Annotated in this window: 47 protein-coding genes and 1 pseudogene (1 of these 48 only partly in view); 25 read left to right on the forward strand and 23 right to left on the reverse strand. The window is 64.4% G+C overall.

Annotated elements, in window-relative coordinates; all coding sequences use genetic code 11:
* Nucleotides 1–198 precede the first annotated feature (198 nt).
* The 3 genes from ACB030_RS14115 to ACB030_RS14125 form a co-directional block, all read right to left on the reverse strand.
* The gene (locus tag ACB030_RS14115; protein WP_371160599.1) at nt 199–1926 is read right to left on the reverse strand and encodes an ABC-F family ATP-binding cassette domain-containing protein; all 1728 of its coding nucleotides are present in this window, start codon (nt 1924–1926) and stop codon (nt 199–201) included.
* Between the two features lie 404 nt (nt 1927–2330).
* Nucleotides 2331–2768, reverse strand: coding sequence for a PliI family lysozyme inhibitor of I-type lysozyme (locus ACB030_RS14120; protein WP_371160601.1), 438 nt, complete (start codon nt 2766–2768; stop codon nt 2331–2333).
* Between the two features lie 104 nt (nt 2769–2872).
* Nucleotides 2873–4903 (reverse strand): M13 family metallopeptidase, encoded by a 2031-nt coding sequence (locus ACB030_RS14125; RefSeq protein ID WP_371160603.1) that lies wholly within the window; start codon nt 4901–4903, stop codon nt 2873–2875.
* Between the two features lie 127 nt (nt 4904–5030).
* Between ACB030_RS14125 and tilS the strand changes: the two genes are divergently transcribed.
* Nucleotides 5031–6368 (forward strand): tRNA lysidine(34) synthetase TilS, encoded by a 1338-nt coding sequence (gene tilS / locus ACB030_RS14130; protein ID WP_371160605.1) that lies wholly within the window; start codon nt 5031–5033, stop codon nt 6366–6368.
* 90 nt (nt 6369–6458) lie between these two features.
* Here the strand turns inward: tilS and ACB030_RS14135 are convergent, their stop codons facing one another.
* Nucleotides 6459–7361: a GGDEF domain-containing protein gene (locus ACB030_RS14135; protein WP_371160607.1), complete on the reverse strand. Its 903-nt coding sequence runs from the start codon at nt 7359–7361 to the stop codon at nt 6459–6461.
* Nucleotides 7362–7621: 260 nt separating this feature from the next.
* Here ACB030_RS14135 and ACB030_RS14140 point away from each other — a divergent pair, with 260 nt between their 5' ends.
* Nucleotides 7622–9574: a monovalent cation:proton antiporter family protein gene (locus tag ACB030_RS14140; protein ID WP_163147705.1), complete on the forward strand. Its 1953-nt coding sequence runs from the start codon at nt 7622–7624 to the stop codon at nt 9572–9574.
* A 64-nt stretch (nt 9575–9638) separates the two neighbouring features.
* On the opposite strand, the gene ACB030_RS14145 is transcribed toward ACB030_RS14140, so the two are convergent.
* The 5 genes and pseudogenes from ACB030_RS14145 to ACB030_RS14165 all read right to left on the reverse strand — a co-directional run bounded on the left by ACB030_RS14145 (nt 9639) and on the right by ACB030_RS14165 (nt 13315).
* The gene (locus ACB030_RS14145; RefSeq protein WP_371160610.1) at nt 9639–10784 is read right to left on the reverse strand and encodes a patatin-like phospholipase family protein; all 1146 of its coding nucleotides are present in this window, start codon (nt 10782–10784) and stop codon (nt 9639–9641) included.
* Between the two features lie 175 nt (nt 10785–10959).
* Nucleotides 10960–11817, reverse strand: a complete 858-nt coding sequence (locus tag ACB030_RS14150) for an alpha/beta hydrolase (protein WP_371160612.1) — start codon at nt 11815–11817, stop codon at nt 10960–10962.
* 71 nt (nt 11818–11888) lie between these two features.
* Nucleotides 11889–12470 carry a TetR/AcrR family transcriptional regulator gene (locus tag ACB030_RS14155; RefSeq protein ID WP_139436515.1) on the reverse strand — a complete coding sequence of 194 codons (582 nt, stop codon included), beginning with the start codon at nt 12468–12470 and terminating at the stop codon, nt 11889–11891.
* A gap of 88 nt (nt 12471–12558) precedes the next feature.
* Nucleotides 12559–12630 (reverse strand): annotated as a pseudogene (locus ACB030_RS14160) (DNA-binding response regulator); the annotation flags it as partial.
* Nucleotides 12631–12670: 40 nt separating this feature from the next.
* Nucleotides 12671–13315, reverse strand: coding sequence for a response regulator transcription factor (locus ACB030_RS14165; RefSeq protein ID WP_139436512.1), 645 nt, complete (start codon nt 13313–13315; stop codon nt 12671–12673).
* Between the two features lie 159 nt (nt 13316–13474).
* Here ACB030_RS14165 and ACB030_RS14170 point away from each other — a divergent pair, with 159 nt between their 5' ends.
* Entirely contained in the window at nt 13475–14101 is a 627-nt protein-coding gene (locus ACB030_RS14170) for a glutathione S-transferase N-terminal domain-containing protein (RefSeq protein WP_371160615.1), read from the forward strand.
* 70 nt (nt 14102–14171) lie between these two features.
* Here ACB030_RS14170 and ACB030_RS14175 read toward each other — a convergent pair whose 3' ends face one another.
* From ACB030_RS14175 to ACB030_RS14195, 5 genes are all read right to left on the reverse strand, one after another.
* Nucleotides 14172–16298, reverse strand: coding sequence for an alpha-amylase (locus tag ACB030_RS14175; protein WP_371160617.1), 2127 nt, complete (start codon nt 16296–16298; stop codon nt 14172–14174).
* Nucleotides 16299–16537: 239 nt separating this feature from the next.
* The gene (locus ACB030_RS14180) at nt 16538–17704 is read right to left on the reverse strand and encodes a hypothetical protein (protein WP_371160619.1); all 1167 of its coding nucleotides are present in this window, start codon (nt 17702–17704) and stop codon (nt 16538–16540) included.
* The gene (locus ACB030_RS14185) at nt 17704–18075 is read right to left on the reverse strand and encodes a GtrA family protein (RefSeq protein ID WP_005324511.1); all 372 of its coding nucleotides are present in this window, start codon (nt 18073–18075) and stop codon (nt 17704–17706) included. The genes ACB030_RS14180 and ACB030_RS14185 overlap by 1 nt, the downstream gene beginning before the upstream one ends.
* Nucleotides 18072–19109, reverse strand: coding sequence for a glycosyltransferase family 2 protein (locus ACB030_RS14190; protein WP_371160621.1), 1038 nt, complete (start codon nt 19107–19109; stop codon nt 18072–18074). Before ACB030_RS14190 ends, ACB030_RS14185 begins: the two co-directional genes overlap by 4 nt.
* Nucleotides 19110–19162: 53 nt before the next feature.
* Nucleotides 19163–19708 carry a hypothetical protein gene (locus ACB030_RS14195; RefSeq protein WP_202046920.1) on the reverse strand — a complete coding sequence of 182 codons (546 nt, stop codon included), beginning with the start codon at nt 19706–19708 and terminating at the stop codon, nt 19163–19165.
* Between the two features lie 310 nt (nt 19709–20018).
* Between ACB030_RS14195 and ACB030_RS14200 the strand changes: the two genes are divergently transcribed.
* From ACB030_RS14200 to ACB030_RS14215, 4 genes are all read left to right on the forward strand, one after another.
* Nucleotides 20019–20786 (forward strand): substrate-binding periplasmic protein, encoded by a 768-nt coding sequence (locus tag ACB030_RS14200; protein WP_371160624.1) that lies wholly within the window; start codon nt 20019–20021, stop codon nt 20784–20786.
* A gap of 91 nt (nt 20787–20877) precedes the next feature.
* Nucleotides 20878–22359, forward strand: a complete 1482-nt coding sequence (locus ACB030_RS14205; protein WP_371160626.1) for a murein L,D-transpeptidase — start codon at nt 20878–20880, stop codon at nt 22357–22359.
* Nucleotides 22360–22507: 148 nt separating this feature from the next.
* Nucleotides 22508–23053 (forward strand): DUF882 domain-containing protein, encoded by a 546-nt coding sequence (locus tag ACB030_RS14210; protein ID WP_371160628.1) that lies wholly within the window; start codon nt 22508–22510, stop codon nt 23051–23053.
* Nucleotides 23054–23114: 61 nt separating this feature from the next.
* On the forward strand, nt 23115–23366 hold the full coding sequence (locus ACB030_RS14215; protein ID WP_371160630.1) for a DUF3862 domain-containing protein: 252 nt from the start codon (nt 23115–23117) through the stop codon (nt 23364–23366).
* Nucleotides 23367–23459: 93 nt separating this feature from the next.
* On the opposite strand, the gene ACB030_RS14220 is transcribed toward ACB030_RS14215, so the two are convergent.
* A complete protein-coding gene (locus ACB030_RS14220; protein WP_371160632.1) occupies nt 23460–24074 on the reverse strand; it encodes a trimeric intracellular cation channel family protein in 615 nt (204 codons plus the stop codon).
* A gap of 134 nt (nt 24075–24208) precedes the next feature.
* The gene (gene cysZ, locus ACB030_RS14225; protein WP_371160634.1) at nt 24209–24973 is read right to left on the reverse strand and encodes a sulfate transporter CysZ; all 765 of its coding nucleotides are present in this window, start codon (nt 24971–24973) and stop codon (nt 24209–24211) included.
* A gap of 318 nt (nt 24974–25291) precedes the next feature.
* Here cysZ and ACB030_RS14230 point away from each other — a divergent pair, with 318 nt between their 5' ends.
* The 3 genes from ACB030_RS14230 to ligA all read left to right on the forward strand — a co-directional run bounded on the left by ACB030_RS14230 (nt 25292) and on the right by ligA (nt 31915).
* Nucleotides 25292–28666 carry an AAA family ATPase gene (locus ACB030_RS14230; protein ID WP_371160636.1) on the forward strand — a complete coding sequence of 1125 codons (3375 nt, stop codon included), beginning with the start codon at nt 25292–25294 and terminating at the stop codon, nt 28664–28666.
* Nucleotides 28667–28681: 15 nt separating this feature from the next.
* Entirely contained in the window at nt 28682–29809 is a 1128-nt protein-coding gene (gene zipA / locus ACB030_RS14235) for a cell division protein ZipA (protein ID WP_371160638.1), read from the forward strand.
* Between the two features lie 99 nt (nt 29810–29908).
* Nucleotides 29909–31915 carry an NAD-dependent DNA ligase LigA gene (ligA, locus tag ACB030_RS14240; RefSeq protein WP_371160640.1) on the forward strand — a complete coding sequence of 669 codons (2007 nt, stop codon included), beginning with the start codon at nt 29909–29911 and terminating at the stop codon, nt 31913–31915.
* A 59-nt stretch (nt 31916–31974) separates the two neighbouring features.
* Here the strand turns inward: ligA and ACB030_RS14245 are convergent, their stop codons facing one another.
* Complete coding sequence (locus ACB030_RS14245) at nt 31975–32949, reverse strand: ABC transporter substrate-binding protein (RefSeq protein ID WP_371160642.1); 975 nt, start codon at nt 32947–32949, stop codon at nt 31975–31977.
* A 432-nt stretch (nt 32950–33381) separates the two neighbouring features.
* Here ACB030_RS14245 and nrdD point away from each other — a divergent pair, with 432 nt between their 5' ends.
* The 4 genes from nrdD (at nt 33382) to ACB030_RS14265 (ending at nt 37219) form a co-directional block, all read left to right on the forward strand.
* On the forward strand, nt 33382–35499 hold the full coding sequence (nrdD, locus tag ACB030_RS14250; protein WP_371160644.1) for an anaerobic ribonucleoside-triphosphate reductase: 2118 nt from the start codon (nt 33382–33384) through the stop codon (nt 35497–35499).
* Between the two features lie 237 nt (nt 35500–35736).
* Nucleotides 35737–36252, forward strand: a complete 516-nt coding sequence (gene nrdG, locus ACB030_RS14255) for an anaerobic ribonucleoside-triphosphate reductase-activating protein (protein ID WP_371160646.1) — start codon at nt 35737–35739, stop codon at nt 36250–36252.
* Between the two features lie 259 nt (nt 36253–36511).
* On the forward strand, nt 36512–36682 hold the full coding sequence (locus ACB030_RS14260) for a YqaE/Pmp3 family membrane protein (RefSeq protein WP_371160648.1): 171 nt from the start codon (nt 36512–36514) through the stop codon (nt 36680–36682).
* Between the two features lie 153 nt (nt 36683–36835).
* Nucleotides 36836–37219 carry an energy transducer TonB gene (locus ACB030_RS14265; RefSeq protein ID WP_371160650.1) on the forward strand — a complete coding sequence of 128 codons (384 nt, stop codon included), beginning with the start codon at nt 36836–36838 and terminating at the stop codon, nt 37217–37219.
* 60 nt (nt 37220–37279) lie between these two features.
* Here the strand turns inward: ACB030_RS14265 and ACB030_RS14270 are convergent, their stop codons facing one another.
* The 4 genes from ACB030_RS14270 to slyA all read right to left on the reverse strand — a co-directional run bounded on the left by ACB030_RS14270 (nt 37280) and on the right by slyA (nt 40390).
* On the reverse strand, nt 37280–37639 hold the full coding sequence (locus tag ACB030_RS14270) for an MliC family protein (RefSeq protein ID WP_371160652.1): 360 nt from the start codon (nt 37637–37639) through the stop codon (nt 37280–37282).
* A gap of 181 nt (nt 37640–37820) precedes the next feature.
* Nucleotides 37821–38849, reverse strand: coding sequence for a DUF2955 domain-containing protein (locus tag ACB030_RS14275; RefSeq protein WP_205641261.1), 1029 nt, complete (start codon nt 38847–38849; stop codon nt 37821–37823).
* Between the two features lie 10 nt (nt 38850–38859).
* Complete coding sequence (locus tag ACB030_RS14280; RefSeq protein WP_371160756.1) at nt 38860–39915, reverse strand: HlyD family secretion protein; 1056 nt, start codon at nt 39913–39915, stop codon at nt 38860–38862.
* A 1-nt stretch (nt 39916) separates the two neighbouring features.
* Nucleotides 39917–40390, reverse strand: a complete 474-nt coding sequence (gene slyA, locus ACB030_RS14285; protein WP_371160655.1) for a transcriptional regulator SlyA — start codon at nt 40388–40390, stop codon at nt 39917–39919.
* Between the two features lie 217 nt (nt 40391–40607).
* Here slyA and ACB030_RS14290 point away from each other — a divergent pair, with 217 nt between their 5' ends.
* From ACB030_RS14290 to ACB030_RS14305, 4 genes are read left to right on the forward strand one after another with little or no spacing between them, the layout of a single operon-like run.
* Nucleotides 40608–41918: a 2-hydroxycarboxylate transporter family protein gene (locus ACB030_RS14290; protein ID WP_371160657.1), complete on the forward strand. Its 1311-nt coding sequence runs from the start codon at nt 40608–40610 to the stop codon at nt 41916–41918.
* Nucleotides 41919–41940: 22 nt separating this feature from the next.
* A complete protein-coding gene (gene maeA, locus ACB030_RS14295; RefSeq protein ID WP_371160659.1) occupies nt 41941–43491 on the forward strand; it encodes an oxaloacetate-decarboxylating malate dehydrogenase in 1551 nt (516 codons plus the stop codon).
* A 17-nt stretch (nt 43492–43508) separates the two neighbouring features.
* Nucleotides 43509–45074, forward strand: coding sequence for an ATP-binding protein (locus ACB030_RS14300; protein WP_371160661.1), 1566 nt, complete (start codon nt 43509–43511; stop codon nt 45072–45074).
* A gap of 3 nt (nt 45075–45077) precedes the next feature.
* On the forward strand, nt 45078–45770 hold the full coding sequence (locus tag ACB030_RS14305) for a response regulator (protein WP_205641265.1): 693 nt from the start codon (nt 45078–45080) through the stop codon (nt 45768–45770).
* 68 nt (nt 45771–45838) lie between these two features.
* Here the strand turns inward: ACB030_RS14305 and ACB030_RS14310 are convergent, their stop codons facing one another.
* On the reverse strand, nt 45839–46726 hold the full coding sequence (locus ACB030_RS14310) for a DMT family transporter (RefSeq protein ID WP_371160663.1): 888 nt from the start codon (nt 46724–46726) through the stop codon (nt 45839–45841).
* Between the two features lie 96 nt (nt 46727–46822).
* Between ACB030_RS14310 and ACB030_RS14315 the strand changes: the two genes are divergently transcribed.
* Nucleotides 46823–47617, forward strand: coding sequence for a helix-turn-helix transcriptional regulator (locus ACB030_RS14315; RefSeq protein ID WP_371160665.1), 795 nt, complete (start codon nt 46823–46825; stop codon nt 47615–47617).
* Between the two features lie 55 nt (nt 47618–47672).
* Here ACB030_RS14315 and ACB030_RS14320 read toward each other — a convergent pair whose 3' ends face one another.
* Nucleotides 47673–49190: an aldehyde dehydrogenase family protein gene (locus ACB030_RS14320; protein WP_371160667.1), complete on the reverse strand. Its 1518-nt coding sequence runs from the start codon at nt 49188–49190 to the stop codon at nt 47673–47675.
* Between the two features lie 228 nt (nt 49191–49418).
* On the opposite strand from ACB030_RS14320, the gene ACB030_RS14325 reads away from it, so the two are divergent.
* The 6 genes from ACB030_RS14325 to ACB030_RS14350 form a co-directional block, all read left to right on the forward strand.
* Nucleotides 49419–51074, forward strand: a complete 1656-nt coding sequence (locus ACB030_RS14325; protein WP_371160669.1) for a sigma-54-dependent Fis family transcriptional regulator — start codon at nt 49419–49421, stop codon at nt 51072–51074.
* 317 nt (nt 51075–51391) lie between these two features.
* The gene (locus ACB030_RS14330; protein ID WP_371160671.1) at nt 51392–52672 is read left to right on the forward strand and encodes a GGDEF domain-containing protein; all 1281 of its coding nucleotides are present in this window, start codon (nt 51392–51394) and stop codon (nt 52670–52672) included.
* Between the two features lie 136 nt (nt 52673–52808).
* Nucleotides 52809–53219, forward strand: a complete 411-nt coding sequence (locus ACB030_RS14335) for a VOC family protein (RefSeq protein ID WP_371160673.1) — start codon at nt 52809–52811, stop codon at nt 53217–53219.
* A gap of 102 nt (nt 53220–53321) precedes the next feature.
* Nucleotides 53322–54011, forward strand: coding sequence for a phosphate regulon transcriptional regulator PhoB (gene phoB / locus ACB030_RS14340; protein ID WP_042654001.1), 690 nt, complete (start codon nt 53322–53324; stop codon nt 54009–54011).
* A gap of 8 nt (nt 54012–54019) precedes the next feature.
* Nucleotides 54020–55315 (forward strand): phosphate regulon sensor histidine kinase PhoR, encoded by a 1296-nt coding sequence (gene phoR / locus ACB030_RS14345; RefSeq protein WP_371160675.1) that lies wholly within the window; start codon nt 54020–54022, stop codon nt 55313–55315.
* A 337-nt stretch (nt 55316–55652) separates the two neighbouring features.
* A protein-coding gene (locus ACB030_RS14350; RefSeq protein WP_371160677.1) for a PstS family phosphate ABC transporter substrate-binding protein crosses the window boundary here: on the forward strand, nt 55653–56322 show its 5' portion. The gene runs 305 nt beyond the window's last position; only the first 670 of its 975 coding nucleotides appear in the window; it begins with the start codon at nt 55653–55655; its stop codon lies off the right edge, out of view.

Raw genomic sequence — 56322 nt, forward strand, 5'->3', positions numbered from 1 at the left:
TGTGGGAAGAGAGAGAGTAGATGTTGAAAGGCTTGGGTATCCATGATGGAGGCCCTCAGGGTGATGACCTACTTCAAGAGTAGTCTTCCAACACGTAATTTGGACAGCGCCAAAAGAAAGCCCCGCAGTGCGGGGCTTGTCGTTGATGCAGGGGGCTGAGCTGCGCCGGGAGAGGCTTGCCTCCCCCGATGACCCAGCTCAGCCGAGGCCGAGGCGGGTGCCCAGGGCCTGCAGCTCATGGCGCCACTCCTGCTGCAGCCTCGGGGTCTGGTGCCTGGGCTTGCGGGCGAGATCGGCGGTCAGCAGGGCATCGAGCTCATACCAGCGGGCCAGCAACGCCTCTTCGTCATCCTCAGTGCTGGCAGTGGCCTGGCGGGCATCGTGCCCGGATGACCCGCCAGCTACCGGCCTCTGCTGGTGGTCGATCAGCTCGGCATAGGCCCGCTCGGCACTGTGGGCCTCCTGGATGCGTCCGTCTCTGATCAGCCAGAAGCGGTTGCAGCTGCGCTCGATCAGATCCCGGTCGTGGGAGACCAGCAAGACGCCCCCGGGGAAGGCGTTCAAGGCCTCGGCCAGCTCCTCCTTGCCCGCCAGATCCAGGTGGTTGGTGGGTTCATCGAGCCAGAGCAGATGGTGGCTCGCCAGGGAGAGGGCGAGAAACAGCAGCCTGGCCCGTTCCCCCCCGCTCAAGGCGTGCACCCGCTGGCCATGGCGGGAGTAGGGGAAGCCCGCGCGGATCAGGGCCTGGCGCAGTGTCACCTCCGGCAAGGGTGCCAGGGGATAGAGGGCGTCGCTCAGGGTGGCGTCGCCGTCCAGCTGCTGCAGGGACTGATCGTAGTAGGCGATGCTGGCGCCGGGGTGGCGATACCAGCCCTCACCCGGCCCTTGATCGCAGACCTCGCGCCAGCACTGGCGCAGCAGGGAGGACTTGCCGGTGCCGTTGGCGCCGAGCAGGGCGACCCTGTCGCCGGCCCGCAACCAGAGATCCTCGGCCCGCAGCAGGGGCGGCAAGCCGGGGGCGGGGCGCACCTCCAGGGCTTCCAGTCGCAGCAGGGCATCGGCGGGCAGCGCCTGCCCGCGCAGCTCGAGGCGCCAGGGGGCTGGCGCCGCGACTGTGCTCTGCTCCTCCTGCAGACGGGTGATGCGTTTTTCCATGGACTTGGCCTGGCGCACCAGCTTCTCGTTGTCATATTCGCGCCCCCAGATGGCGAGGCGCTTGCTGCTGGCGCTCAGGCGGTCAATCTCCTTCTGCTCGTCGGCCCGGCGCAGGCGTGCCTGCTCGTCCTCTTCGGCCAGCGCCAGCCGCGCCTGGCTGCAGGGCAGGGCGAAGCGGTGCAGCTGGCCATCTCGCAGGATCAGGGTCTGCTCGGTGACCCGGTCCAGCAGACGACCATCGTGGGAGACCAGCACGAAGGCGCCCCGCCAGCCCAGGAGGAACTGCTCCAGCCAGAGCAGGGCGGGCAGGTCCAGGTGGTTGCTGGGTTCATCCAGCAGCAGCAGGTTGGGCTGGCGCAGCAGGGCGCGGCCTATCTGCAACCGGGTGTGCTGGCCGCCGCTCAGGGCGCTGACGGGGAGCTCGGCCTGCTCTTCGAGCTGCAGCTCGGTCAGCATCTTGTCCACCTGCCAGTCGGCGGCGGGGTCACCCCCCAGGGCATCCTGCAGCACGGCGCTGGTGCTGAGCCCTTGCAGCCTTGGGGGCAGGTGCTGGGCCACGAACTCGCAGCGGCAGGGGGCGGCCTGCTGCACCCGTCCGTCATGGGGTTGCAGTTCACCGGCCAGCAGGGCGAGCAGTGTGCTCTTGCCGCAGCCATTGGCGCCAATCAGGCCCAGGCGATCACCGCTCTGGATGCCGAGATTGATGTGGTCAAACAAGGGGAGATGTCCCGCAGTCATCTGCAGGGAGTGGGTACTCATCAGTGTCGTCATGCTCTTGCTCTCTAAAATGGCGGGATAGGAAATCCCTGTCATCAGGAGCGCTGGCGACAACGGTCGAGAAAGGTCTCGGTGTGGAAGGAGTCGGCTTTGCTCGAACCCGCTATCGCAGCGCGATGGTGTGCAGGCAAGAGCACTCGAATGTGCCGAACAGGCGGGCCGAGAACATCGGACACGCTTGGATAACCATTTTTTACCTCCTTGTGTTTCGTTATGGTCAGGTGCGGCGATTATAGGCGTAGAAAAAATAGCCGTCTATCGGGGAATAGGGGGGATATCGGGCTGTTATGGGGGCATCTGGCAGTGAAAAGGGACCTTCATCGCAGCCTCTGGCAAAACAAGAGCCCCGCAGGGCGGGGCTCTTGAATCAGGTATGCGGGTGCATCAGATGAGAGGGATCAGTCGCGGGGGGTCTTGAGCGCCTGGATCACATCGTCATTGGGGGCCAGCCCCTCCACGTGGTTGAAGCTCTCCAGCCCCTCCTGCGCGTTGATGGTGAAGGCGTCGGCGCTCTGGTAGCTGCCGCTGCCGGCGCTCTCCACCAGGACGATGAGCTCGGGCTGCTTGTCACCGTTGAGATCCAGCAGTTTGAGCGCCTTGATGCTGCCATCGCGAGGCATCACCTTGCCGTCGATGAACTGATCCAGGGGAAACTCGGGGTTGGCTCCTGAGTAGAGGCGCACATCGTAGCTGCCGGTGGAGGCGGGCTCACCGTGCCCCTCGCCGACGGTGAGCACCTGGCCCGTTGGCAGCGTCAGCTGCTGGAAGAATCCCTCCGCCGCCTGGGTGGTCAGGGGCAGGCTGAGCAGGCCGAGAGTAAGGAATAAGGCTTTCATGGATGTGACCCTTGTTGCTGCTTGTGTTGCGGTGTCAGTGGGCAGGGGCCTGGCCCCCGCCCTGTCTGTGGCCGACTCGGGGCCAGCCCCTGTCGACCTCGTGTTTACCATATCTTGACCCGTTTGGCCGGGTCCAGATAGAGCTTGTCACCCGGCTGGATGTTGAACGCCTCGTAGAAGGCGGGGATGTTCGGCACCACGCCGTTGACCCTGTACTCGGGCGGCGAGTGGGGATCCGAGGCGAGCAGCATCTGCATCAGCTCGGGGCGATACATGCCCTTCCATACCTGGGCCCAGCCGAGGAAGAAGCGCTGCTCGCCGGTGAAGCCGTCCAGCACAGGGGCCTCCTTGCCATCCAGCGACAGCAGGTAGGCCTTGTGGGCTATGGTGAGGCCGCCGAGATCGCCTATGTTCTCCCCCAGGGTGAACTGGCCGTTGACGTACTGCCCCTCGATGGGCTCGAAGCGGTTGTACTGGGCCACCAGCCGGCTGGTACGGAAGCGGAACTCCTTGAGATCCTGGGGCGTCCACCAGTCGCGCATCACGCCATCACCGTCGGATCTGGCCCCCTGATCGTCGAAACCGTGGCCCATCTCGTGGCCTATCACCCCGCCGATGGCGCCGTAGTTCACAGCGTCGTCCGCGCTCATGTCGAAGAAGGGGGGTTGCAGTATGGCGGCCGGGAAGACGATCTCGTTGTTGCTCGCGTTGTAGTAGGCGTTTATCGTCTGGGGCGACATGTGCCACTCGTCCCTGTCCACCGGCTTGCCGAGGCGGGCCAGGCTGTCGGCATATTCGAAGGCGCGGGCGCGCTGCAGGTTGCCCACCAGATCATCGGCGCGGATCTCGATGGCGCTGTAGTCCTTCCACTTGTCCGGATAGCCTATCTTGGGCCTGAACTTGGCGAGCTTGGCCAGCGCCTGGGTCTTGGTGGCCGGCGACATCCAGTCCAGCTCCTGGATGCTCTGGCCGTAGGCGGTGCGCAGGTTCTCCACCAGCTGCTCCATGCGGGCCTTGGCCTCTGGCGGGAAGTAGCGCTCCACATAGAGCTTGCCCACCGCTTCCCCCAGGTTGTTGTCCAGTACGCCGAGGGCACGCTCCCATGGGGCGCGCTGCTTGGGCGTACCGCTGAGAGTGGTGCCGAAGAAGGCGAAGTTCTGGGCATCGGTCTGGCTGTCGAGGTAGGGGGCGAAGTCGGTGATGAGCTGCCACTTGAGGTAGGCCTGCCAGTCGCCCATGGGGGTCTGCTTCATCACCTCGTCCAGGGCCGCGAGGTAGCTCGGCTGGCCTATGATGAGGCTCTGCTGGCCGCTCAGGCCGGCCTGAGCCAGGTAGCTGTTCCAGTCGATGCTGGGGGCGAGGCGCCTGAGCTCGCCGATGGGGGCCTTGTTGTAGTTCTTCTGCCGATCCCGCAGGGCGACGTTGTCCCACTGGATCTGGGCGAGCCGGGTCTCGAGGGCCAGGATGCGTCTGGCCTTAGGCTTAGCATCCGCCTCGCCGAAGCGGCTCAGCATGCCGGCGATGTGCTGCTCGTATTTCTGGCGCAGCGCCTGGCTGGCGGCATCCTGCTTGAGGTAGTAGTCCCGATCCGGCAGGCCGAGCCCGGATTGATAGAGGTAGACCGCATAGCTGTCCGGCGCCTTGGCGTCGGCACCGATCCAGAAGCCGAACGGAGCGCTGCCCCCCAGCTTGCCGGCGCGGGCGAAGGCCTGGGCCAGTCCCTGCTGGTCATGGATCTGATCGATGTCGCCGAGCAGGGGCAGCAGGGGCGTGGTGCCCCTGGCGTTGCGGGTCTGCTGATCCAGATAGCTGTGGTAGAGGTCGTGGATCTGCTGGGCCGGGGTGCCGGTGGCGGCCTTACCGTCCAGCCCCTCCACCAGCACCCGCACGTCCGCCAGGGACTTGTCCCGCAGCAGGTAGAAGGCGCCGTCGGCGGGCCTGTCGTCCGGGATCTTGGCGGTGGCCAGCCAGTGGCCGTTCACGTAGCGGAAGAAGTCGTCACCGGGTTTGACCCTGGTGTCCATGTTGGCCAGCGCGAGGCCGGAGTGCTTGTCTGCCTGGTCCGGTCCCTGACTGCAACCGGCCAGCAAGGCCAGCCCGATGAGGCCGGCCAGTATGCTTTTCTTATTGTTCATTGTCTTATTCCAATTCGGGTTACTCAGCGTCCCGGCCCAGGTCGGGAGGAGACTCACTCTAGCAGTCGGGTTAGCGCTTGATAAGCCCGAGTCTGCTAAGATCGGCCTGGTCGTATTGGGGAAGCCTATGATTTCTCGTGTTTATTCTCGTTTTTGTCAGACTCTGCCCGCGCCGGAAGGTTCCCGGGGCCTGCTGGTGGCCTTCAGTGGCGGGCTCGACTCCACTGTGCTGCTGGTGCTGGCGGCGCGTTTTGCCCGGGAGCAGGGCCTTGCCCTGCGTGCCCTGCACGTCCACCACGGCCTGAGCCCTCACGCCGATGCCTGGGTGGCCCATTGTGAAGGGGTGTGCCAGCAACTGGCGGTGCCGCTCATGGTCGAGCGGGTGCAACTGCAACGGGGCAACGGCGACAGCCTGGAGGCACAGGCGCGGGAGGCCCGCTACCAGCGTCTCGCCGCCTCCCTGGGGGAGGGGGAGTGGCTGCTCACCGCCCATCATCAGGACGATCAGCTGGAGACCCTGCTGCTGGCGCTCAAGCGCGGCGCCGGGCTGCGGGGGCTGGCGGGCATGGTGCCGGACCAGCCCTTCGCCGGCGGCCGCTTGCTGCGCCCGCTGCTCGAGGTCAGCCGGGCCGAGCTGGCGGCGCTGGCCGAGACCCTGCCCTATGGCTGGGTGGAGGATGAGAGCAACCAGGATGTGAGCTACGATCGCAACTTCCTGCGCCAGCAGCTCATTCCCCAGCTCAAGGCGCGCTGGCCCGCCATGGCCCAGACGGCGGCGCGCAGCATGGCCCTGTGCGCCGAGCAGGAGGCCCTGATCAACGAGCTGGCGGAGGCGGACTGGCAACGGGCCGGGGAGGGGGAGGCGCTGCGCATCGAGGCGCTGCAGCCGCTCTCCCCGGTGCGGCGCAACAACCTGCTGCGCCACTGGATCCGCCGCCTGGGGGGGGAGATGCCGTCCCGGGAGTTGCTGGGGCTGCTTTGGCAGGAGGTGGCGCTGGCGCGCGAAGACGCCAACCCCAGGCTGAGCCTGCAGGGGCTGGAGTGCCGCCGCTTTCAGGGACGACTCCACCTGGTGCCGCCCGGCCTTGTCCCCCGTGAGGAGGTGTTGCCCATCCGGGTGGGGGAGACGCTCTGCCTGCCGGACGGGCTGGGGACCTTCAGGCTGCTGTCATCGGATGGGGCAGAAGGGCTGCGCCCGCCACGGGCGGACGAGCCCCTGTCGGTGCGCTTCCAGGTGGCGTCCGGCGCCATGCTCAAGCCGGTGGGGCGGGTTGGCAGCCGGCGCCTGAAGAAGTTGCTGCAAGAGTACGGGGTGCCCTCCTGGCAACGGGGGCGTATTCCCATCCTCTATTACGGGGAGCAGGTGGCACTGGTGGCCGGACTCTTTGTCTGCGACGGATTTCTGGCGCCCGAGGGGGGCATCAAGGGGGAGTGGCGGCGAGCCGTCGCCCTGGAGCTTGATTGATGGCTGCTGCGATGGCGTGAGGCCGCCCTATTCGGACGGCCCGGTCCCCCGGGCCTTGACTGAACGCCGCTGAGGTGGCGGGAAGCCGCCCTATTCGGACGGGCCGTTTACCCCGGCCTTCTTGCGGGCGTAGAGGTGGGCATCCGCCGTGGCATAGAGGCGCTGCACGTCCATGCCCGAGTGCCAGCTGGCGGCTCCCAGGCTGCAGCCCACCGAGAAGGCGCTGAGCTCCTTGTGGCTGTGCAGCACATGTTGCAGCCGCAGCCAGACCGGGCGCCAGGCCTCGGGATCGGCGGGTTGCAGCAGCAGGGCGAACTCGTCGCCGCCGAGGCGAAACGCCTGATCCGTGCCACGGATGCAGCCCTGCAGCAGCTGGGCGAAGCGGCTCAGCACCAGATCCCCCACCGGATGACCCCAGGTGTCGTTGACCTGTTTGAAGCGATCGAGATCCAGCAGCACCAGCACCAGACCGTGGGGCTCCCGGCAGTGTTGCTCTACCGCCCGGCCTATGGCCTCATCGAAATAGGAGCGGTTGCCAAGCCCGGTCAGGTGATCGAGCCGCACCTGCTGCTCCAGCTGGCTCAGCCGCAGATAGAGCGGCAAGGGCAGGCAAAACAGCTGGTGATATTGCCCCAGCTGCCGCCGCTGGCCGTCGCTCAGGGGCTGCTCCAGCTCGTATTGCAACTGTCCGAGCAACTGCTCGTGCTGGCCGCGCAGCTCGAAGCGATAGCTATGCAGCACCTGCCGGGCCTGAGGGGCGTGGGCGATGAGGCTGTGGGGCTGACCGCAGTCGAGGTGAAGCGTGTGGATCCGGACAATCTTTGCCACCCGCTCGGCAAAGATTGCCAGCAGGGCGTCAAGATCCCGTTGCCTCAGCAGCTCCTGAAGCTGCTGATAAGTATCCTGCCCGGTCAGCGGCGTGAGCCGCTCCATCTGCTGTACCCACTGCTCTATGCCATGTCCGAAGCCGTTCAATGACGATGTGTTTTCCACGTTGCAGCCCTTACACCTCTCCACTTATTGGGCGGGTTCCTGCAATCCCCGTGCCCAAAATATGTTCGATGGAAAACAAAGGGGCTGGCTAGGCTTAGCAACATGAAACGGGAGGGCAAATACCCCTGTGCGCCGCTGGTCGCGCGTCTGTGGCAAGGGCGGGATCCTGCCCGGCAGCAATGATGGTCGCAGGGGCCAGGGGCCAGGGGCCAGAGGCGCCGCTTCTTTGGGCCATGGGGACAGATAAGAGGGAGGGATATGTGTACGCCGATGTGTTGATCCTGTTGCTCTCCGCCGTCCTGCTGGTGGCCATCTTCCGACGCCTGGGCCAGCCGGTGATCCTCGCCTACCTGTTCGTTGGCATGCTGCTCGGCCCCCATGGCGCGGCCATCGTCACCGGACAGGCCATGATGCAGACCATAGGGGAGCTTGGCATCGTCTTCCTGATGTTCTCCCTCGGCCTCGAGTTCTCGCTGCCGCGCCTGCTCGCCATGCGCAAGCTGGTGCTGGGGGTCGGCGGCCTGCAGGTGCTGCTCACCTCATTGCTGTTCTTCTGGCTCGGCTGGTGGTGGGGCCTGAGCCTCTCCCAGGCGCTGGTGGTATCCGGCACCCTGGCCCTCTCCTCCACCGCCGTGGTGATCAAGCAGCTCGGGGAGTTGCAGCAACTCCATACCCGGCGTGCCCAGCTCGGGGTGAGCGTCTTGCTGTTTCAGGATCTGGCGGTGGTGCCGCTGCTGGTGATGATCCCCATACTGGCCAGCCCCGAGGTGCAGGGCAGCGCCCTGCTGGCGGAGGTGGCCTGGGCCTCTCTCAAGGGGCTGTTCGCCCTGATCGTCCTGCTCGCGGTGGGAAAGTGGCTGCTGCCCATGGTGTTTCACGAGGTGGCCCGGGCGCGCTCCGACGAGCTGTTCGTGCTCAGCACCCTGCTGGTGGCCCTGCTGGCGGCGTCGCTGACCCAGTGGATGGGGCTCTCCATGGCACTCGGGGCCTTCCTGGCCGGCATGATGCTGGGGGAGTCCCACTACCGCCATCAGCTGGAGGTGGACATCAAGCCGTTTCGGGACGTGCTGCTGGGGCTTTTCTTCATCACCATAGGCATGACCATGGAGTGGGCGCTGGTGGCGAACGCCTGGTGGCAGGTGCTGCTCTGCGTGCTCGGGCTCATCCTGTGCAAGTCGCTGCTGGTGCTGCTGGCGGGCCGGCTGATGGGGGAACGCAAGCGTGATGCCATGGCCGCCGGCATCATGCTGAGCCAGGTCGGCGAGTTCGGCTTCGTGCTGCTGGCGCTGGCGAGCCACCATGGCCTGCTCGGCCACGAGATGGTCTCCCTGCTCATCGGTGTCGGCGTCATCACCATTTCTCTCACCCCCTGGCTGGTGCAGCGGGCCCTGGGGCTGGCCCACTCCCTCACCGACGCTACCCTGCTTTCACGCGCCGGAGTCGCCCAGTCGGGGCTCAGCAAGCACCAGCATGTCATCATCGCCGGCTTCGGGCGCACCGGGCAGACCTGCGCCCGCTTTCTCAAGCTAGAGGAGATCCCCTTTCTCGCGCTGGATCTCGATCCCGAGCGGGTGAGCGAGGCCAAGCTGGCGGGGGAGCAGGTGGCGTTCGGCGATGCCAGCCGGCGCGACATCCTGCTGGCGGCCGGTCTGATGCGGGCCCGCCTGGTGATCATCACCTTCGACGATCGCAAGCGGGTCGATGCCATGCTGATGCAGATCCGGGCGCTGGCGGGGGATCTCAAGGTGCTGGTGCGAACCCGGGACGACAGCTTCCTCGAGCACTACAAGCAGGCCGGGGCCTTCGAGGTGATCCCCGAATCCCAGGAGGGGGCCCTGATGCTGGTCTCCCACCTGCTGGTCAACTGCGACATCCCCATAGGCCGGGTGATCCGGCGCATGGAGCACGAGCGCAGCAGTCAGTACCGCTTCCTGCACGGCTTCTACTGGGGAGATCAGAGTGCGGGCAACCTGGAGACGGATCAGTTACTGGAGCGGCTGCACCCCGTGCTGCTGCACGATCAGGCCTGGGCTGTGGGGCGCCGGGTGCGGGAACTGCCCCTGGGGGAGGTGCGCATCAAGGCGGTGCATCGCGGGGAGCGCAGCCTGGAGCCTAAGGCCGATCTGAGGCTGGTGGCGGGTGATCGGCTGGTACTCTTTGGTACGGCCGTGGCCATGGAGCAGGCGGAGCAGCGCCTGCTGGAGGGGCACTAGGCTGTGCCCTCAACATGCTCAGGGGCCCTTGCCCGGGCGGCGCCCCTGGTGACAGCAAGCCTGTTCAGGCCTCCTCGCGGATCCGCTCTTCGATGTCGAGGAAGGACTCGATGCGCTGGCGCTGATCCAGCGCATCCTGATACCCCAGCCTTATCAGCTGCTGACAGTAACCCGGGTGAAACATCAGGAAGCTGGCCAGGCTGCTGCTCTCCTGGCCGTTCACCCCCAGCACCCGCAGCAGGCGGCGTAACTGGGTCGGCAGCTTGGGCAGGTAGTCGAGGGCGATAAGATCCAGATCCTGGCTCGGCCTGATGACGCAGGTCTCCACCTGGCGCAGCTTCAGGCGGCTGCGCTCCCGCGCCGGGATCAGCGACAGGGTCTGGTTTATGCGCCCCAGCCGCTCCAGATCCGAATTGAGGGTGTCGGAGAAGACGGTGTTGAGCAGGTGGCTGGCGATGTTGGAGCTGGTCAGGTGGCTCTGACGGGGGGCCGCGCTCCCCTGATGGGGGGAGTCCAGGGTCACCAGCAGGATCCGCTCCGCCCCCAGGTGAATGGCGGGGCTCAGCGGGCTCAGCTGGTGGATGGAGCCGTCACCGTAGAAGCGCTCGCCGATGGGGGTGGCCGGAAAAACGAAGGGCAGGGCCGATGAGGCCAGCAGATGATCCGAGGTGAGCAGGGTGCGCAGGCCGCGCCGCCTGGCCCGCTCCCAGGGCTGATGCTCGGCCCGCCCCTGGAAGAAGGTGGTGGAGAGGCCGTCGTCATAGTCGGAGGCGGTGATGGCGATGGCCTCCAGACTGCCGTAGAGGATGTTGTCATCGATGCGGTGATAGTCGATGAGCTGATCCAGCAGGCGGCGCAGGGGGGCGTTGTCGAACAGGTGGAAGGCGCGGTTGCTCTGGGGGCTGATGAGACCGGCCGAGCCCTGATAGAGGGTGCGCCACAGCAGCTGGCAGGGATGAAAGTCGAAGATGTGATGGGTCTCGAAGCGGCGCCAGACCCACTCCAGCTTGCGCACCCCCAGGTGAAAACAGGAGGCGTAGCAGGCCAGTGCCGTGATGTTGAGGGCCCCCGCCGAGGTGCCGCACAAAATGGGGAAGGGGATGCCGAGGTTGCGGGGGTAGAGCTCGGCCACCGCCTTGAGGACGCCGACCTGATAGGCGGCGCGAGCACCACCACCGGTCAACAGGAGAGCTGTATTGGGTCTGGCCATGATGCTTTACCTTATTGTGATAGCGCCACGGCTGATAAAAGGAGGTCGGCCATGATGCTGCGCCTTATTGTGATTGCAAGGGCGGGTTGCCACCGCGCAATTTAACTATAAGACGTTGTATCCCGGATAAAAATGGGCCGCCTCATCATTTTTTGAGGCGACCGGTGCGCCAGGATCAGGCCGTGCCTCCGGGCTGGGTCAGCTGATCGAAGGCGGCGAAGACGGGCGGGCTCGCCAGGATGCGACCATGGCCTAGCCCACGGGTGCTGACCAGCCGGGTACGGCCATCCTCTACCGCCCGCAACGAGTCCTTATGGGGGGCGAACCTGTCCTCCTCGTCGTGAACGATAAGGGCCGGCCCCTGGCGCCGGGCGAGGCGACCCAGGGGATCGACAGTGCTCAGGGGATGCTGGTATTCGTGCTCTATCTCCTTGACCACAGCATCGAACAGCCGGATGGAGTAGCCGGAGCGGGCCACCATGCCATAGAGCTGGGGCACGTAGTCGAGCACGGGCGAGATGAGCAGCAGCGGCAGCCCGTCGAGGGCGGGGTGGTGGCTGCTGAGGGTGACGGCGCCCCCCATGCTGTGGGTGATGACTCCCTGGACTGGGCCGACGCGCGCGAGGATCTCGTCGAAGGCGCGCACGAAGCGGGGCAGGTGCCCCGTGCTGCCCTCGCTCTGGCCGTGGGCGGGGTGATCATAGGCCAGCGCCGTGAAGCCCTGGGCCGCGATATGGCTCATCAGCGGGTAGAACTGGCTGGCACTGCCGGACCAGCCGTGCATCAGCAGCCAGACCGGCCCCTGGCCGAGCCGGTAGCTCATCAGGGTGCCCTCGCCGGTGTGGATGGCCTGCTGCACCAGCCCGGCAGGGGCGACGACCTCCCGGGTGGGGCGCTGGGGGGTGAGCAGCAACTTACTGGCGGTGCGTTTGGCGTGGGCCGGAGCCAGCGCGTGGTGCAGACGGGTGCCAAGCCCCAGCAGCAACTTGCTCGGGCTGACGCGGCGGGTGTTGAAATAGATCTTGCTGCTCATGGTCATCCTGTGGTTTTTATGTGCGAACGGTCGTGCTTTTTTGTCTGTTTTTAAAAAGACGGGCCAGAACCTCAGCGCCAGCTGGTCAGCAGATCTTCCACCTCGGGCCAGAAGTGGCGGGCCGGATCCTGACACAAGTCCAGGGCATTGAACACCTGATCTCCCAGATAGAGGCCATAGAGCCGGTAGACGGCGCGCCAGGGATCCAGATCCCTGCGCCACTCTCCCTTCTCCTGGCCCTGTACCACCTGGCGAGCCAGGTAGTCGAGCCAGAAGCGCACCAGCTGGCGGGCCGCCTGTTGCACCTCCCCCTCCTGGGCCGAGGTCCAGGCGTCGAGGAACATGCAGCGTCCGGCAAAGCTCTGGTTCCAGGCCAGCCAGGCCTGCAGCAGGGCCAGCAGTTTCTCCTGCTGGGTGCCGTGCTGCTGCTGGCGCACCGGCTGGATCACCCGCTCCCGGAACACCTCGGCGGAATGGGTGAGCACGGCGATCTGCAGGTTGTCGCGAGACTGGAAATGGGCAAACAAGCCGCTCTTGGACATCTCGCACGCACTGGCCAGGGAGCCTATGGTCAGGCTCTCCAGCCCTTGCTGGCTCGCCTGCTCGAAGGCTGTCTGCAAAATGGTGTCGCGGGTCAGGCGGCCCTTGCTCATCGCACTCTCCTCTCTGGGTTCTGCAGCATAAAGTACGATCGTGCTAATTGTCGAGCCATAAACCGCCATAGTGGTGGAGACAAGGGGCTCAGCTCTCCTTGATATCCATCTGCTGCAGAGCGATGACCGCCTGGGTGCGGTTCTTGACCCCGAGCTTGCGGAGTATAGGCGTGATATGGGCCCTGAGGGTGGCAAGGGGCTCAGCTCTCCTTGATATCCATCTGCTGCAGGGCGATGACCGCCTGGGTGCGGTTCTTGACCCCGAGCTTGCGGAAGATGGCGGTGATGTGTGCCTTGATGGTGGCTTCGGAGACGTTGAGTTCCCAGGCGATCTGCTTGTTGAGGCTGCCGTCCCGCAGCATGATCAGCACCTTGTATTGCTGGGGGGTGAGGCTGGCCAGCTTGCTGGCGAAGTCGGGACCATCCTCGGACTCGGGGTGAAGGGAGATCCCTTCCGGCACCCAGTTATCCCCCCCGATCACCGTATTGAGGGCGCTGACCAGCTCCTTCATGGGTACCGACTTGGGAATGAAGCCCAGGGCCCCGAGGCGCAGCACCTGCTGGATGATGGCGGCATCTTCCGAGGCGGAGACAACTACGATGGGCAGATCCGGGTACTGGCCGCGCAGATAGGCCAGCCCCTCGAAGCCGTTGGCCCCCGGCATCTTGAGATCGAGCAGCAGCAGATCGACTTCGGGGTGCTCCGCGAGCAGGTGGGTCAGGCTGTCGATGGAGTCGGCCTCCAGCAGCCTGGCCTCGTCGATGGCCATGTGCACCGCTTGATAGAGGGCGCCCCGAAACAGGGGGTGGTCATCTGCGATGACGATGGTAAATTGGCTGTCCATTGCTCACATTTTTGCTAACTGATTGTTTTGAAAAATCAAACTAGCACTGCTCCCCAAGGGGGTCAAACTCGCAGGTGTGCAAATGTGAGGCGACCATGAGATGTCGTGCCCGCGGGGCCGATGCCGGGTCACGAACAACCCCAACGCAGGAGGCAATCAATGGGATCCTTGGTATTGACGGTAGGCACAGGTTCCACCTGGGCAATGCGGGCGTCGCTGGTGCTCGCCATGAGCGGACTGGAGTGGCAGGAGCAGGTGTTCGATCTGGAGGATGCCAAGGCGTTGCAGCGGCTCAAGCGCACGGCGCCAGCCGGGCTGGTGCCCTGGCTGGATGACGGTGAGCTGCGGATCCACGACTCCCTCGCCATCGCCGAGTATCTCCACGAGCTGTGCCCGGCGCGCCACCTCTATCCGGTGGATAGGGCCGAGCGGGCATTGGCCCGCAGCCTCTGCGCCGAGCTGCACTCGGGCTTTGGCCAGATCCGCAGTCGCTTGCCCTTCTTCCTCGGCGCGCCGACCCAGAGCGAGCCCCCGGTGGAGACCCTGGGGGAGCTGGCCCGGCTGCAGACGCTCTGGTCACAGGCTCGGGGGTCCTTCTACTTTGAGGAGGCGGGGATCCTCGATGCCTTCTATGCCGTGATGGCCTATCGGCTGGCGAGCTACGGCATTTCGCTGCCCGGTCAGGCGGGGGCCTATCAGCAAGCCTTGCTGGCCTGGCCCCTGTGGCAGCAGACCCTGGTCAAGGCGCGGCTGCAGTGGCCGGCCATCGCCCGGCAGCCGGCATGAGGTGAAGGGGCCTGCGCAATGAGAGAGGGGAGCCACTGGCTCCCCTCTCGTTTGTCTGGTACGGGCCGGGTTATGGCTGCCGGCCGGCGAACACCACCACCACCTTGTCGGCCCCCTTCTCCCGCACGAAGCTGTAGGGGGCATCGGAGAGCTTCTTGTGGCTGCCTGCCGCCACCGCCGGGTGGGCGGCGCGGAACTGGCCTAGCCTTTGCCAGTGCTTGACCAGCTCGGCCTTCTCGCCATTCCCCAGCTCCTGCCAGTTCATGTCGGATCGCACGCTCTGATCGAACACGCCGCCATCCTTGGCCAGCCCCCGGCCAGACTCGTCCCCGTAGTAGAGCTGGATGCCCCCCGGCAGCAGCATGAAGCTGTTGGCGACTCTGCGTTGCAGCGGCACGTCCTGATAGTCGCCAAAGAACAGCTTGGTGTCGTGGGAGCTGATGTAGCTCAGCACGTTGAACTCGGGATCCTGGTTGATGCGGCTGGCGTAGCTGGCATAGGTGGGCTCGGCTCCCGCCATGCACTGGGCCTGGGGCAGGGCGAACTCCCGCTGATAGTCGAAGTTGATCAGGGAATCGAAGCCGTTCTGGTACCAGAAATCCTTGGCGACCCCGTGATCCCACACCTCGCCCACCATGTAGAAGGGGAGGTTGTCGAGGGCCTTGTCCGGGTTGGCGGCCTTCCACTCCTTGAGCGCCGCCGTGCCCGCCTGCTTGAGTTTGGCCCAGACCGCTGGCTCCAGGTGCTTGACGGTGTCGGCCCGGAAGCCGTCGATACCGAAGCGGCGCACCCAGTCGGTGTGCCAGGCGATGAGGTAGTCGCTCACGGTGGCGTCGGGCAGGGTCTTGGCGCGGGTGTCTTGTTTCGCCGCCAGCAGCGGCGGCAGGCCCACCGGCTTGCTGGACTCGGTCAGGAAGTCCGGCAGCCCCGCCACCGAGCCGGTGACGTCGTCGGTGCCGGGTTGGGGGTAGCCGGGCAGACCGGCGCGCACCCAGTCAGGGCCCCACCATTTGCTACTCCAATCGCTCGATTGATAGTCGATGAACTGGTTGTAGCCATGCCAGTTGAGGCCGCCGCTCGGGCGCCACTCGTTCCAGCGGCTCGGCAGTTTGCCGGTGTTCTGGGTGAGATCGGTGAGCCCCAGATCCTGCAGGTCGGCCAGGGTGGCGTAGCCTGCGTGGTTCATCACCACGTCCAGGATGATCCGCATGCCGCGCTTGTGGGCCTCGTCCACCAGGGTCTTCAGGCTCTCCTCGTCGCCGTAGTTGGGGTCAATCCTGGTGAAGTCCAGCGCCCAGTAGCCGTGGTAGGCGTAGAAGGGGAAGCTGCCCTGCTCGCCGCCGCCGATGAAGCCGTGCACCTGCTCCACCATGGGGGTGATCCAGATGGCGTTCATGCCGAGGCTCTTGATGTAGTCGAGCTTCTCGGTCAGCCCCTTGAAGTCGCCCCCATGCCAGGTGGCGACCTCGTCCTGACCATCCTTCTGGCGGCCGAAGCTGTGATCGTTGGCGGGATCGCCGTTGTGGAAGCGGTCGGTCAGGAGGAAATAGACGCTCGCCTGATCCCAGCTGAAGGGAGCCGCCTTGGCCGCCTCGACCGGTTCGAGCAGCAGCAGGCCGCCGCTCTCCTTGCTCGGGGTCAGGGTCAGCTTGCCCTGTGTGACCACGGCCTCCTGCCTGGAGTAGGCATCCCGCAGCCGGGTGCCGTCGGGCCAGACTCCTTTCAGCGATACCGTCACCGGTCCACCATCCCAGGCGATACAGGGCTCTGTCGGGGGCTGGCGTTTGAACTCGCTCTTCCTGGTCGCCCGCAGCACCTTGAGGCTGGGGGTATCCGGGTTGAAGGTGAACTCGTAGTCCCCCGCCAGCATCACCCTCAGGGTGAAACTTGCCTCCTTGCTGCACTTGTCCATGGGCTGGGCGGTGCCGAAGGGGAGCGGCCTGGCCTCAGGTGGTCCGAAGCTGGTGCCGCAGCTGTTGCCCGCATCGCTGATGCGGATCTGGTGGCTCCCCTTGTCCAGCCTGTGGGTCAGGGTGACTGTGCCCTTGTCCAGCGTCAGCGCCTCGGCCACCGGTTTGCCATCCACATGGAGATGCACCTCGGGGGCGGCCAGCGCCTGACCGACGAACAGCGGCGTGGTCAGCAGGGCGAGCCACAGGGAGGATGGGCGGAGATCGAAACGAGGCGAGGGACGCATAGGCCATTCCTTGAGCTGAGTGAGGAGATCGGGTTCCGTTGAGGCACTCATTCTAGGGGCCCTGCGGGTGGGCTTGGACCGGCAAAATGCCGATTTGTGAGGTCAGTTCAAATGGTTACGTTTTCAAGCCCGGCAAAGTGTGATGGCCGCCCTGCTGCCCGGAGCGCGACGCCATAAAAAATGCCGGTCGATGGACCGGCATGTTCAGGTGGGGCTGTTCGCCTGCGGGCGAGCGCTCGTCAGACGGTAAAGAACTTGAAGTTGACGAAGGCCACCGCGATGAAGGAGGCGACCATGCCGCTGATGCAGAGCACCGCAGGGCGGATGGCGGGCCAGCGATGGGCCAGCAAGATGATGGCCAGCAGGGTCGGGTAGAGGCCGAACATGTAGCGCGGCATGGCGTTGAGCCCTGTCATCAGCGGTATGGTGCAGCAGATGAACATCAGGGTCGCCTCGGCCCAGCGCTTCTGGCTGAACAGGTAGCCGTTCAGGCACCAGCCGAAGATCACCATGATGGAGAGGTAGGCCTTGCGACCGCCCAGCTCGAAGCCGCTCAGCCACCAGTCCACGGGGCTGTCCATGTAGCGACCCCAGGCGACCTGGATGTGCTTGAAGGCGAGCGCATCCCCGGTCAGGTGATAGAGGTAGACCATGTAGGAGAAGAGGCCGAGGGGGATGAGCCAGAGGGTGAACACCACCTTGAAGGCCCGCTCGGTGAAGCGGAAGAACTCGCGCCAGCCATAGGCCTGCAGCGCCAGGATCAGCACGGGGAACACCATCATGACCCCCAGGTTGCGGGTCCCGGAGATGAAGATGCCGAGGAAGGCAACCATCAGCCACTGCTCGCGGTAGGCGAACAGGAACATGCCCAGCATCAGCGCCATGAACATGGGCTCGGTGTAGCCGGAGACGAAGTAGGCGGAGAAGGGGGAGAAGGCCAGCAGCCAGACCCCGAAGCGGGCGGTCTCATCCCCCAGCTTGAGCTGGCGCAGCACCAGCAGCATCAGCGGCAGGCTGATGAAGAAGGCGATGTTGGCCACCAGCATCAGGCCGATCAGGCTCTCCATGTTGAGCAGGCTGGAGAGCCCGCCGGCGAGCATGGGGTAGAGCGGCATGAAGGCCCAGTTCGCCGCGTTGCCCTTGCTCAGCCAGCGCGGGTAGAGGTCGTAGCCGTTCTCTATGATGCGCTGGAACCAGACGCAGTCGAACTGGCAATAGGCTTGCAGCGGGCCTATGTCGGGGGCGCCGTAGAGCTGGACACCGAAATAGCCCATGCCGTACAGGGCCACCCGGCTCAGCACGAAGGCGGCGATGATCATCAGCCAGTCGCGGCTGCTGATGCGCAGTGACGGGCGATAGGGGAGTGCATCCCCGGCGAGGGGAGGAGTATTGGTCATGTCATTCATCAGGCAAAAACCCAGACGCGAGAGAGTATGTAGGTGAGTACGGTAACGGTCAGGGTGGCAATCACCACCGGCAGCAGTCCGGAGAGACCCGCAAACAGCAGGCCGCTCAGGATGAGGTTACGCACCGCCAGGGAGAAGAGGGCGACCAGCAGAAACTTGCTGGCGGCACCTTGCTTCTGGAAGGTGATGTAGCGGTGGCCGAAAAACGAGAACCAGAACGCAATGGCAAAGGCCAGGGTCGTGACCAGATGCTCGGAGATGGCGGGCCAGGTGTGGAACAGGGCGATGGAGGTGCCCAGATCGACGAGGGTGGCCCCCCCGCCGACAAAACCGAAGCGAACCAGCCGCCAGAATTCCTCGCGGGAGATCATTGGGACGCCGGCTCCTGCTTGTCCGCATCCTGCGCCTTCTCACTCTGGGTTGCCGCCGCATCCGGCTGCTTGCCCGCGTCCTGCCGGGCATACTGGCCGTAGATCCCCTCGATGAGGTAGACCGGGCGCTGCTTCACTTCCACGAACATGCGGCCTATGTACTCGCCTATGATGCCGAGAGACAGCAGCTGAATGCCGCCGAGGAACAGCATTACCGACATCAGGGAGGCGTAGCCCGGCACATCGATGCCGAAGAAGAGCACCTGGGTGATGATCTTGAGGATATAGAGGAAGGCGATGAATGAGACGCCGACCCCCACGTAGCTCCAGACCCGCAGCGGCCAGCTGGAGAAGCTCATCAGGCCGTCGAGGGCGAAGTTCCACAGCTTCCAGTAGTTGAACTTGGTTTCACCGGCGTGGCGTGCCGGACGCTCGTAGGGGACGCCGACGGCACGGAAACCGGCCCAGGCGAAGAGCCCCTTCATGAAACGGTTGCGCTCGGGCAGTTGCTTGAGTGCCTCGACCACCTTGCGATCGATGAGTCGGAAGTCACCGGCGTTCTCCGGCAGCTTGGTGCTGGTGGAGAGCGCATTGAAGAAGCGGTAGAAGCCGCCGGCGGTGAGGCGCTTCATCGGGGTGTCGGCGCTGCGATCGACCCGGATGCCGTAGACGGTGTCGTAGTCACCGGTCTGCCACAGCTTGACGAACTCCAGGATGAGGGAGGGGGGATCTTGCAGATCCACGTCCATGGGGACCATGGCATCGCCCTTGGCCTGATGCAGGCCCGCGGTCATGGCCGCTTCCTTGCCGAAGTTGCGGGCCAGGTTGACCAGGGTCACGCGCGGGTCGCGGGCGATGGCCTGCTCGACCACTTCGCGGGTGCGGTCGCGGCTGCCGTCGTTGACGAACACGATTTCAAGCCGGTCTTTGAGGGGAGCCAGTTCGGTATCTATCGCGCTGATGAAGGCGTCTATGCTCTCTTCCTCGTTGTAAACGGGCACGATCAGAGAGAGTCGAAAATCGGCATGCGACATGGGAACTTCCTTATTGAAAGAATTATTTTATAAGACTGCTGGGATCTTCAGCTTCACTGAGCGACGGTCAGACGTACCGACTGGACGTTGAGCGGTGTCGGAGCGGAGAGCGCCAGGAAGTTGGGATGCTTGGGATCGGCCGTCAGGGAGTCGCCCGGCAGGTTGAGCCGGATCTCGTTGATGCCCGCCTTGGCCAGCTTGACCGTGGTGGTGAAATCATGACCCAGGGCCACCTTGAGCAGGGTGCCTGCTTGCGGGCTGTTGATCCTGGCCTGGATGGTGAGCTGCTCAGGTTGCGCCTGCTGCTTGGGCAACACGAAATAGAGGCCTCCCTTGCCACTGAGCTGGGTGCCTTCGGCACTGGGCTTCTTGGCCCAGCCTTCGCTCGAGAGGAAACGGCTCGGTTTGGTCAGGTTGAGCTCGTTGCCCGGCTGGTAAGTCATGCTGGAGTTGTGCTCCCAGAAGCGGGTCTTGCCTTCCAGGTAATAGAGCTTGTAAGCCAGGCTCACGTTGGGGTGAGCGGCCAGGTAGAGGGTGTAAAGGTAAAAACCGCTCAATGCCAGTATGGCAGCCAGAAAACCGAACTTTTTGTAGGTCATATTACTCACTCGATGCCCGACGGATAGGTAGGCTGGATTCGCGCATATGCTAATCCAATTGCAAAAAAAGCATAGTGGATCACAAAAATAAATTTGCTCACATATTAACCCCCTATCTCCCTGTATACCAAGGGGCTTTGGTGCCGTGCGCATCCTGCCTTTGCAGTGGGCTTTCAGCGTGGCCTGAGGCCCAGTTCTGTCCATGGCCTCATCAGGCAAATGGCTGATATTGCGCATTGCTGTGGCAGGATCTGTCGCCATTTCCCTTCGGCAGAATTAAGATGGGCCGTCCCGCCGTCAAGGATGACCCATGAGACTGCTATCTCTGTGCCTGCTTTGCTGCCTGCCCCTTCACTCGCTGTTGGCCCAACCACTCTGTTCTTCTCCCCTGCGCGTCGGTTTCGACGACTGGCCCCCTTATCACTATTACCAGCAGGAGAACGGTCACCGGGAGCTGCGCGGCTTCGCGGTCGAGTATCTCAATGCCGTCTCCGCCCGGCTGGGCTGCCGCCTCGTCTATGTGGAGCGTCCCTGGAAGCGGGGTCTGCACGATCTGGAACACGGCCGGCTGGACATCGTCATGGAGGCCTATTTCGTTGATGACAGAGAACGCTATGCCTGGTTTTCAACGGTTTACAACCCGGGGCGCACGGCGCTCTGGGTGCGCAAGTCTGGTACCAATGGAGAGCAGGATCTGGCGAACTGGCTGGCCAGGGGAAACAGACTGGGGGTGACCAAGGACTACTACTATGGCCCCGAAATAACCAGTCTGCTGCAGCGCTACCGCGCCCAGGTGAGCGAGGTCAATGATGTGCAAAACTATCGCAAGCTGGTACTGGGACGGATAGACGGATTTCTTGGGGATATTCTGGCCACTCCCTGGGGTCTGAAGAGAGAGGGACTGGCAGAGGAGGTCGTTCCTCATATCATGGGAGTCTATGAGACGCCGACCTTCTTCATGCTGAGCAAGAAGACCCTGTCGGAGGAGTTCGTGCAGCGTTTCAATCAGGCGCTCGAGGCCGTTGGCAAGAGCGAGGAGCATGAACTCATCTGGCGCCGCTACCTGCCCGCCCGCTAGCAAAGTCGCCGCCATTCCAGCATCATGGGCTCCTGACCGTGGCGCCTGACAGGCCGAAGTGAACCGATATGAGGTAAGCGTGGTAAGAAGCATGGGTAAGAAGTATTGGTTGGCATTGGCAAACCTTATCTGGTTGGGCTGCTGGCCGGCGGGCATGGTCCACGCCAGCACGGAACAGATGGTGGTGGCCAGTCCCAGCATCCAGCATGACTGGTATCAGAACAGCACCGCAGAGCAGGCGCGCCATGAGCTGGAGCTGCAACTGCAGGAGGCGGCGCTTGCCCAGTTGCACCCGGATTTCTATCGGCTCTGGCAGCAGTTGCAGAAGACCCCGGCGGACAGGCGCGGCGCCCTCTATGACGAAGCCTTCGGCAAGCTGGCGCGCTTCCAGCAAGCCTGGCGCGCCATGGACCTGGTCGCCCGCGAGCAGATGCAGACCCTCAAGCTCGACCTGACCAAGCCCCTGGCCCACGAGCCCCTGGGGGACAACCTGCTGGATCAGGTCAGGCAGCTCAGGCCCCAGGTCGCCGAATACGAGGCCGTGCGCGACGAAGTGCGCAAGCTGCTGGCCATGCCCATGGCCAAACACTGGCCGACCCTAGACATGCCGACCCTGCGAGCCGGGGAGAGTGCCACCGAGCTTGGGCAGATCCGCTCCATCCTCAACGAATTGGGGGACGGTGCCCCCACCCATCAGGACAGCCTCTACGACGCGGACACCGAGCAGGCCATCAAGCAGTTCCAGCGTCGCCACGGCCTGACCGCAGACGGCATCATAGGCCGCCAGACCCGCTCCTGGCTCAATACCGGGCCGCAAGTGCGCGCCAGCCTGCTGCTGCGCAACCTGTGGCGCCGGGATCTGGTGGATCACCTCGCCGGTCGCTACGTGCTGGTCAACATCCCGGATTACCGCCTGAGCGTGGTGGAGTCCGGCAGCGAGGTCTTTACCAGCCGGGTCATCGTCGGCAAGGAGCAGCGGGCCACCCCCATACTCGCGAGCGAGATCCGCTCCATCGTGCTCAACCCCGCCTGGCACGTGCCGCGCTCCATCCTGAGCAAGGACATTCTGCCCAAGCTGGGTCGGGATCCCGCCTATCTGGACCGCGAGCAGTTCGAGGTGATCGACGGCGAGGGTAATCCGGTGCAGTTCAGCGAGGATGGCTGGCACCATGCACTGGCGTCGGGCTTCCCTTACCGGTTGCGGCAAAAGCCGGGGGATCACAATGCCCTGGGGCGCTACAAGTTCTACCTGCCGAACAACGACGCCATCTACCTGCATTCGACGCCGCGCAAGGCCCTGTTCGAGCAGGGGGCGCGCGCCTTCAGCTCCGGCTGTATCCGGGTCGAGCACGCGGACGATCTGGCCGAGCTGCTGCTCGCCGACTCCCGCTATCAGCCGGACAAGGTGGCCAGCATACTGAAAGAGACTCAGACCAAGTGGCTGCCGTTAACCACTCCTATCCCTGTCTTCACCGTCTACTGGAGCAGCTGGATCGACGAAGAGGGGCGCCAGCAACTGCGCAATGACATTTACGGATTCGATCGAGTGAGCTTCCAGAGCCGCTTGCTGTGATCCCCGCCACAGAGTGAAGCGCCCGGCTCATGCCGGGCTTTTTCATGGGCCTTTGCGGTTTGACATGACTTTTATGGGCGGGTAGTTTCGGCCTCTGTATCATTTTCATTCACCACTGTTACTTCACTCTGGAATGGACGGACAACGGATGCTGGAACAAGAGATAAGCCGACGCCGTCTGCTGCTGGGGGCCGGTTGCCTGATGGGGGCCAGCCTGCTGTCGTTCCCGGCGGCGGCGAGCCGCAGCACGACAGGGCGTGAACTCAGCTTCTTCAACCTCAATACCGGCGAGCGGGTCAACGCCAGCTATTGGGAGAATGGCCGCTATCTGAACGATGGCCTGGCGGAACTCAACCATATCTTCCGCGACTATCGCCGCAACGAGGTGTTCAACATCGACAGGAGGCTGTTCGATCAGCTGTTTCTGCTGCAGCACAAGCTGGGCCGCAAGGGGGAAATTCAGCTTATCTCGGGCTATCGCTCCCCGGCCACCAATCGCCAGAAGCGCCAGCGCAGCCGTGGGGTCGCCAAACACAGCTACCACACCCTGGGGCAGGCGGTGGATGTGCGCATTCCCGGCGTGCAGCTGGCGCACCTGCGCAAGGCGGCCCTGAACCTCAAGGTCGGCGGCGTGGGTTACTACCCCTCCGACAACTTCGTCCACCTCGATACAGGCCCGGTACGGAGCTGGTAAGGGGTTGGCACAGGGTGGCCCCGAGCTGCTAGGCTCTGGACACTATCCAGAGGAGAGACAGATGAAGCATATTTTGCTTGGCGGGCTGATCGCCCTGTTGCTGACCGGGTGCAGCAAGCTGAACCGGGAAAACTACGACAAGCTGAAGATGGGGATCAGCTATGCCGAGGCGAGCGCCATCCTTGGCAAGGCGGAGCGCTGCGACGATGCGCTCGGTACCACCAGCTGCGTCTGGGGCGGGGAAGGCAAGAACATCAAGATCCGTTTCATCGCCGACAAGGCCACCTTCTTCAGTTCGGAAGGGATCAACTGAGTCAGTTTTACGCTGTCATCAGCAACAAAAAAGCGCCATCCGGCGCTTTTTTGTTGCGTGCAATCCAGCCGATCTGGCCAGAAACTGGCGCGTTCAGTGGGTGGCGTACTGGTAATTGAAGGTGGGGAGCCCCCACTTGAAGCGCACCGCCAGCAGCCGCAGCACGAAGCCGATACCGATGGCGCCGAAGGCGGCCCAGTCACTGGGCAGGCCCTGATCCAGCGCGAAGCAGTAGAGGGCGGCCGTCACCAGAGAGACGGCGGCGTAGAGCTCGCGCTTGAACACCAGCGGGATGCGCTGGCACAGGAGATCCCGCAGCACGCCGCCAAAGACGCCGGTCACCACCGCCATGATGCAGGCGATGCCGGCCCCGTGCCCCATCTCGAGCGCCCGGGCGGCGCCAAAGATGGAGAAGACCACCAGCCCCAGGGCATCGAGGGCCAGGAACAGCTTGCCGAGATAGCGCATCAGCGGAGCCGAGATGACCCCCGCCATGGCCGCCCCCGCCACCAGTACCACGTATTCGGGGTGCTCCACCCAGAGCAGGGGATAGTGGCCCAGCAGCACATCCCGGATGGTGCCTCCCCCTATGGCCGTCGCCGAGGCGATGATGACGACACCAAACAGATCCATCCGCCGCCGGCCCGCTGCCAGCGCGCCAGTCATCCCTTCGGCCACCAGGCCGAGCAAGAAGAGTGCATGTAACATGAGTTATCCCAGGGTGCGAGAAAGGTCCGCATCCTAACAAGCCTGGTCTGGCACGACAAGCACTCTCATCTTTGCATTAGATTAAGTAATGAAAAGGGGGCCCATGCCCCCGTTTTTGGTTATGACTGAGCCGCTCAGCGGCGGAGCTGCTCGTTGCGATACTGATCCACCCACATGGCGGTGGCGCCACAGATGGCGACCGGCATCACGAACAGATTGACCACGGGAATGGCGGAGAAGAGGGTGACCAGGGCACCGAAGCTCAGGCACTTGCCGCGGCGCTGCTTGAGGGCATCACGCATGGTGATGAAGTCGATCTTGTGGTTGTCGAACGGGTAGTCCACATACTGGATCGCCATCATCCAGGCGCTGAACAGGAACCAGAGCACAGGTGCCAGGGTCTGTCCCACCACCGGGATGAGGAACAGGATCAGGCAGCCGATGGCCTTGGGCAGGTAGTACTTCAGCTTGGTCCACTCCCGGCTGAAGGTGCGCGGCACGTCCTTGACCACATCCAGCATGCCGGTGTCGCTCACCGCCTCGCCGGTGAGGATCTGCTCCACCTTCTCTGCCAGCAGGCCGTTGAAGGGGGCCGCTATCCAGTTGATCACCGAGCTGAAGATGAAGGAGAACACCACCAGTATGGTGACCAGAGCGATGGGCCACAGCAGGTAGTCGAGCCAGGAGAGCCAGCTCGGGATCTGCTGGTGCAGCCAGGCGAACAGGCCATCAAGTTGCAGCAGCAGGGCATAGAAGGCGCCGGCGAACAGCACGAAGTTGACCAGCAGGGGGATCAGCACGAAGGTGCGGATGCCCGGCTGGCGGATGAGGGAGAAGCCGCGCAGGAAGTAGTCTGCACCGCTGACCGAATCTTTGACCATGTGAGGGGATTGGTTCATCTGAGATCCATCAATGAAGGGGTAGGGTGCCAGCATATTACAAACAAGCCTTTGATTTGGTAAAGTCGCCGACTATTCCTTATTTCGTGCCGTGGAGACTGAAAATCGGGCATTGAATGGGGATGATGTCTGCATATTACAAACAAAGCCGGGTCTGGATTTGGTAAAGTCGCCGACTATTCCTTATTTCGTGCCGTGGCGACTGAAAATCGGGCATTGAATGGGGATGATGCCTGCATATTACAAACAAAGCCGGGTCTGGATTTGGTAAAGTCGCCTGCCCGCCTCCTCTTTATTTCGCTACCCACATAGGCCGCCATGCGTCTGAAACTGATCAAACTCGCCGGCTTCAAGTCGTTCGTCGAGCCGACCCGCATCGAACTGTCGGCCGACATGACCGCCGTGGTGGGTCCCAACGGTTGCGGCAAGTCCAACGTCATCGACGCCGTGCGCTGGGTGCTGGGGGAGAGCTCGGCCCGCCACCTGCGCGGCGAGAACATGACGGACGTCATCTTCAACGGCTCCATCAACCGCAGCCCCCACGGCCGCGCCTCGGTGGAGCTGGTGTTCGACAACCCCCACAACCGGGTGCCCGGTGAATTTGGCCGTTATACCGAGATCTCGGTGCGCCGGGAGGTGCTGCGCGACGGCTCCAACCACTACCAGATCAACGGCCAGAAGTGCCGCCGCAAGGACGTGACCGATCTCTTCCTCGGCACCGGTCTGGGTCCGCGCAGCTACGCCATCATAGAGCAGGGCACCGTCAGCCGGCTGGTGGAGTCGCGCCCGGCGGACCTCAAGCTCTTCATGGAGGAGGCAGCGGGGGTCTCCCGCTACAAGGAGCGGCGCCGGGAGACGGAGCAGCGCATCCGCCACACCCAGGAGAACCTGGAGCGCCTTGGCGACATTCGTGGCGAGCTGGGCTCCCGCCTCGAGCACCTCAAATCCCAGGCCGAAACCGCCGAGCGTTACAAGCAGCTCAAGGGCCGCTCGCGCGCCGCAAGGGCCGAGCTCATCGGTTCCGAGCTGTGGGCGCTGGAGACCCGCCTCGGCGAGGCCAAGAGCGAGCTGGCGCAGGCCGAGCAGGCGCTGGCGGCGCTAGATGCCAAGCGCACCGCCGATGAGGGGCGCCACGTCACCCTGTCGGTGGCCCGCCAGGAGGCCCAGGCCGAGCAGGCGAGTCGCCAGCAGCAGATCTTCCTCGGCGGCCAGGCCATCGCCCGCCTAGAGCAACAGCAGCTTCACCAGACCGAGCTCGGTCGCGACTGGCAGGTGCGGCGTCAGGCCCTCGGCGAGCGTATCGACGGCATCAAGGCCCAGCTGGCCAGCCAGCAGGAGCAGCAGGCCGAGGGCGTCCTTCAGGGGGAGGTGGAGTCGGCGCGCCTCGAACAGTGTGAGCAGTTACTTGCCGATCAGCAGGCTCTTCGCCTCGCGGCCGGCGAGCGGCTGGAGCTGGCTCGCCAACGCCAGCAGCAGTGGCAGCAGCAGCTCGGCCAGGCACAGGGCAGGCTCAACCAGACCCGCACCCAGGTGAATGGCCTGCAGGAGCTGCAGGCCAAGACCCGGCTGGCGCGACTCAAGCTGGCGGATGAACGCGCAGGCCCCCTCGGCGGGGAAGGTGAGAGCCTGCAACCCGCGCTGGATGCCCTGTCGGATGAGCTGATACAATCCCGGGCCCGCCAGGGGGAGCTGGAGGCGCAATGGCAGGCCAGCGTGGCCGGCCACGAGGCCCTCAAAGAACGGCGGGATCGGCAGGGCGGCCTGCTGCGCGAGCTCGGCGCCCGCCTCACCACTCTTAATCAGATGCTGGGGGAGCAGATGCTGGGCACCACCCTGGCGGATCGGCTGCAGGTCGCCCCCGAGTGGGCCCAGGCGCTGGACAAGGTGCTTGGGCGCTGGCTCACCGCCCAGCCGGGGGATGAATGCAACCTCGAGCAGGGCGGGCTCTGGATAGGCCCGGCTCACCCTGCGGTGCCTGGCACTCTGGCGGCCCGGCTCGAGGGGGATCACATCCCCGCCTTCCTCAACGTCATCTGGCTGGCCGATGACAGGGAGGCGGCCCTGGCCCGCCAGTCATCTCTCCTGGCCGGTGAGTCTGTGCTGACCCCGGCGGGGGAGTGGTTTGGCCCGAACTGGGCCGATCTCGGTCAGGGCGGCGCCCTCGGCACCCTGGCGCTGCTCGGTGAACGTGAGCGGTTACACACCGAACTGACCGCAGGGGAGCAGGCGCTGGTTCAGCTGGATGCCCAGTTGAAGGCCGCAGATGCCGACCGCGCCCATTTGCACAGCGCCTTTGAGGCGAGCCAGCGCACCCTGCGCGAGCAGGAGCTGCGATGGCAGCAACTGCGGGAAGCCTGGAGCCTGCAGCAGGGTCAGCGGCAGGAGCGGTTGCTGCGCCTCGGCCTGCTTGGGGAAGAGCTTGCCCGGCTGGACAAGGAGCAGGCCGAGGAGGCCGAGCGACTGGCTGCGGCCCAGCAGCAGCTCGAGCTGGAAGAGGTGCACCTTGCCGAGCTGCAGGAGCAGGGAGAGCCGCTTGCGGAGGCACTCTTGCTGGCCCAGGAAGGGGTCACAGGTGCCGAGCGGGCGCTGGAGGAGGCGCGTGCGCGCCGGGAGCAGCAGCAGGCAAGCTGCCAGCGCTGGCAACTGGCGCAGCAAAATCTGGCGCAGCTCATCGCCCTGCGCGAGCAGGAGCTGGCCCGGCTCGGTCTGGAACTGGCCGAGCTCAAGGGACCGGACGCCCAGGCGGTGCAGGACATCTCGCCCCTGCTGGCGGAGCAACGCAACCTGGAGGCGCAGCAGCTCGCCTGCCATCAGCGGCTCGCCGAGCTGGAGCGCCAACTGGCCGAGTTGGAGCAGGCCAGAAGCGCCGACCACAAGCAGCTGGTGGCCCTGCAGGAGAAGCTGGCCCAGCTCAGGCTGGAGCGGGAGCGCAACCTGACCCGGAGACAGGGGCTGCACGAGCAGTTCGACGAGCTGGGCGTGCGTCTGGTGGATCTCGACCAGGCCGTGCTGATCGCCGCCGATCGCGGCAAGCTGCGCCAGGAGATCTCGACGCTGGAGGCTCAGGTGGAGGCACTTGGCGCCATCAACCTGGCGGCGCTGGAGGAGTATGAAGAGGCGAAAACCCGCGCAAGCTACCTGGAAAACCAGTGCCAGGATCTGGAGCAGGCGCTGGAAACTCTGAGCCAAGCCATTAAAAGAATTGATAAAGAAACACAAATACGGTTCCGCGACACTTTCGATAAGGTCAACGAAGATTTAAAATCCCTGTTCCCGAAAGTGTTCGGGGGGGGCAGTGCCTGGCTTGAGCTGACCTCGGACGATCTTTTGGAAGCCGGAGTGAGCATCATGGCAAGACCTCCGGGCAAGAAGAATGCTACCATTGCCCTGCTTTCCGGGGGGGAGAAGGCGCTAACCGCCCTTGCGCTGGTTTTTGCCATCTTCAGACTCAATCCAGCACCCTTCTGTCTGCTGGATGAGGTGGATGCACCGCTCGATGAAGTGAACGTGGGTCGCTTCTGTTCTCTTGTCAAAGAGATGTCGAGCACAGTACAGTTCGTTTACATCAGTCATAATAAGGTCTCCATGGAGATGGCCGAGCAGCTGATAGGCGTCACGATGCAAGAGCCCGGGGTTTCTCGCATCGTGTCGGTTGACATCGGTGAAGCCGTCGCTTTGGCTGAGCAAAACTAGAAAGAGAAGCAGCTAATGCAGGAATTGCGTTACATCTTGGTTGCCCTGGGCGGTATTGCCATTGCGGCATTGCTCATTCACGGGTTGTGGAGCAACAGAAAGAACCGTCAGGCACCGATCAAGGAAAAACCCCTGGGTCGTATGGAATCCAAGTCACGGGCTCGTGACGGCGATGCGTTTGACAGCGATGGCATTGGTCAGGTGCGTGTGGTCAGCGGCGGCCGTCGTGCCGAGCCCAAGCTGCGCAGCGACGAGGCCCATCAGCCGGAACCCCGCCGTGCCGCCACAGTACCCGCCTTCGATGAGGACGAGGATGACGATCTGCCGCCGCCCGTGGTGCGCAAGCCAGCCCCCCGTCCGGTGACGCCGCCACCCGTCTATGAAGAAGAAGACGAGTATGAGGAGCCGAGCGCCGAGCCTGTCGAAGAGGTGCCTGCCGCGCCGGTACGCAAGCCTGCCCAGGTGATCCGCCGCACCCCGGTGCACCGCTCCCGCCCCCAACGCGAACCCATGATGCAGCCACTGGACGACGAGCCGCTGGTGGAGCCGGCCTACGCCCAGGCGCCGACCTTCGGTGCCCGCGAGCCCGCGCCGCAGCCACAAGCCCGCTATGCCCAGCCCGCGCCTGCGTATGAAGAGCCCGATTATGATGACGAGCCCGCCTACGAAGAGCCGGTCCAGGTGGCCGAGCCCGTCCAGGAGCAGCCGCCGGTCGAGAAGATCTGGCAGGACGTCTATGTCATCAACCTGATGGCCCGTCCTGGTCACGATCTGCAAGGGGCGACCCTGCTCTCCTCCCTGCTGGCGCTGGGCTTCAAGTTTGGCGAGATGGATATCTTCCACCGTCACGAGGATCTGGGCGGCAAGGGTGAAGTGCTCTTCTCCATGATCAACATGGTCAAGCCGGGTACCTTTAATCCCTATCGCATGGAGCAGTTCAGCACCCCGGGTGTGTCCCTCTTCATGCAGCTGCCCCTGCGCAGCAACGCGGCCTTTGCGTTCGAGCACATGCTGCAGGCGGCGGATCAACTGGCAAGCGATCTCGATGCCATGCTGACCGATGCCTCGCGCAGCCCGCTGAGCGACGACGACATTGCCCGTTATCGCCACGAGCTGGCTGCCTACGAGGCCAGCCGCGACTGATGTGCCATGTGGCCTCAGCCATGAAAAGTGCGGTACCCCGGTGCCGCATTTTCATTTCTGCCCCAGACTGATTGTTCCATCACACTTCGAGACTTCTTCATGAGCGACATCCTCTTCCGCCACCGTCAACTGTGTGAGCTGCTGACCGAATACGGCCATCAGTACTATGTGCTGGATGAGCCGACTGTGCCGGACGCCGAATACGATCGCCTGATGCGCGAGCTGATTGCGCTCGAGGCCGAGCACCCCGAGCTGAAAACCCCGGCCTCCCCCAGCGTGCGGGTCGGCGGCCAGCCGCTCTCGGCCTTCAGCCAGGTGCGCCACGAGATCCCCATGCTGAGCCTGGACAACGTCTTCAGTGACGAAGAGCTGCAGGCCTTCGAGCAGCGCATGCGCGATCGCCTCAAGCGCGAGCTGAACTTCACCTTCTGCTGCGAGCCCAAGCTCGACGGTCTGGCGGTCAGCCTGCTCTATGTGGACGGCCAACTGGTGCAGGCGGCCACCCGGGGCGATGGCGCCACGGGGGAGGAGATCACCGAGAACGTGCGCACCATCAAGGCCATTCCGCTCGCGCTGCGTGGCACGGGCTGGCCTGCGCGGCTGGAGGTGCGCGGCGAAGTCTTCATGCCCAAGGCCGGTTTCGAGGCGATGAATGCCAAGGCGCTGGCGGCAGGGGAGAAGGTGTTCGTCAACCCGCGCAACGCCGCCGCCGGCAGCCTGCGCCAGCTCGATTCCCGCATCACCGCCAGCCGTCCCCTGAGCTTCTACGCCTATGGCGTGGGCGTGGGCGGCGACGAGCTGGGGAACTCCCACTTCGCTCGCCTCAATCAGCTCAAGGCCTGGGGGCTGCCGCTCAGCCCCGAGGTGAAGCTCAAGGAGGGGGCGGCCGGTTGCCAGGCCTTCCACGACGACATCCTGGCCCGCCGCAGCGAGCTGCCCTACGAGATCGACGGCGTGGTCTACAAGGTCGACGACATAGCACTGCAACAGGAGCTCGGCTTCGTGGCCCGGGCCCCGCGCTGGGCCACCGCCCACAAGTTCCCGGCAGAAGAGGAGATGACCCTGCTGGAGAATGTCGAGTTCCAGGTGGGCCGCACCGGCGCCGTGACCCCGGTGGCCAAGCTCAAACCCGTGTTCGTCGGTGGCGTCACCGTATCCAATGCCACCCTGCACAATGCCGACGAGATTGAACGCCTTGGCGTCATGATCGGCGACACCGTGATAGTGCGTCGGGCGGGGGACGTGATCCCGCAGATAGTGGCAGTGGTAGAGGCCCAGCGCCCCGCGGATGCTCGGGAGATCCTCTTCCCCACCCAGTGCCCTGTGTGCGGCTCTGCGGTGGAGCGGCTGGAAGGGGAGGCGGTGACCCGCTGCTCAGGCGGCCTGTTCTGCGAGGCGCAGCGCAAGGAGGCGATAAAGCACTTCGCGGCGCGGCGCGCCATGGACGTGGACGGTCTGGGTGACAAGATAGTGGAGCAGCTGGTGGACAAGGGGCTGGTGAAGACCCCGGCGGATCTGTTCAGCCTCAATGCCATCCAGCTGGCGGGTCTCGAGCGGATGGGGCAAAAATCCGCCCTCAATCTGGTGGCCGCCATCGACAAGGCCCGCAGCACCACCCTGCCCCGCTTCCTGTTTGCCTTGGGCATTCGCGAGGTGGGGGAGGCGACTGCCTTGAACCTCGCCAACCACTTCCTCACCCTGGATGCCCTGCGTGCCGCCTCGGTGGAGCAGCTGCTGGAGGTGGCCGACGTGGGGGACATAGTGGCCAAGCATGTCTACTACTTCCTGCGCCAGCCCCACAACATAGAGGTGCTCGACGCCCTGCTGGCCGCCGGCATCCACTGGCCGGCCATCGAGAAGAAGGAGGCAAGCGATCAGCCCTTCGCCGGCAAGACCTTCGTGCTGACCGGTACCCTCACCACCTTGTCGCGCAACGATGCCAAGGCGGCGCTGCAGGCCCTGGGGGCCAAGGTGGCGGGCTCGGTGTCGGCCAAGACAGATGTGCTGGTGGCAGGGGAAGCCGCCGGCTCCAAGCTCGCCAAGGCGCAGGAGCTCGGCATCACCATCTGGACCGAAGAAGAGTTGCAGGCGGCGATCCAGCCCTGAGTTGACAGGGACACAATAAAACAGACCCGGCCAGATGGCCGGGTCTGTTGTTTTTGGGCTCAGTCGACATAGATCACCCGCCCCTGCCATCTTGATGGCGCCTCAAGTTGCCAGCGTGCCAGCTCGCTCTTGCTGAACAGGTATTCACCGCGCTGGGCGGCGCGGGGGGAGAGGGCCCCCGGCGCCGTGCCCGCCAGTATGGCATTGGCGAGCTCTGCCGCCTTCTCCCCCTGGGGGCGACCATCGAGCACCAGGCCGCCTATGGTGCGACCCGGCCCCACCGCAAAGTCCCAGAAACCGAACAGGGGCACTGGGCTGTGGGCGCTGGTCCAGGCCAGCACCTGCTGCTCGCCCACATGCAGCCCCTGCTCGTCGGTGAGGGTGTGATAGAGGCCGAGGAAAATCGCTTCATAGCCGTTCTGCCGACTGGCGAGCACCGCCTCCTGCCAGCGCCTGTAGTCGGTGAATTGCCGGCTGCTCACCCGGGTCTGGCCAACCCGCAGCTCGCTGCGGGCCTTGAACTCCTCCTCGATGGCGGTGCGCGCCACCTCGCTCTCGTCAAACAGCACCAGCGCCTGCCTGATGCCCCCCATCAGCTGGCTCATCTCGCTGATGTTGCGCTTGAGCAGGGGACGCTCCAGCACGCCTGTGATCTGGGGATGGCCGACCAGTCCCTTGGGGCGCGGGTTTTCGTTCATGCCGAGAAATACCACAGGGGTGCCCAGGGCGGCGATGGGGCGGGCGAGGGCGTTGATGGCGTTGTCATCGCCGAGCACGACCAGCGCCGGTTTGCGCGCCTGATAGGCCGCCATCCCCTGGCTGACGAGCTGATCCTGCGTCTGGTGAGGCTGACGCTTGGTATCCAGGTAGAGGTGGCTGATGTGGTGATTGCCCTTGAGGTGCTTCTTCAGGGCGGCGCTATAGCTCTGATCCCACAGATTGGCCTGATGGTAGCTGCTGATCACCAGGATCTCGGCGGCCATCAGCTGGAGCGGGAAAAGGGCTAACAGGTGCCACACCTTGGTCACGTTCATCTTCCATGGACAGGGGAGTGCACCCATTATGTGCGTTCCGGCTACTGGATGCCTTGGTCAATTGTTGTCAGATGGTGTTATTCCTCCCCGGCAACCTTCATCGGGCGCCAGCCCGCACCCCGTCTGGGATGCGCAGGTAAAGCCTCTTTTGGCGCTGGTTGTGAACTGCGCCACTCCTTCCAAAACCTGTCCTGGATCAAGAAACGGACTATCGCTTTGGGGCCTAATAGACCCCACATATAGGGGTTAGCATAATAAAAACACCCATATATAGTGTTATCAAGCTGTGCATAAGTCGTCTCCCTCTCAGTGTCAGCCCGGGCCTCTCACGCCTTGGCTGTTTTTATGTGCGCCGGGGATAGGGTGCGGAGAAGGGGACTCAACAAGGGTGAGCCCAGGGTGGCTGCCAGGCCTTTAATGCGGGGAAAATCGATGAAACCGGTAGTGATCAAACGTGATGGATGTCGCGCACCATTCAATGGCCAGCTGATCGCCGAGGCGGTGAGCCGGGCGACGGAAGCGGTCAATCAGGCCAATCCGGCGCTGGCCGAGCGCATCTCAAACGCGGTCAGCCAGGAGCTGGAAGGGCGCAGTGAAGTCGATATCCACGAGATCCAGAACCGGGTCGAAAACCATCTGATGGCTTCCGACGACAAGGCCATCGCCCGTGCCTACATCGAGTACCGTCACGACCGGGATCAGGCTCGCGAGGCGCGCGGCCGGCTGGCCCAGGAGATCCGTGGCCTAGTGGAGCAGACCAATGCGGCCCTGCTCAACGAGAACGCCAACAAGGACTCCAAGGTGATCCCGACCCAGCGCGACCTGCTGGCCGGTATCGTCGCCAAGCACTACGCCATCAGCCACATGCTGCCCCGCGAGGTGGTGCAGGCCCACGAGAGCGGCGATCTGCACTTCCACGATCTCGACTACTCCCCCTTCTTCCCCATGTTCAACTGCATGCTGATCGATCTGCAGGGGATGCTGACCCACGGCTTCAAGATGGGCAATGCGGAGATCGATACCCCCAAATCCATCAGCACCGCCACCGCCGTGACCGCCCAGATCATCGCCCAGGTGGCGAGCCACATCTATGGCGGCACCACCATCAACCGCATCGACGAGGTGCTGGCGCCCTATGTGACCATCAGCTGGGAGAAACACCGGGAAGTGGCCGAAGAGTGGGGCATCAGCGACGTGGATGCCTATGCCATGGCCCGCACCGAGAAAGAGTGTCACGACGCCTTCCAGTCCCTGGAGTACGAGGTGAACACCCTGCACACCGCCAACGGTCAGACGCCCTTTGTCACCTTCGGCTTCGGCCTGGGGGACAGCTGGGAGTCGCGCCTCATCCAGCGCGCCATCCTCGGCAACCGCATCGCCGGTCTTGGCAAGAACAAGAAGACCGCCGTGTTCCCGAAACTGGTGTTCGCCATCAAGGATGGCCTCAACCACAAGCCGGGCGATCCCAACTACGACATCAAGCAGCTGGCGCTGGAGTGCGCCTCCAAGCGGATGTACCCGGACATCCTGAACTACGACCAGGTAGTCAAGGTGACCGGCTCCTTCAAGACCCCCATGGGCTGCCGCTCCTTCCTCGGCGCCTACGAGGAGAATGGCGAGCTGATCCACGAAGGGCGCAACAATCTGGGGGTGGTGAGCCTCAACCTGCCGCGCATCGCCCTCAAATCCCGCGACGAGGCGGATTTCTGGGACAAGCTGGATGCCGCCCTGCGAGTGGCCAAGACGGCGCTCATGTACCGCATCAAGCGACTCGATGGCGTCAAGGCGCGGGTCGCCCCCATCCTCTATATGGAAGGGGCCTGCGGCGTGCGTCTGAAGGCAGACGACAACGTCAGCGAGATCTTTAAACATGGTCGCGCCTCCATCTCGCTCGGCTACATCGGGGTGCACGAGACCATCAACGCCCTGTTTGGCGACTCGGTGCACCTGTTTGACAGCGCCGAGCTGCAACAGAAGGCCATCGCCATCATCGCCCGCCTCAAGGCGGCCACCGACGAGTGGAAGGAGGAGACAGGCTACGGCTTCAGCCTCTACTCCACCCCGAGCGAGAACCTCTGTACCCGCTTCTGCCGCATCGACGCCAAGGAGTTTGGCGTGGTGGCCGGGGTGACCGACAAGGGTTACTACACCAACAGCTTCCACCTGGACGTGGAGAAGCAGGTGAACCCTTACGACAAGCTGGACTTCGAGGCGCCCTATCCGCCCATCGCCAGCGGCGGCTTCATCTGCTACGGCGAGTACCCCAACATCCAGCACAACCTGGAGGCGCTCGAGAACGTCTGGGACTACAGCTATGACAAGGTGCCCTACTACGGCACCAACACCCCCATCGACGAGTGCTACGACTGCGGCTTCACCGGCGAGTTCGAGTGCACCTCCAAGGGCTTTACCTGCCCGCGCTGCGGCAACCACGACCCCGCCAAGGTGTCGGTGACCCGCCGCGTCTGCGGCTACCTCGGCAGCCCGGATGCGCGCCCCTTCAATGCGGGCAAGCAGGAAGAGGTGAAGCGCCGGGTCAAACATATGTAAGCCGAGCCCTCACACCCTCTCCCAGGGGGAGAGGGTGCCGATAGCTGAGCTGTGGGGGCCGAAGAGCGACAGTCATCTCTTGTTCTGATTGGCAAGCTGGTTTCCTCGGGACTATCCGCAATACGTCGCTCTGCACCCTTCTCCCGCTCACGTTGAAAAGAGTGGGATAAGGGCTGGGGATGAGGGGGCTGAAAATCCATCATCACTTGCCTGCCAAACCGTGAACCGAGAGACAAGATGCACTACCACCAATACTACCCGGTCGATGTGATCAACGGCCCTGGTACCCGTGCCACCCTGTTTGTCTCCGGCTGCGAGCACCAGTGCCCGGGCTGCTACAACCAGAGCACCTGGCGCCTCGATGGGGGCAAGCTGTTTGATGAGGCGATGAGCGACCGCGTCATCAGGGATCTCAACGACACGCGCATCAAGCGGCGAGGTCTGTCGCTCTCCGGCGGCGATCCGCTCCACCCGGCCAACGTCCCCCAGGTGCTGGCGCTGGTAAAACGGGTGCGCGCCGAGTGCCCCGGCAAGGATATCTGGTGCTGGACCGGCTACCTGCTCGGTGAGCTCTCGCCGGCCCAGCGTGAGCTGGTTTGCTTACTGGATGTGCTGGTGGATGGCAAGTTCGAGAAGGGGCTGGCCGACCCCGGCCTGCTCTGGCGCGGCAGCAGCAACCAGATCATCCACGATCTCAACGCCTGGCGTGAGCGGGAGTACAAGAGCCGGATCCCCTGCCAGTTGCTGGCGTGACGATAGCGGCAACCAGATCATCCACGGTCTCGATGCCTGGCGGGAGCGGGAGCATAAGAGCCGGATCCCCTGCCAGTTGCTGGCCTGATCATTGCGCTTCCCGGGGGCGCTGGGTTCGCCGACCTTCGTCAGCTGAACCCTGGCTCAATCCCGGACGAGAAAGGCGCGAAAGCTGTCCGCTGTGGTTTGCAGTTGTGGGCAAGGCTGTTTATGGTTAGCCCATCCGAATCACATGACATCTTTCATGAGGAACCATGAGATGAACAATCTGCTCAAGATCCTGCTGGCCATCTTCCTGCCGCCGATCTGTGCCTTTATCCAGGTGGGGCTCAGCCTGCACTTCTTCATCAACATAGTGCTGACCCTGCTCGGCGGTCTGCCCGGCATGGTCCACGCGCTCTGGCTGGTGGTCAGCGACAAGCGCGCCTGAGTCGTCCCCTTGCGAACAAGGCCAACCCCAGGGTTGGCCTTTTTATTGCCCGCGAGAGTGCCTCGCCAGATGGGGACTTCCCGAATGAGCCTCACTGTCTGACACTGGCTGGCCGTTCAAGGAGCCGAGCGGTCACAGGACAAGGAGAGTTGAATGGGTTTGAAGCTAGTGCTGCTGGGGGTCGCCCTGATGCTGGGGGGCTGCGCCAGCCCCACCGCGAAGCTGAATCAGCCTCCGGTGGATATCGTTTGGGAGGATCTGCCCAGATACTGGGTTCAGGTGGAGCAGATCGGTGACTTCAATCCGGTCGGTGGACTGCCCAAAGAGAGGCCGGTGAAGGGCTGCGTGACCCTTCGCTACCTCATCGATTCCAATGGCGATCTGTTCAGTCCCGAGGTCTTGGGGTCCGAGCCCCCCGGCGTGCTGGACCTCATCGCCATCTCAGGGCTGGCGCAGGTGCGTTATCGGGTGTCCGAGCAGAATCCGCAAGCCATCCCGGTACGGGTTGTGGTCCGATATGACGTCGAAGTGAGATGACAAAGACCCCGGCCTTGGCCGGGGTCTTTGTCACTGCGGGGGAGCGGTTGCCTGTGGGGCTTATTGCTCCTTGCAGTCGTTATAGAGGCTCTGCCACTCGCCATCCTTGTCGCGCATCTCCACGAAGCCTTCCTTCCCCTTGTTCCACCAGACCGCCTCGTGATCGTCGGTGTAGCGGGCGCCAGAGGCGGAGACCGCCTGGGGCAGGGTGTAATCCTTGCCATCGGGCAGGGCGAGCTTGACGAAGTTCAGGCTCTCGTCCGAGAGGGAGAAGTAGCGCACCTGCACCTTCTGGTTCTGCTCGCACAGATAGGTGACGGGATCGCCCCCTGTCACCCCCAGCTTGCCGGCCCCCAGATCGCAGCCGCCGAGCAGGATCATACCCCCCATCCCCAGTAGAAAGAGCTTGGCCTGTTTCATGTCGCATCCTTTGAACGGTGTCATATGGCCTTGAGCCTAACAGGCTGAGGATCAACTGCAACCTCGGTGTGCCCCCCTTGCGTCGGGATGCGTCCGTCGCACTGTGGAGCCTGCGGGCAAAAAAACGCCCCGCAGGATTGCGGGGCGAAAGACAGCACATCCTTGGCCATTGGAAAGGGGATCAATAACCGAAGCGGGTCGCCTCGAAACGGTTGAGCAGGCGGTGGATCAGGTAGCAGGCCAGCAGGGTGGCGACGATGGCAAAGAGGATGCTGCTGACCCGGTAGAGGGCGCTGAACACCAGATCGTTGCCGGGCGTCAGGTACTGGCCAAACAGTATGCCGAGGGTGGTGAGGGCACCGAAGCCGACCCCGGAGCCGCTCGCCTCCTTCACATGGGCATGGCTGAACAGCATGGCGCCGAGCCAGAGCAGGGGGGTGACCAGCAGCAGCAGACCGGACCAGTCGTAGAGCACCAGCTGCCCCAGGATGCCGAAACTCACCCCCAGCAGGGTGCCCATGGCGCGCTTGCGGGCGTAGCTCAGTGCTCCGTCCCAGTGCATGGGGAAGAGCACCAGCAGGGTGGTCGCCTGGGCGGACATGGAGTCGCGCAGATCGAACAGCTGGAATACCAGGAACGACAGGGTGGCGATGCTGGCACCGAGCAGCGCCTCGTGGCGCATCCGGTGGGGCGCCTTGGGAGAGGGGGCGGGGGCGGGCCGCGCCTCCACATCCGGGATCAGGGCCGTCATCAGGTAGGCGATGAGCACCGACAGGACGCTGGCCCAGAGGTTGCTGAAGATGAGATCGTTCAGATCGGTTCCGGGGTAGCTGGCAAAGTGCAGCATGATGCTGAGGCTGAGCACGCCATTGGCGCCAAACAGGAAGAGGCTGCCCCGGGACATGGCGGCGAAACGGTAGAGGAACAGCAGGAAGACGAGGGGGGTCATCAGCCCGGGATGACTGCCGAACAGACCGCCCAGCAGGCCGACCTCCAGCCCGCACATGGCGGCGGAGGCGATGAGCTGGCGGGCGGCGTGGCCGTTCATCACGGGGATCATGCCAAGCAGCAGCACCGGGGTGACGGTGAAGAAGACCCCGTTGCTCCAGCCGAAGATCTTGCACAGTACAAACCCCAGGGTGCAGCCGAAGGCGATGCGCAGACACTGGCGCAGCTCGTTGGCGGTGAGGGGTCTGTGCCACAGGTTCATGGTTGTCATCTCAGTAGATGTAGTGCAGCAGGCTGAGCAGGCGGATCTGGCCGCGGGCAAAGAGTGCGCTCAGGGCGTTGTCCGGCAACAGCTGGACGGTGGCGCGGGCCCCGGCCGGCAGATGGGCGGGCAACTGCTCCAGGGTCAGGTGCAGCCGCAGGCGCTGGGCGTCCCGCACCCAGCGGTCGGACTCGATGGGGTTGGCCAAGAGGCCGTTGGCATCGAACTGACCGGCACTGACCCCGGCGTCCAGGCTGGCGACCCGGGCCGGATAGAGGCGGCCGGGCTCGCCGTCGAAGGCGACCAGCGCGCGGCTTTCCGGGGTGATGTGGCGCAGGCTCTTCTCGCGAAAATCGGCGATCACGTCCACCTGCTCCGAGACCAGGGCCAGCAAGGGAGCGCCCGCCGTGGCCACGCTGCCCGGCTTGAGCTGCAGGTTGGTGATGATGCCATCCTGGCTCGCATGGACCTGACTGTAGGTGAGGTTCAGCTCGGCCTGGGCGAGGCGGTTGCGCGCCTGGCGCAGCAGCAGGTTGTCGTCACCGGGCAGGCCACGGTTGACGCGAGCCTGCTCCATGCGGGCCTGGCTGGCCAGCAGGTTGGCACGGGCGGTGCGGGCGGCGCTGTCGGCGTCATCTTTCTGCTGCTCTGACACCATGTGGCGACGATAGAGAGTATCGATGCGCTCGGCCTCCCGCTGTTTCTGGGCGGTCTGGGTCTGCAGCGAGCTGAAGTCGGCGGCGGCGGCGTTCAGGGTCGCATCCAGCTGGCGATTCTGTTGCTCGGCCTGATCCAGGGCGAGTCTGGCCTGCTCGACCGCGAGCTCGAAGGGGGCCGGATCCAGCACGAACAGCAGATCCCCCTGTTTGACGTGCTGGTTGTTCACCACGGCGACCTCGACCACCTTGCCGCTGACCTGGGGCGCCATCTTGGTGACGACCCGGGTGGCCATGGCCTGGGGGGTGAGGGGCATCTTGATGTCGGCCAGCAGGAAGTAGCCGAACACCAGGACGAAGCAGGCCATGGCCCACTTGATCCAGCGCTTGAATTGTTGATCCGGGGTCATCTTATTCTCTCTCTTCATGCTGGGCACCGATCTTGCCGAGGGCGTTGGCGGAGATCCGGTGCACTATCTCTTCAAACTGGGCCAGCTCCTGCTGGCTGATGCCGGCGAGCAGCTCCCGGCGTATCTCCATGATGCGATCCTCGATCTTGTCGAGCAGCGCCTTGCCGGCCGGGGTCAGGGTGACGATGCGGGCACGCTTGTCCTGGCTGCAGCAGTGGCGCTCGATCAAACCTTGCTCCTCCAGCTGGCCCAGGGTGCGCATCAGGGAGGGCAGCTCTATCTCCAGCGCCTCGGCCAGGGTCTTCTGGCTGAGGTGGCCGCCGAGGCGACTCAGCTTCCAGAGCGCTGTCCAGCGCGGATGGGTGAGCCCAAGGGGGGCCAGCTCGATATCGGCCACGGTGCGCCACAACCGGTGCAGTCGCCCCAGCTGCTCGGCGAGGGAGAGCTCGCGCAACATCTCCAGATCCTTTTTCATGGCAGATACCTCACATACTTAGCCTGCTAAGCATTATATTTATTTCGCAGGCTAAGTAAAGCGTGATTCAGATCACGTTCAGTTTCGGGGCCGGGGACGTGGGGAGGGCAATGGTGCTTAAGGTTTCAATGTTTTTATATGGCTTTGCAGGCCCGCTAACCGACAGCACAGGAGGGGATACGTAGAGTGGCGCCACACCACAAGCTGGAGCATAACAATGAAAAACCTCTCTACCCCCCAAGTACAGATAAAGGGCGCCTGGAGCGACCAACAGATCGCCGGCATGCCCATGATGATCTTCCTCGGGCTCGCCACCTGCGTCCTCTACGCCGGCTGGAACGGCTCATTGCCGCTCGGCATGGTCGGCGCCCTGGCGCTGATGTTCGTGCTCGGCACCCTGCTGAGCGAGCTGGGCGAGCGCATCCCCCCCATACGGGAATACCTGGGGGGCGGCACCATACTCGCCATCTTCGGCGGCGCCGCGCTGTTCGAGTACCGGATACTGCCGGCCGAGGCGGGTGAGGTGATCAGCCGCTTCATGAAGGAGGGGGGCTTTTTGAACTTCTTCATCGCCAGCCTGGTGACCGGGTCCGTGTTCGGCATGAGCAGCGCCCTGCTGAAAAACGCCGCCATGCGCTACCTGCCGGTGATCCTGGGGGGCGTTTCGCTGGCGCTGCTGAGCGTCGGCCTGGTCGGCTCCCTGATGGGATACGGCTTCAAGAATGCGGTGCTGCTCATCGGCCTGCCCATCATGGGGGGCGGCATGGGCGCCGGCGCCGTGCCGCTGGTGGAGATCCTCTCCGGCCCCTTGCAGATGTCCAGTGCCGACCTGCTGTCGCGCATGGTGCCCGCCGTGGTGATCGCCAACACCCTGGCCATACTGGTGGGCTCCCTGCTGGCGCGCCTCGGTCGCCGCTACCCCTCCCTGACCGGCAACGGCAGGTTGATGGTGAAAGAGAGTGGCCAGAGCGTCGCCGACGAGCAGGCCGAGGCGCCGACCCTGCAGAGCCTGGGTATGGGCCTCTTCATCAGCTCCAGCATGTTCGTGCTGGGTTCCCTGCTCGGCAACTTCATTCCCATGCACCCCTTCGCCCTGATGATACTGGCGGTGGCCTTCATCAAGGTGAGCGGTGTATTGCCGCGTCGTTATGAGCAGGCGGCCGCCGACTGGTACCAGTTCGTGGTGAGCAACCTCACCCCCTCCCTGCTGGTGGGCATAGGGGTGGCCTACACCAGCATCCCCGAGCTCATCGGCGCCTTCTCGGTCAACTACTTCATCATGGTGCTGACCACAGTGGTGGGCGGCGCCCTGGGGGCGGCCCTGGTGGGGCGCATGATAGGTTTTTATCCCATAGAGGCGGCCATCACCGGCGGCCTGTGCATGGCCAACATGGGGGGCACCGGTGACGTGGCCGTGCTGTCGGCAGCCCAGCGCATGAAGCTGATGCCGTTTGCCCAGATCTCTTCTCGCCTCGGCGGGGCCGTGATGCTGATCCTGGCCACCGCCCTCATCTCTCTGCTCGCGTGACGACCGGATACAGGAAAACGACATGAACGACATCATGATGGGCACCAGCCTGCCCTATGCCGAACGCAAGCGTCAGGGACTGATGGGGCGCATGCCCCACAAGGAGGAGTCCCTCTCCCAGCAGCGTCGCCGCATCTACCGCCTGGTCTCGGCCATGCAGAGCCCCTTCGACCAACACCTGCTGCTGCGCCAGTTGCAGGAGGACAACCCTGTGCTGTTTTACGATCTGGTGCGCCACCACTTGCCGGAGCTCTTGCCCATCATCTACACCCCAGTGGTGGGGGAGGCCTGCCAGCGCCACAGCGATCTCTACCTGCGTAGCCACGGTCTCTACCTCTCCTGGCACGACAGGGACGAGCTGGACGCCATCTTCGCCGCGGTGGAGCAGGAGGTGGACGTCATCGTCATCTCCGACGGGGAGCGGGTGCTGGGGCTCGGCGATCTCGGCATCGGCGGCATGGGGATCTGCATCGGCAAGCTGGCGCTCTACAGCGCAGCCGGCGGCATCAACCCGGCCCGCACCCTGCCCCTGTGCGTGGACGTGGGCACCAACAACCCGGCGCTGCTGGAGGATGACTCCTACCTCGGCTGGCAGGCCCCGCGCATCGACGGCGAGACTTACTACCACTTCATGGACAAAGTAGTGGCGGCCATTCGCACGCGCTGGCCCCAGGTGGTGCTGCAGTTCGAGGACTTTGCCGGCAAGCATGCCGCCAACCTGCTGGCCCGCTACCGGGACGAGCTCTGCATGTTCAACGACGACATCCAGGGCACGGCGGCGGTCGCCTCCGCCTGCGTGCTGGCGGGCTTGCAGCAGGCGGGCAGCACGCTTGCCGATACCCCTGTACTCATCGTCGGCGCAGGCTCGGCGGGGTGCGGCATCGCCGCCATGCTGGCCCGGCTGGCGGGCAGCCCACAGCGGGTGCAGTTGTTCGATCAGGATGGCCTGGTCTGCCTGGACAGGGCCAACCTGACCCCCTCCCAGCAGCCCTTTGCCCGCCCGGCAGAGGAGGCCTGCGGCGCCCTGCCCGAGCTCATCGCCCGGCTGCGCCCCGGGGTGCTGATCGGGGTGAGCGGCCAGGGGGGCCTGTTCGACGAGGCGGTGCTGACGGCCATGGGGGAGGCGTGCGAGCGCCCGGTGATCCTGCCGCTCTCCAACCCGACCCGCAGCGCCGAGGCGACCCCGGAGCAGGTGTGGCGGGCCACCGGCGGGCGCGCCCTGCTCGCCACCGGCAGCCCGTTCGCCCCGGTCGAGGTAGGGGGGGAGGTGCGGGTGGTCTCCCAGTGCAACAACGTCTATGTCTTCCCGGGCATTGGTCTGGGGGCCTGCGCGGTCAAGGCGCGGCGCATCAGCGATGGCATGTTGCTGGCCGCAGTGCGGGCTGTGGGTGCCTATCCGCTGGTGACGGGTCGGCTGCTGCCCCCTATCGAACAGGTGGGCGAGGTGGCCCGCGCGGTCGCCAGAGCCGTGGCCCTGGCCGCCCGCGAGGAGGGGCTGGCGGATTTTGACGGTGATCCCGCGCCGCTCATTGACCAGACCTGGTGGCGCCCGCACTATTGGTCCGCCTCCTGAGCATGCAAGGTTAATCGATGAAACTGCGCCACCAACTGGTCACCCTCTCCCTCGGGCTCTCACTGCTGCTGATCCTGATCCTGGGGGCCCTGCTCGCCCTCTTCATCCGCCATCTGCTGGAGAGCAACCTGGAGGAGAAGGGGAGCGATCTGGCCCGGGTGCTGGCGGCGAATACCCGGGTGGTGCAGGCCCTGCAGCAGGGCAAGGATCCCGGCCTGCGGGACTATGTGCAGGGGATCTGCAACCGCACCGATGCCGCCTACATGGTGGTGACCGACGAGCATGCCCGCCGCCTGAGCCACCCTTCCCCAGAGCTGGTCGGCGCGACCTTCAGGGGCGAGGACATCTGGCCGGCTATCCACGAGCTGCGCAGCTACTGCTCCAGGGACAAAGGCACGCTCGGCCCGGCCATCCGCTGCTTCTCGCCTGTGATAGGGGCGGACGGGCGCGCCATTGGCGCGGTGGCGGTGGGTTACCTGATGAAGACGGTGGAGGGTACCTATCTGGAGCGGATCGCCCTGCTCATCAGCGCCATCGGCGCCGTGCTGGGCTGCGGCCTGCTGCTGGCGTTCTGGGTGCAGCACCGGCTGAGGCGCACCCTGCTGGATCTGGAGCCCGAGACCATAGTCAACCGCTTCGCCCAGCAGGATCTGGTGCTGGAGGGGATCTCGGAGGGGATAGTGGCCCTCGACGCCAACCATCGCATCAAGATGCTCAACAGCGCCGCCTTCTATCAGCTGCGGCTGCCGGGTACCGGCCGCCACGCCCTGTTGGGCCACTCCCTGGCCGAGTTGGCCCCCAGCCTGCTGCCCACTCTGGAGCAGGAAGGGGGCGTCAACTTCACCGTCCAGGGGGAGGCCTTCGTCGGTCACTGGCAGGAGCTCGGCGGCCGCGAGCCGGGCCGCATGCTGATCTTCAGCCGACCGGACGGCACCGGCAGCCTGGGCATGCAGGTGACTCACCTGCGCCAGTATGCCGAGATGCTGCGCATCCAGACCCATGAGTTTGCCAACAAGCTGAGCAGTCTCTCCGGGTTGTTGCAGCTCGGCCACGTGGATCAGGCGGTGGAGCTGATCCAGCAGGAGAACGAGGCCTGCCAGACCATGCTGCAGGACTTGCTGCGCTCCATCGAGAACAAGCCGGTGGCCGGCCTCATCCTCGGCAAGTTCAGCCGGGCGCGGGAGCTCGGCGTCGAACTGGTGCTGGATCCCGGCTCGGCGCTCGGGGAGTACCCGGCCGAGGTGTCGGCGGATCTCATCACCTGCATCGGCAACCTGCTGGATAACGGCATCAGGGCCGCCTGGGCGAACCGCCAGCGGTGCGCCCCCCGGGTGCTCATCTCGGTGGATGACTTCGGGCGTCGGCTGGTGATCGAGGTGGAGGACAGCGGTGAGGGGGTGGACGAGGCACTGGCGGATCACCTGTTTGACTATGGGGTCAGCCGCCAGACCGGGGATCATGGGGTCGGTCTCTTCCTGGTCAAGAAGACGGTGGCCCGCCGTGGCGGTGTGATAGAATGGCGCCGCACCGCCGAACAGACCACCTTGTTCGGTATCTATTTGAATAAAAACCAATTGGTGTGAGTCATGAAGCCAATTTTCACTCTTGTTATCGAGGACGACGAGCGGATCGGTGCCATCCTGGCCGAGCTGGTTTCCTCGACCCCGGGCTACTCCCTGCTGGGGCGGGCCGAGAGCCTGGCCCAGGCCGATCTCATGATGCGCGCCACCGAACCCCAGTTGCTGGTGGTGGACATCTCCCTGCCAGACGGCTCGGGTCTGGAGTGGGTGAACCGGCTGCGCAGCCACAATCGGGAGGTCTTCGTGGTCATGGTGACCGCTTCCTGCGACGTGGAGACCATACAGCAGGCTCTGAATCTCGGGGTGCAGGACTACATCATCAAGCCGCTGCGGCTGTTTCGCATCCAGCAGAGCCTGGACGAGATCCTCACCCTGCATCGCCGTCTGTGCGAGCGGGGCCTGCTGGAGCAGAGCGATCTCGACCGCCTGATGGGCAAGGGGCGCATTCAGCCGCGGGAGGTGCGCGACACCCCCAAGGGCATAGACGCCATCACCCTGCGCCAGGTGCTGGAGCTGCTGGCGGGGGAGCCGGACACCGCCTTCTCCACCGATACGGTGGCGCTGCGGTTGTCCCTCAGCCGCACCACGGCGCGCCGCTACCTGGAGTTTCTGGAGTCCGAAGACAAGCTGGACGTGGATCTCAACTACGGCCAGCGCGGTCGCCCCGAGCGCCGCTACCACTGGCGCCGCAGCAGCTGAGGCCGTTCTAACCCGCTGATGAAAGAAGGGAGCCGAGGCTCCCTTCTTCATGCTGCCACGGCGATGGCTTATGCCCCTTCGGGCAGAGGGCGGCGAAGCCTTGGCTTGAACTGGGAGATCATGACGCCGGTCAGGATCAGACCGCCGCCTATCAGGTGAAAGCCGTGGATGGGTTCCCCCAGGGAGATGACGGCGATCAGCGCCGTGCACAGGGGCATCAGGTTCATGAATACCGAGGTGCGCTCCGCTCCCATTGCGGCGAGGCCGCGCATCCAGCAGTAGGCCGCCAGCAGGGAGGAGGCGAGCCCGGCGAACAGCACCAGACCCCAGCCCTCGGCGGGCACCGCCAGGGAGTCAGCGCTCAGGGCGACCGGGATCAGCAGCAGCACCGCCAGCAGGATCTGAATGTAGAGGTTGAGCCAGGGGCCGAACGGCAGTTGCCAGCGGCGGATCAGCAGGCCATAGAGGGCATAGCTGGCGGAGCCGAGCAGCATGAGGCCATCCCCCGGATTGATGCCGTCGTGCAACAGGGCCAGGGGCTGGCCCTTGCCGAGCAGCCAGAGCACCCCGAACAGGGAGAGGCTCATGCCGAGCAGCGCCTGCTTGCCCGGGCGCTGGCCGAAGAAGAGGGCGCTCTGCAGCAGGGTCAGCAGCGGTATGAGGGAGCCGATGACCCCCATGTTGGTGGCCGAGGTACTGTGGGCGGCGTAGTAGGCCAGGCACTGGTAGAGCACCATGCCAAGGGCCGCCAGCACCAGTAGCTTGCCGAGCCAGGGGCGGATTTCGCGACGGCGGCGCCACAGTTGTGGCAGGCAGAAGGGGGTCAGCGCCAGGGCGGCGATCACCCAGCGGTAAAAGGAGATGGCGGCGGGATCCAGCACATCGGCGGCGGCCTTGGAGACCACGGTATTGGCGGCCCAGATCAGGATGGCGAACAGGGGGAAGAGAAAGGGCATAGGCACTCCTTGATACGATGACGAGAGTCTAGCCTTGTCTTGAACGATGCAAGTAGCGTAAATAAGACATGTCATAACCGCTTTGGGACAATCTGCATGGGCAGCCTCACCCTGGCCGAGCAGGATCGCCTGCTGGCCGACCCCAACCCCCTCTATTTTCGCTACAGCCAGATCCAGGGGGGCAACGCCTGCGCCGAGCACGCCCACCCCTGGGGGCAGCTCAGCCTCATCAGCCTGGGGGTCATGGTGGTGGAGGTCGGGGGGGAGCGACTGGTGGCGCCGGCCGACTACCTCATCTGGGTGCCGGCCAACCTGCCCCACAGTGCCTTCAACGAGCAGACCCTGGATTACACCTCCATCTATGTGAGCCACGCGCTGGCCCCGAGCCTGCCAAGGGAACCCCAGCTGCTGGAACTGACCCCCTTGCTGCGCGCCCTGCTGGAGGACTTTACCCAGCGCCGGGTCGGCCATCTGGAAGACGAGTGGGACGCGCGCCAGGGGGAGCTCTTCATCGAGAAGCTGGCCCGCACCCGCTGCCAGCCGAGTTACCTGCCCCAGAGTCGCGACCGCCTGCTCGCGCCCTTGCTGGCCGCCCTGCACGCGGCGCCGGAGGACAACCGCACCCTGGCCGAGTGGGCCAAGGTGCTGCACACCACCGAGCGCACCCTGGCGCGGCGCTGCCAGAAGGAGCTCGGCATGAGCCTCGGCCAGTGGCGCACCCGGCTGCGCATGGTAAAAGCGCTGGACTGGCTGCGGGGGGACATGCCGGTGCAGGAGATAGCCTGGCGCCTCGGTTACACCTCCACCTCGGCCTTTATCGCCATGTTCCAGCGCGAACAGGGGTGCGCCCCCCAGCGTTATCGCCAGCAGCTGGGCCAGCCAGTGGGCTGATGAGGTGGAAAAAGAGAGGGCGCCCGCAGGCGCCCTTGTTGATGACAGGATGGGCTTAGAAGAAGCCGAGGGGGTTGATGTCGTGGCTCACCAGCAGGTTCTTGGTGTTCTGGTAGTGGTCCAGCATCATCTTGTGGGTCTCGCGGCCTATCCCTGACTTCTTGTAGCCGCCGAAGGCCGCGTGGGCCGGGTAGGCGTGGTAGCAGTTGACCCAGACCCGGCCGGCCTGGATGCCGCGCCCCATGCGCCAGGCCAGGTTGCTGTCCCGGGTCCACAGACCCGCCCCCAGGCCGTACTGGGTGTCGTTGGCGATGGCCAGCGCATCCGCCTCGTCCTTGAAGGTGGTGACCCCGAGCGCCGGCCCGAAGATCTCCTCCTGGAACACCCGCATCTTGTTCTGGCCCGAGAAGATGGTGGGCTGGATGTAGAAGCCCCCCTCCAGCCCGCTCACCTTGGCCGGGCCGCCGCCGATCAGCATCCTGGCCCCCTCGCCGCGGCCTATCTCCATGTAACTCAGTATCTTGTCGAACTGCTCGCGGGACGCCTGGGCCCCGACCTGGGTCGTGGTGTCCAGGGGGTTGCCCTGCACGATTGTGCGGGCGCGGGCCAGCACACGGTCCATAAAGTCGTCATAGATACTCGCCTGCACCAGGGCGCGGGAGGGGCAGGTGCACACCTCCCCCTGGTTGAAGAAGGTCATCAGCATCCCTTCCACCGCCTTGTCGATGTAGCTGCTCTCATGCTGCATCACGTCGGCAAAATAGATGTTGGGGGACTTGCCGCCGAGCTCCACGGTGGAGGGAATGAGCTTGTCGGCGGCGCAGCGCAGTATATGGGCGCCCACTTCGGTCGAACCTGTGAAGGCCAGTTTCTGGATCCGGTCGCTGGTGGCCAGCGCCTGACCCGCCTCGGCGCCGAAGCCGTTGACCACGTTGACCACGCCGGGGGGCAGTATGTCCTTGATAAGATCCATCATCAGCATGATGGTGACCGGGGTCTGCTCGGCGGGCTTGAGCACGCTGCAGCAGCCGGCGGCGAGCACGGGGGCCAGCTTCCAGGCCGCCATCAGCAGCGGGAAGTTCCAGGGGATGATCTGGCCGACCACGCCGATGGGCTCCTTGAAGTGGTAGCTGACGGTGTGCTGATCCAGCTCGGCGGCCGAGCCCTCCTGGGCGCGGATGCAGCCGGCGAAGTAGCGGAAGTGATCCACCACCAGCGGCAGGTCGGCGGCCAGGGTCTCGCGCACCGCCTTGCCGTTCTCCCAGGTCTCGGCGACGGCGAGCACCTCTATGTTCTGCTCGATGCGATCGGCGATGCGCAGCAGCAGGTTGCTGCGCTCGGTGACGCTGGTCTTGCTCCAGCTGGCAAAGGCCTTGTGAGCGGCATCCAGCGCCAGCTCGATGTCGGCGGCGTCGGATCTGGCCACCTCGCAGAATACCTTGCCATCCACCGGCGAGACGTTCTCGAAATAGCGGCCGGCGCGCGGCGCCACCCAGTCGCCACCGATGAAGTTGTCGTAACGGGACTTGAAGCTGACCAGGGCGCCTGCCTGACCGGGAGCGGTATAAATCATCTCATCATCCTTATGTGTGTGGTCCTGACCGGCCGGGGGCCGGTGACCAACTGCTATCGCAAGGGCCGTGCCAGAGGGTCTGACCAGCGTACAAAAGGTTACAAAAACGTTATCAAACGGGGTGCGGCGGCGTATCTTGGTTAACCAATGAGCAAGGCGGTGCCGATAAAACTGTGCCGTTTCTGAACAGTGACCGTGACACTGTGCCCTTTGTGAACAGGAGGCGTGATGAGCGAGTTACCTCAATCCAGTCCCAGCCCGATCCAGCGCTCCTGGCAGCGTTGCCTGCATCAGGGCCTGCTCCGCCAGCAGAGCGCCGAGCTGGACTTGCTGCCCCAGGGAGAGCTGTCGGCCCGTCAGGAGCAGCACAAAACGCTTATCACCTGCTTCCAGCGCTTCGTGTTGCCGCTGTTTGCCCAGTTGCTGGCGGGCAGGCCTTGTCGCCTGCTGCTGTGTGACGGTGAGGGGGCCATTTTGGCCGCCAGCGGTGACGATGGCTTCGCCCGCCACGCCGAGCGGATCTTCTTGCGCAGCGGCGCCCGCTGGGGGGAGGCGAGCAAGGGCACCAACGCCATCGGTACAGCGCTGGCCGAGCAGAGTGAGGTGCAGGTGCTGGGGGCACAGCACTTCTTCGCCCAGCACAGCTTCCTCAGTTGCAGCGCCTGCCCCCTGCTCGGGCCGGACGGGCAACTGCTGGGGGTGCTCGACATCTCCACCGATGCGGCCCACCACGGCGGCGACATGCTGGGCACGGTTCGGCTCTTGGCCATGACCCTGGAAAATGCCCTGCTGGCGCGCCAACCGGGCTGGCTGGTGGATCTCGATCCCCAGAGTCTCTGGTCCGCCCGTCTGCTGCTGGGGGAGGGGGGCGAGCTGCTCGGGGCCAACCGGGCCGGACGGCTCTGGCTCGGCCAGCACCCCTTCGATGGCCGGCAACTGCTGCGCGATCGCCGCGGCCTGCGGCTGGAGCCCGAGCCGGTGGTGATTCAAACCGAAACCCAGCCCCTGCCAGCCGTTCCGGCCGGGGTGCCTCTCAAGATGCTGGAGCGGGGCATCTCGCTGCTCATCGAGGGGGAGACCGGCAGCGGCAAGGAGCACCTGGTGCGAGCCCTGCACCGAGCGTCGAGCCGACGGGACAAGCCCCTGGTGTGCGTCAACTGCGGCGCCCTGCCGGCCGATCTGGTGGAGGCCGAGCTGTTTGGCTACGTCGGCGGGGCCTTCAGCGGTGCCCGCAGCCAGGGCCGCCAGGGTTATCTGCGCGCCGCCCATGGCGGCATCCTGATGCTGGACGAGATCGGCGAGTTGCCGCTGCTGGCCCAGACCCGGCTGCTGCGGGTGCTGCAGGAGCGCAGCGTGACGCCGGTGGGCAGCCACAAACCCGAGCCGGTGGACTTCTGGCTGGTCAGCGCCAGCCACCGGGATCTGGCGGCCATGGTGGCGGCCGGGACGTTTCGCGAAGACCTCTACTACCGCATCTGCGGCTGGCGCCAGCAGCTGGCGCCGCTGCGGGCCTGGCCCCAGGGGGAGCGCCTGGGCTTGATCCAGTGTCTGCTCGCCGAGATGGACCCGGCCCTGCAACTGACGCCGCAGGCGGAGCAGCAACTGCTGGCCCATCCCCTGCCCGGCAACGTGCGCCAGCTCAAGCAGGCGCTGGAGGTGGCCTGCGTGCTGGCGGAAGGGCAGGGCTGGATTGAACCCGCCCACCTGCATCTGCCCGAGGTGGCCGCCATGCCGGCTCCCCGGGGCGCCACCACCTTGCGCGCGCAGAGCCGGCTTCGGGTGCAGCAGACCCTGGCAGAGTGTGGCGGCAACGTGAGCGAGGCGGCGCGCCGGCTTGGCATCAGCCGCACCACCCTCTACCGGGCGCTGCGGGAAGAGGGCTAGGGGTGTTGCCGCACAGCCTGCTTGTGTAGACTGGGGCTCTGCGATGATTTTTCTTTATTTTTCCATGGCATGGAGTGCTCAGTGGTGAAAGGAATGATGACATCGGGAACTCGCTTCCCCAGGAGCTGGCGTCCGCCTCTTGCGGTGCAATGCCGACAGGATTCAGCCCGGCGGATGGCAGGCGATGCCCTGCGGGCGGGCTGAGCCGACCAATCCCCCTGCGCCCACGAGGGCGCGTGTAACAACCTTGGATCTGGATCAGCACGGTGCAGAATGTCAAGGTGTAGAGTAAAAGCTCTTTTTCAGGTGTGATCGCCATGACCCCATCTTATTCCCGCATGACCAATCTGTTGTTCTGGAGCCTGCTGCTCGGCAGCCTGCTGGCCATACTGGCGTTCGAGTTCGGGCCTGAGCGGCGGCTGGACATCCTGAGCCAGGCCGGCATAGCCGCCAGGGCCCAGGATGATCGCGCCCATGGGGGCCACTCGGTGACGACGTTGATCGCCGGGGGCGACAAGCCTGCCATCGACTGCAAGTTGCGCGCGGGCCACAGCTCCCCCTTCTGTGAGCTGATCCTGACCCTGTCTGCCCCCGAGCGCGGGATGGATCTCTCCCACTTCAACGGCGTGCGGGTCAAGCTGAGGGTAGAGGGGGGCGAGCCGCAGAGCTGGCGCCTCTATCTGCGCAACTATGATCCCGCCTACTCGATAGCCGGGGACGAGGTCTCCCACAAGTTCAACGAGGTGCTCTTTCGTCCCGACGATTACGGCCGCATCCAGGACGTTCCCCTCAAGGTGTTCGCCCCCAGCTCCTGGTGGGTGCAACAGTACCGGATCCCGCTGGCGCAGCAGGGGCCGGATCTGCACCATGTCTATGCCATCGAGCTTGCCACCGATGACAAGATGCAGCCCGGGGACTACCGGCTGATCCTGGAGAAGCTGGAGCTCTATGGCCGCTGGGGCACGCCGGGGGACTTCTACCGCCAGTTGCTGCTGGGCTGGCTGATATACGGAATACTGCTGTTTCTGACCCAGTACCTGCTGATGGGGGATAGGCTTCGCACGGCCCGCGAGGCGCGGCTGGCGGCGGAGGCGCTCAGCCAGAGCCTGTGCGAGCAGTACCGCCGCACCGAGGAGGAGGCCCGCTACGATCCCCTGACCGGGGCCCTCAACCGGCTCGGTGGCGAGAAGCTCTTGAGCGAACTGGGGGAGATGCCGCTCTCCTTCATCTACATCGACATCGATCACTTCAAGGGGGTCAACGACACCCATGGCCATCCCATGGGAGACGAGGTGCTCAAGCACATGGTGAGCGAGCTGCTGCGCCATTGTGACAGCCTGTGCCGGCTGGTGCGCTGGGGCGGGGAGGAGTTCGTGCTGGTCTGCCTGCACTATGAGCAGGCGAGGGCCGAGGCGTTGGCCGAGCGGCTGAGAGGGGCGCTGGAAGCCTACAGGGAGTGGCCCCTCGGGCTCAGGATCACCGCCTCCTTCGGGGTGGCGGAGCGGCGCGGGGACTCCCCGGAGCTGACCCTCAAGCGGGCGGACGAGGCGCTCTATCAGGCCAAGAAACGGGGTCGCAACCGGGTCGAGGTCGGCTAGGGCGCAGCCCTGCCAACCGGCGAAGGGCCCTGCCTTCGCGCGGCACATTGCGGCTGGAGCACAGGCCCCCCAGCCGTTATGATGCGCGCCAGCCGGGGCGCGAGCCCCCTTCATTCATCTGTTGAGGAGTATTCCCATGGCACAACACCTGGGCGCTTTGGCCTTGCTGGTGGCCGATTATGACGAGGCCATTCGTTTTTTTACCGAGGGTCTCGGTTTTGCGCTGCTGGAAGACACGCCCCTCGATGAGCCGGGCAAACCGGGCAAGCGCTGGGTACGGGTCGCCCCGAAAGGCGCCCCCGGGTCGGCCCTGTTGCTGGCTCGCGCCGCAACCCCCGAGCAGCAGGCCGCCATCGGCCGGCAGGGGGGCGGCCGGGTCTTCCTGTTCCTCGAAACCGACGACTTCTGGGGCGATTACCAGCGGATGCTGGACTATGGCGTTCATTTTTGTGAACAGCCACGTAGCGAGCCCTACGGCACAGTGGTGGTGTTCGAGGACATCAGTGGCAACCGTTGGGACCTGCTGCAACTCGCTGCTGCCAGTTGAATCTGAAAACGTTTATCATCTCGCCTGTCATAAAGTCATAAAAGTGTCACAGAAAGTTCTAATAATTGGCGCACCCATCTTCACAGAGGAGAGAGAAGGGATATGGCTAAGCGAATTCTGGTGGTCGAGGACGAGGCACCAATCCGCGAGATGCTCTGCTTCGTGCTCGAGCAAAAAGGATATGAGACGATTGAGGCAGAAGATTATGCCGATGGACTGGCTAAGGTGCGTGAACCTTACCCCGAGCTCATCGTACTGGACTGGATGATGCCTGGTGGCAGTGGCATCCAGTTCATCAAGCAGCTCAAGCAGGACGAGGTGACCCGCCAGATCCCCGTGGTGATGCTGACCGCCCGTGGTGAGGAAGAGGACAAGGTGCGCGGCCTCGAGGCGGGCGCCGACGACTACATCACCAAGCCGTTCTCCCCCAAGGAGCTGACCGCCCGCTTGCACGCCGTGATGCGCCGGGTCTCCCCCACCTCGGTGGACGAGGTGATCGAGGTGCAGGGGCTCAAACTGGATCCTGTCTCTCACAGGGTCAGCGCCGAGGATAAGGCGCTCGACATGGGGCCGACCGAGTTCAAGCTGCTGCACTTCTTCATGACCCATCCCGAGCGGGTCTACAGCCGCGAACAACTGCTCAACAACGTCTGGGGCACCAATGTGTATGTGGAAGACAGGACGGTGGATGTGCACATCCGTCGTCTGCGCAAGGCCATCGAAGAGACCGGGCACGACAGATTGATCCAGACGGTGCGTGGAGCCGGATACCGCTTCTCAACCCGTCTCTAGGGGATAACATGTTGCAACCTTACGCCTGGCGGCGACAGTTGTGGCGAATGGCGTTCTTCTACGCCCCCTTCGTCTTGGTAGGTTGGTTGATAGAACACCTCTCCCTCTGCCTGCTGGTGGCGACTGTGCTGCACCTGGGTTGGCACTACCGCTTCCAGAAGCGGCTGTCGGACTGGCTGTGGCACGATCGCAGCCTGGTGCCGCCCCATGGCAGCGGCAGTTGGGAATACATCTTCAATGGCATCTACAAGTTGCAGCAGCGCCACCGTGCAAGGCGCCGCGAGCTGGCGGGTCTCATCCGCCGGTTCCGGGAAGGGGCCGAGGCCCTGCCCGATGCCGCCGTGGTGTTTCGCACCGACGGCAGCATCCTCTGGTGCAACCGGCTGGCGGAGCAGCTGCTCGGTTTTCGCTGGCCCGAGGATGCCGGCCAGCACATCGGCAACCTCATCCGTCACCCCGGCTTCGTCGCCTACCTCGGCAAGGGGCAGTATGACGAGCCGTTCGAGATGAGCTCCCCCATCAACGAGGAGAAGTTTCTCGAGTTTCGCATCATGCCCTATGCCGAGGATCAGGCCATGCTGGTGGTGCGGGACGTGACCCGGCTGCGCAGCCTGGAGAAGACCCGCAAGCATTTCGTCTCCAACGTCTCCCACGAGTTGCGTACCCCGCTCACCGTGCTCAAGGGCTATCTGGAAATGACCGAAGAGCCGCCACCCCCCGCCATGTGGGCCAAGGCGCACCGGGTGATGATGGAGCAGACCGTTCGCATGGACAACCTGGTCAATCAGCTGCTCACCCTGTCGCGCATCGAGGCGGCCCCGACCGTGGATCTCTCCCATCTGGTGGACATGCCCGCCATGCTGGGGCTGCTGGAGCAGGAGGCGCGGGCCCTGTCGGGAGAGAGTGCCCACCAAATTGAGTTCCAGGTGCAGCCCAATCTGTTCGTGAAGGGAGACCGGGACCAGTTGCGCAGCGCCGTCTCCAACCTGGTCTACAACGCCATTCACTACACCCCGGCCGGTCGCAAGATCACGGTGGAGTGGCGCAAGCAGGGGGCCATGGCGCTCTTTGTGGTGCAGGACCAAGGGGAGGGGATTGCCCCGGAACACCTGACGCGGCTCACCGAGCGCTTCTATCGGGTCGACAAGGCCAGATCCCGCCACACCGGCGGCTCCGGCCTTGGCCTCGCCATCGTCAAGCATGCCCTGAGTCATCACGATGCCCAGCTCGAGATAGAGAGCCGGGTCGGCCAGGGCAGCCGCTTCAGCTTCCTCATTCCCGCCAGGATGGTGGTAGTTAAATAGTCTTTTTTGACAAATAGTTAGCAATACAAAGGGGGCAGCGAGAGCGGCCCTCTTTTCATTTGGTCAAAAGCCTCGCCATGTCATTAAAGTGTCACATTAAATCCATAAATTTGTCACTGCCAGGTCAGATACTGGCGCCGTCTTAAGAACAGACCCAGCGTCACCTTGGGAAAGAGGGGACGGAATAAAACTCAACAATCTGACTGATGCAGTCGGGTTGACCACCGCAAGACAGTGTTAATCGGCGCCATGTATTGGCAATAGCCTTCTGTCACCTTGAAGAGAGGGACAGAAGGAAACTCAAGGCAGTCGCCTTCTGTAACTTTGGAGAGATTGGATGAAACTCAACAAACTGGCTGGTGTAATCGGATTCACCGCAGCAACCCTGTTTTCTGTCAGCGCGCTGGCTGCCGGTGTGGATAAAGATCTGCCGGATTACACCCCGACCAGTGGCATCTCGGGCAACCTGTCCTCTGTGGGCTCGGACACCCTGGCCAACATGATGACCTTCTGGGCCGAAGAATTTAAGCGCGTCTACCCCAACGTCAACGTGCAGATCCAGGCAGCCGGCTCTTCCACCGCCCCCACTGCCTTGACCGAGGGCGTCGCCCAGTTTGGCCCCATGAGCCGTGCCATGAAGGCCGGTGAAGAAGAGGCGTTCGAGAAGCGTTACGGCTACAAGCCCACTGCCATCCGCGTCGCGGTCGATGCCCTGGCGGTGTTCGTGAACAAGGACAACCCCATCAAGGGGCTGACCATGCAGCAGGTTGACTCCATCTTCTCCAGCACCCTCAAGTGCGGCGAAGCCAAGGCCGCCACCAAGTGGTCCGATCTGGGTCTGGATGGCAACTGGTCCAGCAAGGATCTGCAACTGTTCGGCCGCAACTCCGTCTCCGGCACCTACGGTTACTTCAAGGAGCACGCCCTGTGCAACGGTGACTTCAAGAGCGGCGTGAACGAGCAGCCGGGCTCCGCCTCCGTGGTGCAATCCGTCTCCGCTTCCCTGA

Origin of the sequence: Aeromonas sp. S16(2024) (assembly GCF_041403065.1) — a bacterium.
Taxonomy (GTDB): domain Bacteria; phylum Pseudomonadota; class Gammaproteobacteria; order Enterobacterales; family Aeromonadaceae; genus Aeromonas.

Bases quoted from the DNA above. Each gene is read 5' to 3' on its own strand.
- ACB030_RS14115 (WP_371160599.1), bottom strand. From the start codon at position 1,926: ATGACGACACTGATGAGTACCCACTCCCTGCAGATGACTGCGGGACAT.
- ACB030_RS14120 (WP_371160601.1), bottom strand. From the start codon at position 2,768: ATGAAAGCCTTATTCCTTACTCTCGGCCTGCTCAGCCTGCCCCTGACC.
- ACB030_RS14125 (WP_371160603.1), bottom strand. From the start codon at position 4,903: ATGAACAATAAGAAAAGCATACTGGCCGGCCTCATCGGGCTGGCCTTG.
- tilS (WP_371160605.1), top strand. From the start codon at position 5,031: ATGATTTCTCGTGTTTATTCTCGTTTTTGTCAGACTCTGCCCGCGCCG.
- ACB030_RS14145 (WP_371160610.1), bottom strand. From the start codon at position 10,784: ATGGCCAGACCCAATACAGCTCTCCTGTTGACCGGTGGTGGTGCTCGC.
- ACB030_RS14150 (WP_371160612.1), bottom strand. From the start codon at position 11,817: ATGAGCAGCAAGATCTATTTCAACACCCGCCGCGTCAGCCCGAGCAAG.
- ACB030_RS14155 (WP_139436515.1), bottom strand. From the start codon at position 12,470: ATGAGCAAGGGCCGCCTGACCCGCGACACCATTTTGCAGACAGCCTTC.
- ACB030_RS14165 (WP_139436512.1), bottom strand. From the start codon at position 13,315: ATGGACAGCCAATTTACCATCGTCATCGCAGATGACCACCCCCTGTTT.
- ACB030_RS14170 (WP_371160615.1), top strand. From the start codon at position 13,475: ATGGGATCCTTGGTATTGACGGTAGGCACAGGTTCCACCTGGGCAATG.
- ACB030_RS14175 (WP_371160617.1), bottom strand. From the start codon at position 16,298: ATGCGTCCCTCGCCTCGTTTCGATCTCCGCCCATCCTCCCTGTGGCTC.
- ACB030_RS14180 (WP_371160619.1), bottom strand. From the start codon at position 17,704: ATGAATGACATGACCAATACTCCTCCCCTCGCCGGGGATGCACTCCCC.
- ACB030_RS14185 (WP_005324511.1), bottom strand. From the start codon at position 18,075: ATGATCTCCCGCGAGGAATTCTGGCGGCTGGTTCGCTTCGGTTTTGTC.
- ACB030_RS14190 (WP_371160621.1), bottom strand. From the start codon at position 19,109: ATGTCGCATGCCGATTTTCGACTCTCTCTGATCGTGCCCGTTTACAAC.
- ACB030_RS14195 (WP_202046920.1), bottom strand. From the start codon at position 19,708: ATGACCTACAAAAAGTTCGGTTTTCTGGCTGCCATACTGGCATTGAGC.
- ACB030_RS14200 (WP_371160624.1), top strand. From the start codon at position 20,019: ATGAGACTGCTATCTCTGTGCCTGCTTTGCTGCCTGCCCCTTCACTCG.
- ACB030_RS14205 (WP_371160626.1), top strand. From the start codon at position 20,878: ATGGGTAAGAAGTATTGGTTGGCATTGGCAAACCTTATCTGGTTGGGC.
- ACB030_RS14210 (WP_371160628.1), top strand. From the start codon at position 22,508: ATGCTGGAACAAGAGATAAGCCGACGCCGTCTGCTGCTGGGGGCCGGT.
- ACB030_RS14215 (WP_371160630.1), top strand. From the start codon at position 23,115: ATGAAGCATATTTTGCTTGGCGGGCTGATCGCCCTGTTGCTGACCGGG.
- ACB030_RS14220 (WP_371160632.1), bottom strand. From the start codon at position 24,074: ATGTTACATGCACTCTTCTTGCTCGGCCTGGTGGCCGAAGGGATGACT.
- cysZ (WP_371160634.1), bottom strand. From the start codon at position 24,973: ATGAACCAATCCCCTCACATGGTCAAAGATTCGGTCAGCGGTGCAGAC.
- ACB030_RS14230 (WP_371160636.1), top strand. From the start codon at position 25,292: ATGCGTCTGAAACTGATCAAACTCGCCGGCTTCAAGTCGTTCGTCGAG.
- zipA (WP_371160638.1), top strand. From the start codon at position 28,682: ATGCAGGAATTGCGTTACATCTTGGTTGCCCTGGGCGGTATTGCCATT.
- ligA (WP_371160640.1), top strand. From the start codon at position 29,909: ATGAGCGACATCCTCTTCCGCCACCGTCAACTGTGTGAGCTGCTGACC.
- ACB030_RS14245 (WP_371160642.1), bottom strand. From the start codon at position 32,949: ATGAACGTGACCAAGGTGTGGCACCTGTTAGCCCTTTTCCCGCTCCAG.
- nrdD (WP_371160644.1), top strand. From the start codon at position 33,382: ATGAAACCGGTAGTGATCAAACGTGATGGATGTCGCGCACCATTCAAT.
- nrdG (WP_371160646.1), top strand. From the start codon at position 35,737: ATGCACTACCACCAATACTACCCGGTCGATGTGATCAACGGCCCTGGT.
- ACB030_RS14260 (WP_371160648.1), top strand. From the start codon at position 36,512: ATGAACAATCTGCTCAAGATCCTGCTGGCCATCTTCCTGCCGCCGATC.
- ACB030_RS14265 (WP_371160650.1), top strand. From the start codon at position 36,836: ATGGGTTTGAAGCTAGTGCTGCTGGGGGTCGCCCTGATGCTGGGGGGC.
- ACB030_RS14270 (WP_371160652.1), bottom strand. From the start codon at position 37,639: ATGAAACAGGCCAAGCTCTTTCTACTGGGGATGGGGGGTATGATCCTG.
- ACB030_RS14275 (WP_205641261.1), bottom strand. From the start codon at position 38,849: ATGAACCTGTGGCACAGACCCCTCACCGCCAACGAGCTGCGCCAGTGT.
- ACB030_RS14280 (WP_371160756.1), bottom strand. From the start codon at position 39,915: ATGACCCCGGATCAACAATTCAAGCGCTGGATCAAGTGGGCCATGGCC.
- slyA (WP_371160655.1), bottom strand. From the start codon at position 40,390: ATGAAAAAGGATCTGGAGATGTTGCGCGAGCTCTCCCTCGCCGAGCAG.
- ACB030_RS14290 (WP_371160657.1), top strand. From the start codon at position 40,608: ATGAAAAACCTCTCTACCCCCCAAGTACAGATAAAGGGCGCCTGGAGC.
- maeA (WP_371160659.1), top strand. From the start codon at position 41,941: ATGAACGACATCATGATGGGCACCAGCCTGCCCTATGCCGAACGCAAG.
- ACB030_RS14300 (WP_371160661.1), top strand. From the start codon at position 43,509: ATGAAACTGCGCCACCAACTGGTCACCCTCTCCCTCGGGCTCTCACTG.
- ACB030_RS14305 (WP_205641265.1), top strand. From the start codon at position 45,078: ATGAAGCCAATTTTCACTCTTGTTATCGAGGACGACGAGCGGATCGGT.
- ACB030_RS14310 (WP_371160663.1), bottom strand. From the start codon at position 46,726: ATGCCCTTTCTCTTCCCCCTGTTCGCCATCCTGATCTGGGCCGCCAAT.
- ACB030_RS14315 (WP_371160665.1), top strand. From the start codon at position 46,823: ATGGGCAGCCTCACCCTGGCCGAGCAGGATCGCCTGCTGGCCGACCCC.
- ACB030_RS14320 (WP_371160667.1), bottom strand. From the start codon at position 49,190: ATGATTTATACCGCTCCCGGTCAGGCAGGCGCCCTGGTCAGCTTCAAG.
- ACB030_RS14325 (WP_371160669.1), top strand. From the start codon at position 49,419: ATGAGCGAGTTACCTCAATCCAGTCCCAGCCCGATCCAGCGCTCCTGG.
- ACB030_RS14330 (WP_371160671.1), top strand. From the start codon at position 51,392: ATGACCCCATCTTATTCCCGCATGACCAATCTGTTGTTCTGGAGCCTG.
- ACB030_RS14335 (WP_371160673.1), top strand. From the start codon at position 52,809: ATGGCACAACACCTGGGCGCTTTGGCCTTGCTGGTGGCCGATTATGAC.
- phoB (WP_042654001.1), top strand. From the start codon at position 53,322: ATGGCTAAGCGAATTCTGGTGGTCGAGGACGAGGCACCAATCCGCGAG.
- phoR (WP_371160675.1), top strand. From the start codon at position 54,020: ATGTTGCAACCTTACGCCTGGCGGCGACAGTTGTGGCGAATGGCGTTC.